The sequence below is a fragment of the Paenibacillus sp. MMS20-IR301 genome (assembly GCF_032302195.1).
In the GTDB taxonomy this organism is placed as follows: Bacteria; Bacillota; Bacilli; order Paenibacillales; family Paenibacillaceae; genus Paenibacillus_AQ.
The window spans coordinates 3,978,386-4,036,056 of sequence record NZ_CP135275.1; the positions used below are offsets into that span (position 1 = coordinate 3,978,386).

The window sequence follows — 57,671 nt, forward strand, 5'->3', positions numbered from 1 at the left end:
GCTTCTTGCCTGTCCGCTTGGCGGCATCCACCATTCTCTGGGCATCGGCTGCCGTCTTGGCCATCGGCTTCTCACACATGACATGCTTGCCGGCTTCCAGCGCAGCAACAGAGATGTCCGCATGCGATTCATTCGGCGTAAGCACATGGATAATATCGAGCGTAGGATCTTCAAGCAAAGCCTCATAACTGGTGTAGACTTTCGCCTCAGCCGTTCCATATTGCTCTGCAGCGGTCTCTGCCCGTTCCTGAACAATATCGCAGAAGGCTACCATTTCAATATTGTCCAGCTTGCTTAAGCTCGGCAGATGTTTGCCGTTCGCAATTCCCCCGCAGCCGATGATGCCTATCCGGTATACTTTACTCATATTACTCATCCTCACTTTATCGTAGTTTTCCCGTTCCTGTAGGCCCGGGGAGTCATTCCTAACCGCTTACGGAACACATTATGCAAATAGCTGGCATTCGCAAACCCTTCTGACTGCGCGATCATTTCAATCGGCTCATTACCTTCGGACAGCTTGCGGCATACCGCTTCGAGCCGGATATTCTCAAGAATATGGGTGAAGGAATTACCCGGATCTGCCTTATTAAAAATCCGCTGCAGCTGCCTGGCGCTGATGTTCAGCTTCTCTGCCACATTATCCAGCGTCACAGCCCCCGAATAATTAGCCCGCATATACTGGATCGCATATTCATATCTGTAGGTCACCATATCCCGCACCGGCGCCTCCGCCCGGATTCCTTCCGGATCATAAGCCCTGGCGGTTCTAAGCAGAATACTGATTACACACTGTCTAATCGCCGTATAGTATCCGGTAAACTTCACCTCGCAGGCCTCGTAGGCTTCCGGGAAACAGTTCATGGCATGATGCCGGTCGTGGATCGGGAGCAGCGGGAGCTTCCGCAGCTTGCCGACACACTCCTCCGCCTCTGTTACCTCCCACGGATTAACTTCCGGCCTGATTTTGGGTCTGATATCAACATGCAAGCATAACTCTTCCATAGCTTCATCCGGGTCAGCTTCCTGGTAATGCATGACACCCGGCCCCGTCAGGTACAGCATCCCCTTAGTCAAGGGATATTCCTGCCCGGCGAGAATCACCTTTCCTTTACCGCCGGGAATGAAATGAAATTCAAACTCGGCATGATTATGGAAATCAATGATTCTTCCGGCGGGGAAAGAAGTCAGATGGAACCGGAGCACCGAAATTTCATAATGTCCCCACTCGATGGTAATATCGAGCCTCTCCAGCAAATCCGGCCGCTGAGACATCATCTGATACATCATAACCTTAATCTGCCAACGGGATAACCCGTCCTTCTTCAGCCGAGCGGTTCGCAGCTTCCATTAACCGGGTCAGCTCCAGGGCAGCCTGGATATTCCGGGCCGCTTCCGTATCACTCTGGATGTGATTGACCCATTGTTCAAAGGCACTGGCCTGATTATCCTTAAGCGGAATCTCCGTCCAGCCCTCTGCGGCAGCTTCAAGCTTGTTGCTCTTAAGCAGCAATTTCGCCTCAGGTGTTCCGTAGAGCAGCGTTCCTTCTGTCCCGTGAACCTCAATCGTAAACGGCGAATGGCTGTTCACAAATCCGGCCTCGACCACACCGATGGCTCCTGAAGCAGTAGATAAAGTTGCTACTGCATTATCCTCCACTTCTTTTCCGGTGATATACCCGAAGCTCGCACTTACACTGGTCACTTCCTGACCCAGGAACAGCCGGGTTAAGTACATCGGATGGCAGCCGAGGTCAATCAAAGCGCCGCCCAGACATTGTTCCCTGTTATAAAAGTGCTCCGGCAGCCAGCCGGCAATCGCCCCGTTGTGGGATAAGCGGGCCCGGACATACGTTATTCCGCCTAACAGCCCCTTGCTGATTATCTCGGAAATGGACAATGTATATCCGTCATTCAACCGCGGCAAGGATACGGTAAACTTCACCCCGCTCCGGTTAATCTCGGTCATAATCTCTTCGGTTTCCTGCACGGTTGGAGCAATGACCTTCTCGGTAAAGATATGCTTGCCTGCTTTGGCAGCGGCCGTGATTACATCCTTATGAAGGTTAGTCGGCGCATCCACGATGACAGCGTTAACATCTTCTTGAGCCAGCATATCCCCGAGCGATGCAAAGAAGGGAACCTGCAGTGTATCCGCTGCTTCTTGCCCTCGCAATATATCTTCATCCCATACTGCAGCAATATACGTATCCTCATGCGCCTGTACCTGCTTCACATAATCCCAGGCATGTACATGCCAAAAGCTGATTACACCAATGCCAATGCTCATTCGTCAAGACCTCCAACATATAGTATTCTGACATCCACCTATAAGGTAACATATATGAACCTCTTTTATTAGTAGGATAATGCGACAATAAATGTGTAATATTACGACATTGTTTACAGACTGCTTGTAACCCGGATTCTCGGCGCCTTCCTCTTTGCATATAAAGAGCAGCCGGTCGCCCGGCTGCTCTTCTAGTTACCTGTTCAGCTTATTACTTGCTGACAGTTACCTTGATCACGTCACTTTCCGTTACGCCTGCTGCATTGACCAGCTCTGCCCGGTATTCGTACACACCGGAAGCACGGCCGCTGACGGCTGTACCTGCGCTCTGCGCCGAAGGCGTGCCCGCGGTCAGCGCCTGCGTATCAATCAGCACTCCGTTCTCATATAAACGGTACTCTGCAGCGTTAGTCCCCCACCACAGATTCATCGTTACTGTGTACGAGCCGTCTCCGTCCCAGTTGTCATGGGCCAGGACCGGCTTGCCCGGAGCGGCGTCACGGATCGTCACTGTAAGCGGCTGGCTCTTGGTTGTGCCGTATTTATTAGTCAGCTCCGCCGTGTATACGTAGGTGCCGTTCGGCTTGCCTTGAATTTCTGTGCCGTCTGTCTGGGCAGATGGGGAAATATCCTTCAGCTGCTTGGAATCGATCAGTGTGCCGTTCTCATAAAGCTTGTAGCTGGCAGCATTATTGCCCCACCACAAATTCATGGTTATGGTATAGCTGCCGTTGCTCAGCCCGTTGCTGTGGCCGCTGTTAGAGGACAGCACAGCCTGCCCGGGCTTATCCTTCGCAAGTACAGCTCCGCCTGTAATCTGGAACGTGTAGCTCTTCTCAGCCGTGTTGCCTGCGGTATCCGTCACGATGTATTTAACAGTATGCGTCCCCGCGCCCAGTCCGGCAGCGCTAATCGTCTGCCCTTCCGCTACCGGCTGTCCATCCAGCAGAAGCTGCTTGGAGGCTACGCCGGAGAGCTTGTCCTCAGCAGTAAGTTCGAACTTCAGCTGTGCGTCCTCCGCCACATCGCCGACCGCATGGCCGGACTCCGTCAGCACTGCTGCCGGCACAGCTGTGTCGATATTAAGGTTCAGCGTCTTGGCTGCTTCCGCCTTCCCCTTAGCTGATACCGCATGATAAGCCAGCGTATGCCGGCCGTCTTCGCTTACAGCCACCGGTGCGCTATACAAGGCTTCCGCACCGCTGTTCAGCGAAGTATAAATCTTGGCTGCAGCGGAATCAGCCTCAAGGCTCACTTCAACGGACCGGTTCAGCCAGCCGGCAGCATTGGGCTCCGCTGACAGCTTCGCCGCCGTTACCGGAGCCGCTTCCTCTTCCAGGAGGCTGAAGTCGGCAAGACCTCTCGGCTTGAGCTGGAAGACGCCTTTGAAGATTGCGGCAACGCCTGTAATATTCAGCTTCTGTCCTACCGCATACGGGAAGCTGTCCTGCGTAATGCCTGTCCGGACATCCACCCGGATATGATTGCTTGTCCCGTCAGCAGCAACAGCATCGAATTCGAAGGAACCGCTTGGAGCAGCGGGGATGATATTCGTTACCTCCACGTTGCTAAGCTTGAGCAGCTGGCCCTGATTGCTGTCGTTCACCGCTGGTGCGGCAACGGGCTGGGGCAGCGCTGCTGTACCGGTCTTCTCAATCTTAACTACTTCAGTCAGCTCCAGCTCCGTATTGTACAGTGCTGTAGAAGCTGTTACCTTGACCTTGTCACCGGCATGGAACCCGCTTTGGCTCTGGTAGACATACAATCCGCCTGTCCCATCCTGCAGATAAAAGGTTTGCCCGCCGAAGATTCCCGGCTCAGTCGTAACAACGCCTTCAACCGTCACCAGGGAACCTGCAGCCTTGGTCCGGGCTTCGGAGATGGCTACGGCTGCCGGAATCGGATCTTCCCCGGCCGGCAGCGGCTCTGCCGGAACGTTGCCGAGCGTTACCGCTGCAGTCACCAGATTCGTGCCGTTCTGGCGCAGACGCAGATTGGAGGCTGCTGTAGTGCCCGGCTTAATCTGCACGGTCAGATCCTTGGAGGCATGGCCATTCAGGTCGGCAGTCAGGCTGAAGTTAGCGCTGTAGCCGTAGCTGCCTGGCCAGCTGCCGTCACTGTTCTGGATCTTGGCAATCTGGGCGCCGCCGCTCACCTGGTAGATGCCCAGCTGGAAGCCGGATACACTGGTGCCCGCCGGAATATTATCCGCACTGACGCGGATCTGGAAATTCTGCGCGTTCGGCAGCACAGCCTGATGCGTGAATTTATATGAGGCATTCGCAGAAGATGCCGGCCCGCCGTAGGAGCCTGCTTTAAAGGTGGTACGGTCATACCATTTGTAGCCCGCGTTCGGTGCAGCCCATGGCTCCGGCTGCGGCTCGGTGGACAGCGCCGGCTCTTCGAACGGCAGGAGCTGAGTCGGCTGATCCAGCGTCAAGCCGCTTACCTGGGTGAAATCCGTATAGCTCTCCTGCTCGGCGAGCCAGTTCACGGTGTTCACCAGAAGCTCAGCATCGTCGGCTTCCTTGAAGCCGTCGTATGTTGTTTTGCGTGCGCCGGTATCCTCACGCAGATACTTCGGCGTGATATCCTCCACCGGGGAGGAGTCGCCGATGAAGGCAGCTTTGCCGGCGCCCTTCTTGGCCACAGCCACGTAAGGGCCTTCCGCTACACCGCCGCCGTTATAGACACCCTGGTCCACAGCATTGCCCCAGGCAGCGTTCGTCTTCGGCAGATAGACGATTCCCTTTGCCCGGGCCGGGTCAAGGATCGCCAGTGTAGAGCCGGCATGCATAGCAACTGCTGATACGCCGGAGGTAATACCAAAAGCCTGGGCAGGAGCCACGATGTTATTCGCAGTAATATCGCCGAGCGCGTTGTAACGGAACCTTACACCGAACTCTTCCGCCAGCCAGTCGGAGCTGACTACGCCCTGCATAGCGGCAGAACCGGCTTCTTCAGCACTCATGCCTTTGGCCGGATTGTCCCATGCACCGCGGCGGTAGCCGTTGAAGGACTCGTTGCCGTCCCAGCGGTTTTTATTGCGGTCTGCGTTGTAGTGGTCACCAATGAAAAAGATGCTGCCGCCGTTCTCCACATAGTCCGCCATTGCCGCCTGCTCGCTGGCTTTATAAGGAATATTGGCTTCAGCCACGATGAAGACATCATAACCGGACAGGTCACTGGACGTAATCGGAGTTGTCTTGCGCAGCTCCTTGACGTAATATCCTTCCTGGGCGAGCGCATTGCCAAAGTCGGAAAAAGCACCGTCGATCACCCAGTCAGCCGCTCCGGCCGTCTGCGCATGGGTATTGTCGAACAGAATCTTCTGGCCGGCACGCTCATTAACCACCTTGGCTTCAATGTACGGCGCGGGATCGCTTGGCCCGTCAGCATATACAGCCGTTCCGGCTCCGAATGCGAATAATTGCAACGGCACAGCAACCGCTGCAACCAGCGTGCTGTTAAGCAGCTTCTTTGTCCAACCTGAATGCTTCTTCCTCTTCATGTCCTGCCTCCTTAGATAATAGATCGGCGGCCTTTACCATAATTGTCCACCGCTTGTCGTCTTATATGCTAGCGTCCAAGGATCAAGCAAAACCCATTTTTATGTAAAGTGCTGCAAAATTATACTTTTGAACTAGAATTGCCGCAGGGAGCCGGTCGAAATTTGTAACTTAATTATGAAAAAAGTCACATTACTGCCCGAACTTAGTCTGGAACGTCCTGAGTGGTTTTACACAAACAGAGCAGCCGGCTTTAGTAGCGCGGCTGCTCTGTTTACATATTTATTTTACGTTAACACACTTTTCGAATACATAGCCTCAATCAGCCCGAATCATTATTCAGCAGCGATTTCCGCAAAAGAAACAAAAAGAACGGCGCCCCCAGCAGCGTGGTAACCGCCCCAACCGGCAGACTGGTCTGATGATTCTCCATGCCCGGAAATGGAAGCCTGAGTGTGATGCTTTGTCCAATCCAATCTGAAGTGAGCAATAACAGGGCTGAGAACAAAGCACTGACCGGAAATAACACAACTGGTCTTCGTCCTGCAAGCAATGAAGCAATATGTGGTCCTATAAGTCCGACAAAGCCGATAGCGCCTACTACGGAGACCGAGGCTGCCGTTAACCCTGAGGCAATAATCAGCAGAATTACTCTGGAACGGTTTACGCTAAGGCCCAGTCCGGTGGCAGCAGCATCTCCTAATTGAAGCAGTTCGGCTTTTCTCGCATACAGCATGGACAGCACCAGGCCTATTATCGTCCAAGGCCAGAGCAAGGACCAGCTGGACCAGCTCCGTCCATTCAGGGAACCAAACGTCCACAACAAAATGGCGGACAATCCCTGTTGACCCTGTAAAAGAAACAGCGATGTTGCCGACTGTAGTACGGCGGTCACAATTAGGCCTGTTAGCGCAAGCCGTGTTCTATTGCCGGCATGTCCGGCATTGAGGGTAATAACCAGTAACACGGCCCCCAGTCCGCCCAATAAGGCGACAACCGTAAGCGGTACGGATTGGACCAGCGGTTCAGCGGCAAAGGTAAGCCATAGCACGGCAGACAGCACAGCACAGGAGGATGCACCTACAAGACCGGGTTCTACTAGCGGGTTCCGCATGACAACCTGCAGGATGGCTCCGGCAGTACCCAGCATCAGGCCGGCGGCAATGGCAATTAACGCACGCGGCAATCTTAAATTCCAGACGATATAACGCAGGTCCTCCTCGCTGCCGTGATGAAGCAAGGCCTGCATGACCTGCCCAGGAGTCAGTGGAGTTTTACCAAGGCCAATATGCAGAATGAACAACACCGAGATGCCCAGCAGAAGGCAACAACAGATTCCTTTTGTGCTCAGGCCCTGAACCCCTGCCTTGCCCCCTTTCTTAATCATTGCTTCCTCCTCCTTGACGCTTTAAAAACAGCAGCAGGAACACGCTCCCGCCGAGCAGCGTTGTCCACACCCCGACGGGAATTTCCATAGGATAAAACAATAACCGGGCAACTGTATCCGCCATCACTAACAAGACGCCGCCAGCTAACACGGCTAACGGCAGCATCCGGCGTATATCCACTATTCCCAGCAGGGTACGAATGATATGCGGCGCAATCAAGGCTATATACCCGATGGGGCCGCACTGGGCAACGGTTATGGCTACCAATCCTGTACAGACACCCAGGACAAGAATACGTACACGCAGCACCTTAACCCCGAGTCCTGCGGCTGCTTCATCCCCCAGCTGCAGCATATTAAGCGTACGGGTGAACGCAAAAGCCACGGGAAGTATAATAAAGGTCCAGGGCAGCATAGGCAGGATATGATCCCAGCTGCGGTTAGCAAGCGAACCAAGCAAATAGGTGTAAAGCAGGTTTACATCGTTGCTTGTCGCAAGTGCAATCAGGACAATAAGCAATCCGTTCAGAACAGCAGAGACAGACATGCCAATCAGAAGCATGCCGGCCGCCCCCCGGCTCCCTCTTGCTGAGAGCACGACGCATAATCCGCCGGACAGACCTCCAAACAAAGCGACTGCCGGATGCATAAGGACTGCAACCGGTAAATGCAGCACGGTTACAGCAGCCATGGCAAGCGAGGCTCCCGATGACACGCCCAGCAGCTCAGGTCCTGCCAGCCTGTTATTCATTACAGCCTGCATTAGCGCGCCAGCAGCGCCAAGCATCATCCCGGCAAGCAGGCCCAGCAGGACCCGGGGAATTCTCATCTCCCAGATCACTGTTCTCTGCAGATCACTGCCTGTCCGCTGAAAAATAATACCGCCCAGCTCCTGCAACGGGATCTCCGGTGACCCCGAGCTTATATTGAAGAGGGCCGTCCCTGCAAACAGTGTACAGAATATGACGACCGGAAGGAGTACACCTCTTCTGCCCATCCCGCTGATTTGCGGTTCTATTCGCATCCGGATTCACCTTCTCCTGTTTAAAACTTATCCGGATACAAGGCTTCCAGCGCTTCATCTATTAGAATGCCAAGTGAACGGGTTCCGCGGCCGTCTCCCCAGATCGGGGAACGGACTTCAATCACATTCTGTTCCTGAACAGCTTTAAGCTTGCTCCACAAGGGCAGCTCCTGCATTTGCCCGGACAGTGCTTTTGTGCCTGGGCTATAGGAATAGCTCTCTACAAAAATCACATCCGGGTTCTCCTCCAGCAGCTTCTCCAGTGAATACTGGATACTGCCTTCTCCATAAGGATCCTCCGACGGGTCATTCACCTTAAACGGATAATGGCTTATTTCCTTTAATACGGAGCCCCCGAGACCACTGTCGGTAACGATTGAAAAATTGACATCTGATCCATACATGATCAATGCCTTTTTGTCCTTGGGTGCTTTCTGCTTCGCTTCATCAAGCTTGCCGAGAAATCTCTCGGCGGCAGCCTTGGCTTCGCCCGTCCGTCCCGTAAGCTTCCCCATAGTCTCCAGAAGTGTAATCGAATCTGTATACGTTTTGGGTTGGGCCAGATACACGGGAACTACACCTGCAAGTCCCTCACGCAAGGAATCGTGTGCACCAAGCAACCCGATAACCAGATCAGGCTTCACTGTAATAATATCCTCCAGATTAGGCTCGAAGAAGCTCCCGCCAATGGAGGGGAAGGTTGTCCCCTGCTCTCCGTAGAACTCTTCTGCGGTTGCAATAGTACGCACGCCACTCTCTCCAATTGCGGCAGGCACCATACCAAGCTCCGCCATAATATCCACACAAAGGGACACAACGCAGGCTACCTTCTCTACTTTCGAATCAAATTCAAGCTTTGCTCCTGAGGCATCCACCATTTGTTGCGGATCAAAGGACTCTTCCGGGGCTTCGCCCTTCGTGGAGCCTGCTGCAGGCTCTGATTGCTGAAGACCGGCCGGATGATTGTTATTGGACGCGCTGCATGCGGCCAGCAGATTAGCAGTCAACATCATACAGATGAATAGCAGAATTTTCGTATGTTTCATCATCATAGAGCTCCTTCCGTAGTTTAATCGTAATAATTACGTTTAAACTATACCAGAAACATTACGATTTGAATACTACCCGTAAACGTTAAAGCGTCAGCGTATTTTGCATTCATGATCACCCTGACGAATCCGGAAGCACCCGCCTTCCCTGTCACATTCGGCAGAAACGGGAATGAGTTGTCGGCAGAGTTCAAATACGATATTAATACAAAAAACCATTGCAATCGCTCCCGACCGCAATGGTTTTTTTGTAATTTAAGGGATCAGTTCCAGCGGGGCTACGCGGCCGTAAGTGACTTCCACACGCTCGGGTTTGGCCGCCCAGCGGACGCTGTTGCTGATCACCTGAAGCACCTCAGGCTGGTGATAGACCGGGAAAGTCTCATGCCCGGGTCTGAAGTAAAAGATATTGCCCTGTCCGCGCTTGTAGCAGCAGCCGCTGCGGAACACTTCCCCGCCTTCGAACCAGGAGATGAAGATGAGCTCATCCGGCGCCGGAATCTCAAAGCGTTCGCCATACATTTCTTCCTTCGGAATCTCAATATACTGTCCAAGACCCTTGGCAATCGGATGCCCCGGCTCAATGACCCAGATCCGCTCCTTCTCCCCGTCATCCCGCCATTTCAGCGCGCCGGTATTGGTGCCCATCAGGGTGTGGAACACTTTGGAGTTGTGTCCGGAGTGGAGCACGATCAACCCCATTCCGCCCAGTACCCGCTGCTGCACCTTTTTCACGATGTCGTCGCTGACTTCGTCATGGGCCAGATGTCCCCACCAGAGCAGCACATCCGTCTGCTCCAGCACTTCGCCGGTCAGGCCGTGCTCCGGTTCATCCAGAACTGCCGTTCTTGCTTCCATATCTTCCTGTGTGTTCAAATAACGGGCAATCGCTGTATGGATGCCCTCCGGATAAATTGCTTTAACCTCTTCATTATGTCTTTCGTGGCGATACTCGTTCCAGACTGTAACTTTGATTATAGACATGATTGTCCCCCCTGTTAAATAGTAACCCAGCGTTGTTCTGTCATGGACGTAATGATGGAATCAAGAGCCTGCTGATTGATGTAGCCGTCCTCCATGGTGGCATCATACCCGTCACCCTTGCCGGTCACGAGATTGATGAAGGATGTCATTTGCGCGACATGGAATTGTTCAGGAATCTCAGCTTTTCTGAAGGTCTCGTCACCGGCTTCGGCCAGCTTCACATACAGGACATCCTCTTCCTCCAGGTTGTAGAGCAGCGCGCCCCGCTCTCCGAAGATCTCCAGCTGCTGGAAGTTGCCCCGGCCGAATGCGAATCTCGATATCGCCATCGTCGAGGAAGCTCCTCCCTCAAGCCGGGCCAGCACATGGCAGAAGTCATCCACATCAACCCCGCCCTTGCCTTCCCCGTCTTCTTCAAGCAGGGAGCGCTCCTTGATGATTGTATCCGCATCGGCCATTACCCGTTGCACATTGCCTGCAAGGAACCGCTGAAGATCAAGCAAATGCGAGCCCAGATCGCCAAGCGCGCCTGACCCGGTCAGTTCCTTGCGGAATCTCCAGATCAGCGGAAGGTCTTCATGCAGGCCCCAGCCTTGCAGATACTGGCCGTAGACATGCTTGACCTCTCCCACTGCACCCTGCTCCATTAACCATTTCGCATATCTGACTGCAGCTTTGTAACGGTAACTGAAGCAGATCATATGCGGCAGGCCCGATTCCATCACCAGATCCCGCAGCTGAGCCGCTTCTTCCGCCACAAGCGTTACCGGCTTTTCCAGAGCGAACGGCTTTTTCTGTCTGACTGCCTCACAGGCAATTTCATAGTGGTTATAATTCGGCGTACCGATACTCACAGCCTCAAGCTCAGGGTCTGCCAGCATTTCTTCGTAACTCAGATATTGCCTTGCTTCCGGAATGTTATATTGTTCTCCCCGTCTTGCCAGCACCTCTTCCTTGCAATCGCAAACCGACCAGAGAACCGCTTCTTCATTGTCCAAAAGTCCGGAAATATGCATGTCCGATATTCCGCCAAGACCGATTACACCGACTTTCACTTTTCTCAAGCTCCACCACTCCTGCCCCTTGTAGCATCGTTTTTATTACAACTTCAGTATAGAGTGTGCTAGAATAAACAAACATGGCGGAAACATACCCTTTTTGTACAAAAACTACTTTTCAATAACCGTAAGGGGGCGACACGCTTGCTTGCCGTTAACATCGGAACACTGCCGAGAATCAAGCTGATGGGGTTCGTATCCTATAAGCAGCCCTGGCTCCATTTCAAAAGAACAACAAACGAGTATGTTCTGTATCTGGTCAAAAGCGGCGAGCTCCACCTTAGGGAGAACGAAACCCATTACGTGCTCAAGAAGGGGGATCTCCTTGTTTTAGAGCCAAATATAGAGCATACGGGAACAGAAAAGCATATCTGCGACTATTACTATATTCATTTTGAACACCCGGATATTAAATCCGTTCAAGTGGAGGATATGCTTACGATGGCCAGGCGCCTCATTCTGGAGGAAGAACCGCAGCTAACCGAAGGAGGCAGCTCCATCTGCCACTTTCCGAAACATTGTTTTTTGTCCAAAAAAGTCCTGTCTCTTTCTTATCACACAATGAATGAAATGCTCCGTTTATACAGAAGAAAATACTTCAACCGCGGGTTAACCGCCCTGAAGTTCACTGAATGGCTGATTGAAGTTTCCCGGGAGCATTTCATCGCAGCCCTTCAGGAACAAGAAGGCAGCACTACCAAACCCCTGATTAAAGTTCATGCCCTGCTGGACTATATTCACGAGCACTACACAGACAAAATAACCGGAAGCCGGATTGCGCAGGAATTCGACTGCAATTACGACTACATGAACCGCGTCTTCACCAAGCTGACCGGCCAGAGCATCATGCGCTATGTCAACCGCGTGCGGATCAATCATGCGAAGGAGCTGATTGAAGCCACGCACCTGCCGTTCGGTGAAATCGGCTATCTGACGGGACTGGATGATCCTTATCATTTCAGTAAAGTGTTCAAAAAGTTCGTGGGCGTTACACCTTCCGAATATTACAAAGAGGTGCAGAAGCAGGGAAAGAATCTGCGTTAAAGCTCAAACCGGCAGCTGCGGGCCGGCAGCACAGCTGCCTGGAGAACCGCCGCAAAAAGCCGGGGCAGCATCGCTTGTATCCGATGCTGCCCCGGCTGGAGGCAAGGCCTACTTTAGTTTAACGGCAAATGCTTCGTACGGCTGTAATTGCAATTCCTTAAAGTCCGTTTCATATCTGGAATAGTTGCCAATGATAAACTCCCCGGCCTGACCGATCTCCGGCAACTCCAGCGTTGTCCCTTCCCCGCTGAAATTAGCGGTTACCAGCCAGGTGTGTCCCTCATACCGGCGGAAGTACATGAACACCTGATCCGGCACGCCTGTCACCAGTTCAAAATCGCCCCAGACCACAATCGGGTTGTTCTTCCGCAGCCCAATCAGTTTACGGTAGCAATGGAACACCGAATCCGGGTCTTCCAGATTGGCTTCCATATTAATTTCCATGTAATTAGGATTCACATGCAGCCACGGCTCTCCGGTGGTGAAACCTGCGTGCGGGGCGGCATCCCATTGCATCGGAGTGCGGGCATTATCTCTTCCCTTGGCGTTAATGGAATGAATAATATCCTCCTTCGCATAGCCCCCTGCAAGACGTTCATGATACATATTGATGCTCTCAATATCCTGCACTTCGCTGATCTCCTGCACCGGATAATTGGTCATTCCGAGCTCCTCGCCTTGATAAATATAAGGCGTGCCCTTCATTAGATGCAGAAGAATAGCGAACATTTTGGCGCTTTGCACACGGTACTGCCTGTCATTTCCCCAACGGGACACAATTCTCGGCAAATCATGATTGTTCCAGAACAGGCTGTTCCAGCCCTCGTTCCCGAGCTCCGTCTGCCATTTCGCCAGCACCTGCTTCAATTCGCTTACATTCAGGGGCTTCAAATCCCATTTCTCCCCCCCGTCCTGCTGATCCAGGCCGATATGTTCAAACTGGAACACCATCGAGAGCTCGTTCCGGTCCGGACTGGAGTATAGCTTGGCTACTTCCGGGGTCGCGCCCCAAGTCTCTCCCACCGTCAGCACATCATGCTTGCCGAAGGTCTCCCGGTTCATTTCCTGCAGATACTCATGAAGCCTCGGACCGTTTCCGGTGATCTCCTGATCCGGTATTTTGCCGACCAGATCAATGACATCCATGCGGAATCCGCCAACCCCCTTGTCCAGCCAGAAATTCATCATGTCCCATACCTCTTGCCGGACCTTCCCGTTCTCCCAGTTCAGATCTGGCTGTCTGCGGCTGAACAAATGCAGAAAGTACTGGCCGCTCGTCTCATCAAGCTCCCAGGCCGATCCGCTGAAGGTTGAACGCAGGGCGTTTGGAGCCCCGCCGTTCACAGGATCACGCCAGATATAATAATCGCGGTACGGGTTGTCTTTTCCCTTGCGGGCTTCGATGAACCACGGATGCTCATCCGAGGTATGGTTGACCACCAGATCCATAATAATCCGGATGCTGCGCTGCCGGGCAAGTCCGATTAATTCATCCATGTCTGCCATGGTTCCGAACTCGGTCATAATATCCTGATAATCGCTGATGTCATAGCCGTTGTCGTCATTGGGCGACTTGTATACGGGGCTAAGCCAGATTGCGTTTATCCCAAGCTGCTCCAGATAGTCCAGTCTGTTAATAATCCCGCGCAGATCGCCGATTCCGTCCCCGTCGCTGTCCTGAAAGCTTCTTGGATAGATCTGATAAATAACTGCTGTCTGCCACCATTTCGTATGGTTCAATTCAATCACTCCTATATGTTCTATTTATCTATAGCCATAGACCAAAAATGACAAGAGACATAACCGAAGGATTATGCCCCTTGTCTGACGGTAATGAAATTGGTAATGGAGCTTTGACTATTTCTTACCGTTTTCTTTAAGCCAGGCATCAAGCTGTTTTTGCGCTTCTGCAATAACTTTGTCCGCTCCTGCCGCTTTTTGCTTCTCCAGCATCTTAGGGAGCACCTCTTCCGGATCGAGCTGACCGGACTTCAGTCCGTCAACAAAGGTTTTGTTGGCATTGTCGATCGAGATCAGTTCATTTTTCACCGGCTCCGGATCAAAGATAAATCCAAAAATGCGCGAAGGGTTAGCTGTAATCTGTTCGTTGAATTTCTCGTAGTTCTGGTATTTGTTCGGATCTTCGCCTACACGGGTGTAGTTCAGCATTTGGTTGCCGAGCTGCCACATAATATCGTGGTAGTAGCCTACGTTGTCTGTAGTTTTGCCTTCCGGCAGCGCAATTTGTCCGTCCTTCAGCACATAGTGTGTTCCTTCAATCCCAAAGTTAAAGAGGGTCAGCAATTCCTTGTCCTTATAAAAGAGATTAAGCAGCATCATGGCGCGCTCCGGATCCTCAGAGCTTTTTGAAATCGCATACATCGTTGCTGTCATCTTGCCGGTTTGCAGACGGTCAATATTGAGCGGAATCTGCAGCATCTCGCGGCCCGCTTTAATCGAACCATTCGGTGAAACGGCGGCTTTGCCGATTTCCATATCAGCGATAATATCCATATCGGTAACATAGGCGAAGCCTTTGCCTGCCTGGATTTTCTTCCATGCATCCAGACCGGGAGTCAGTGCATCCTTGTTAATATATCCGGCCTTATACCACTTGTTAGTCAGCTTGGCAAGCTCCATATACCGTGGAGTAGTGTATGAATTGATAACCGTATAATCATCTGCCGGTGTTCCTACGGTGTTAATAGCAGCAATGCTTGCAATGGAATCCAGGTTAGTGGAGGAATAATAAGCTTCGAGCGGGAAGCTTGGCGCCACCAGAGGGGTAACTCCCGGTTCATTCTCCTTGATCGTTTGCAGCATCGGCTCCAGGTCCTCTACCTTACCGGACTTCAGCACACTCAGATCAAAGTTATATTTGTCCACCAGCTCTTTGCTTAGATAAACGCCTTGTGTACCTCCCAGCTCCTGATGGGTATGGATACCGTAAAGCTTGCCGCCGCGTTTAGCCGGATCATGATAATCCTTTTCCACCGCTTCGATATCCGCACCGTATTTAGCTAGCAGATCATCCAGCGGCAGCAGCCCGCCTTTGGTCACCTGTTGCTGGAATCCCAGCCAGTCCGCCGTAAACAGCAGGTCCATTTTGTCGCCGGAGGCCATCATCAGGTTTGTTTTATCGCTCCAGGCGCCCCAGTCAATAGGATTCAGCTTGACAGTTACATTAAGCTCCGGATACGTCTTCTTCAGATAATCATTCATCGCATCCTGTACGAGCTGATTATCATTCTGAGGCGCATCAGGAAATACCATTACAACTTCGTAAGGCTTTAGTTCAGAGCTGGCTGTACTCTCCGGCTGAGCTGTGCCGGCCGGTGAATTCGCAGCATTATTCCCGCCGCAGCCTGTTGCTACGACTGACGTCAACAGCAGTGTTGTCAACAAAGCGGAACTCTTTTTTAACCACTTCATAAATAGTAGACCTCCCTGGAATACTTCTTTTTTTGCGGAACATTGTTTTGCGGTTTTGCGGTACAACCTCAGCTTGCATATACTAATCCAGCATTAGGCCGGGATCAGCCTTTCACAGCGCCTACGGTAAGGCCTTTTACGAAATACTTCTGCAGGAAGGGGAAGACCAGGACCAGCGGTCCGATGGCAATCATGGCCATCGCCATCCGGATGGATTCCAGTGGTGTTGTGACCTGTGCGGTCGAGCTGTAGGCCTTGTTGGCAATACTCTGCAGGAATGAAGCATTCATTAAAGTTTTGGTCAACAAATATTGCAGGGAGAACAGCTTCTCGTTCTGGATGAAGACCAGGCTTGTAAACCAGTCGTTCCAGTAGGATACGGTAGTGAACAGCCCGATGGTGGCCATTACCGGCAGGGACAGCGGCAGAATGATGCTGAAATAGGTTCTGAATTCTCCGGCACCGTCGATCTGGGATGAATCAATCAGGGAAGGCGGTATGCTGTTGGTGAAGAATGTCCGCATGATGATGACATTGAACCCGCCGATCAGACCCGGAATGATCAGGGCCATGAGTGTATCCTGAACATGCAGGAACCGGGTGTAGATAAGATACCAGGGCAGCAAGCCGCCCGAGAACAGCATCGTAATCAGGATGAAGATGCTCAGAGCACCTCTTAGCGGAAACTCCTTCCGCGATAACGCATAGGCCATTGCCGAAGTCACGAACAGGCTGACAACGACACCAATTACCGTTACCGAGGCAGAGACACCGTAAGCCCGCAGGATTTTCCCGGCATCCTCAAACAAGTATTGATAAGCAACCAGACTGAACTTTCCGGGCCAGAAGCTGTATCCATGGACGGTGACCCAATCTTCATCGGCAAGCGAAATCATAAACACAAGCCAGAACGGGATCAGGCAAGCCAAGCTGAACAGGGACAGGAAAATAAGGATGAAGGGATTCGTTCGTTTGTTGATCATGATTTTCTCCTTTTAGAACAAAGCATTTTCTTTGCTGAATTTACGGACAATCAGGTTGACAGTGATGACAAGTGTAAAGCCGACAACCGATTGCAGCAGCCCTGCCGAGGAGGCGAGTCCCGTATCACCGGTAACCATTAACGCCCTGTATACATAAGTATCAATAACATCCGTTGTCTCTTTGATCATGCCGGAAGCCATGGTTGCCTGATAGAACAGTCCAAAGTCAGCATTGAAAATCCGGCCAATCGCCAGCAGGGTCATGATGATAATGATCGGAGCAATCAGCGGAATCGTAATCTTGGTCATTTGCTTCCAGCGGCTTGCCCCGTCAATGACGGCAGCTTCATAATATTCCGAGTCAATCCCGACAATTGCTGCCAGGTAGACAACCGCCGAGTAACCCACACCCTTCCAGGTATTGACTATGGTCAGAATATAAGGCCAATGCTGCGCTTCCGCATACCAGTTTCTGGGGTCCAGTCCGAAGGGCTCCAGAATAAATTTATTGAGGAATCCCAGCTCCGGATTCAAAAATCCATAGACGATATACCCGACAATGACCATGGAAATAAAGTTGGGCAGGATCACTGTACTCTGAAAGAATTTGGAGGCTAATTTATTCTTGACCTCATTAAGCAGAAGTGCCAGCAACACGGCAAGTACCGTATTAATAATCAGGAAGCTGATGTTGTACAGCAGTGTGTTCCTGATGATCAGCCAAGCGTCGTTTGAAGCAAACAGGAACTTGAAGTTGTCCAGTCCGATCCACTTGCTTCCCCATATGCCTTCCGTATAGTTCAGGTCCTTGAAGGCCAGAAAAATACCGAACATGGGCAGATAATTATTGATTATCATCAGCAGCACGCCAGGCAGCGCCAGAACAATCAAGGCCCTATATTTCCAGAGGGTTTTCCATTTCGAATTGGGCTGCGAGCTGCCGATTTGTGTTTGTACTGCTTTTTCCGAAGCCATAGTTCCACACCTTCTTATTGGGTTATGGCTTCATTATAAGGAGTTGCCTGCAAGGGCACTGCCGTTTTTATAACCTTAGTCTAATCGTTTTGTGACTTTACGGTATTCCTGCGGATTTACGTCGAACTGCTTGCGGAACATTTTGGTGAAATGTGAAAAATTGCTGTAGCCTACCTGCTGTGCTATCGTGCTAACCGACATCTCCGTAGTGTCCAGAAGCTCGCGGGTGCGGTTCATCTTCACAGCAATCAGGAAATCAATAAGGTTCTGGCCGGTCTCCTTTTTGAACAGTCTGGAGAGATAAGCCGGATTCAGTCCCACATAATCCGCCACAATATCCCGGGAGATCTCCTCCTCCACATTCTGCTGGATGTAGCGGATGGAGCGCTCAATCACCCCGCCCTTTTCCTGCCGCTCGAATTCCGCTTCCATGACTGCCGACACCATCCCTTCCACCCAATGCCTGTACTGCAGCAATCCCCTAATGCGGGCGGTGGTCCAGTCTGTGAACATGGCAATGCTTCCGGCATTGATTCCCCTGACCTGCAGGAAGTGGTAGATCATCTGCAGGGTATCCTGATGCAGGGCATCGAGATTTCTTCCCTGGAAACCGGGACTGGCTTCCAATTTCTCTGTCAGGTTATGAATGAAACGGACAGCGGACTCCCGCTTGCCGTTCAGCATATAAGCAAGTAAATCGCTGAGTTCAATCTCATCCGAATCCGGAGACAGCAGCACTTGTTCCTGTGGTACATACAACAGTACCGATTGGGTCCGGGAAATATTGTCACGCTCCATGCTCTTCAGGCTTTCACACATTCCGGGCAGCTCCTGAAGGGGTCTGAATGAGCCGACATAGCAGGTCACTATACTGAAGAACAGCTCCTGGCAAATCGTGATGAACCGTTTCCCCGTGGCCGTCAGCCCCTGCAGGCTAAGCTTCTCCTTAGACGGTTCCCCCGGTGCGCCTTTGGCATACAGCAGAATGAAGATCACCCCGCTTTTATCTGTAACAGCCTCGCCGGGATGCTCTTCCGTAAAGCATTCCTCCGCCGCCTTTTTCACCGCATATTCCATAATTTCCTGATCGCGCGGACTGAGCGGCTTGGACCATTCCTCAATGCTGATCAGCACGGGAAGCACCAGATCGCCGGGATGCAGCCCCACGCCCGCACTTGCCAGCTCCCGGTCAACAAAGTCTCCAAAAGATAAAATGCTGCGCGACAGCAAATCCTGCCAAAAGCGCTCTACCCGTTTCGGCTTTTCCTTTTGCCACAGATTCAGATACTTATGGTACATCTTGTTGTAGGATTCATACTCTTCCTTCTCGCGGATGGCGGCAATCATTCCCGAGACGGCAGACAACAGCTCCTCTGTGTCCACAGGCTTCAGCAGATAATCAAAGCTCCCCAGGTTAACGGCCTTCTTGGCATAGGAGAATTCGGAATGGCAGGTCAGAAAGATCGACTCTGTCCAGGGAGAATGCTCCCTCACCCAAGCGACCAGCGACAGACCGTCTTCATCCGGCATCTCAATATCACAAATCAGCAATTCTATTCTGTTCGCGCTGAGCATCTCCCTGGCCCTGTCCGCCCTGTCCGCCGTCAAAACCTCTTCGACCCCAAGCGCCTTCCAATCACAGCAATAGAGCAGCCCCTCCACAGCGAACTGTTCATCATCTACAATTAATAATCGCATCTCTCATCGTTCCTCTTCTGTATATTCAATGGGCAGGCTCATCCGCACGCGGAATCCGGATGGCTCATTATCGCTGAAGTGAATCCCGGCCTTGCCCCGGTAAATCATGGCCAGCCGCTGTTTCACATTCCAGATTCCGATATGCCCTTCATCTGCGGCCGGTGTATAATCGGGTGCATTCAACTCCTGCAGCTTCCCGGCCCCGGCGCCTTTACCGTTATCCGTGACTTCAACGATCATGGTATCGGCCACTTCCTCCGAGCGGTATGCCGAAATCTCCAGATGAAAGATTTCTGCTTTCAAACTTATGCCGTGCAGCATGGCATTTTCGACAAAGGGCTGGACAATCAGTGACGGTATAACGGCGCTGCGAAGCTCCTCAGCCAGGGTGATCCGGAAATCAAAGGACTGCTGGTAGCGCATCTTTTGAATTTCAAGATAGTTGCGGAGATGCTCGATCTCTTGTCCCAAAGTAATGCTGTTATCCTTGACCTGAAGCATAAAGCGGAAATACTGCACCAGATGGCGCACCGTCTTTTTCACTAATTCGTAACGCTGCAGGTCGGCAAGCTGAAAAATAATATTGAGTGTATTCAAAAAGAAATGAGGATTAATCTGCATCTGTAAATGCTTCATCTCTGCCTTTTGGGCATTCAGCCGTTCCTCATATACATCAATTTTCAAATTTTGAATTTCTACAACCATGGTATTGAACGCTTGGTTCAGTGCTTGAAACTCTATCAGGTTGGAAGCAGGCAGCTGGGTTTCCATAGACCCTTTTCTGATGCGGTGAATGCCGCCCAGCAAATCCAGAATCGGGCGGATGACCATACGGCGGAAATAATATAAGTAAACCAGTAGAATGATCAAAATAAAAAAGGGCAATACATTAATAATCATCTGGAAGATATTCAAGCCCTGAAGCAGCTCTGAATCGGGGATGACCACGGAAAGATTGATCCCCAGAGCGGCTGACTGGCTGGACACCACGAACAGTTTCACCCCGTCACGCGTAAAAGAAAACGAAGAATTCTGGTCCAGCTTCTCGCGCGGCAGCTTAAAGTCGTAGCCGTTTGACTTTGAAGGACTGGTTAAGATATTCCCTTCATTATCCACAATAAGCACATCACCGCCGGATTGCAGATTCAGGTTGCTAAGCGGGGAGCGCATGGAGTCAATCCGGATGAGCGCACCGATATAGGAGGGATTGCCCAGATTGTTGCCGACTGTCCGGTTGAGAAAGTAATCTCCCGCAATCTTGATGATTGTCCATTTATACTGCAGCGGTTCTAATTGATCGTCATTGTGAACCCTGTCCGTAATCCAGGCCCGCACCTCATCCATGTACTCCTCCGTCGTTCCGAGTACATTGGACAGGGTCAACGTATCATTGACGCTGGAGTACAGATAGAACATGTCCACGCTATGGTAATAGGCCTGATAAGCCTGATTTCTTTGCATAATTCCCATACGGGCAAAAAAATACTCAGAATCTGTCAGTCCCGGCCGGTTGAGTTGAAGAAAGCTCTCATCATGATCGACAATATCGACCAGATTAATCGTAATATCCTCAAGGCTGCTCTCCATCATTTTCAAATTGGAGTTGACCAGGTTCTGATACGATCTGGACACCTGCGCCAGTACATTTTGCTTGGCATAGTATCCTCCTGCAAAAAGCACGGACAGCAGCGGTATCGTTATCGCCGCAAACAGTTGAATAAGCCTAACCCCCAGCGAGTTTTTCCTGTTTTTCATAATACATCCTTTCTGTGGCATAACAGCAGTTTAAGGGCCGCTATAGCGGCCCTTAAACTGCTCAAGTCAACTTCTGCTGCTCTGCCTTATCAAATGCTCTATGGTTAGTGCCGCTTCTGCCCGGGTGGCATAAGCCCCAGGCTTAAAGGCTCCATTGGTATAGCCTTTCATCAAACCGGCAGATTGTACAAGCTGAACGGCTGCCTGTGCCCAGGCTGAAATTTCCCCGCTGTCCCGGAAGGATGCTGTTCCCCCTGCCAGGCCAATACCGCCTGCCTTGTCCAATGCTTTGGCCAGGATCACTGCCATCTCTTGCCGGGTTATCGCTTCATTAGGCGCAAACCGTGTCCCGCTTCTTCCGGTAATGATGCCCGCCTGATAAGCCGCAGCAACATCACCGGCATACCAGCTGCCGGCAGCTACATCCGTAAATGGAGCCGGATCGTCTCCCTTTAATTGCAGCGCTTTGGCAAGCAATGCTGTAAATTGTGCGCGTGTGACCTTTGCTGACGGATTGAAGGTATTCTCCGTCATTCCATTAATCACATGCTTTGCCGTCAAGATGTGGATAGCCTTGTACGCCCAGTGATCTCCTGGCACATCGGCATACGTTTTGTCGTAGGCAAATACGGTGTAAAGGCTGAAATGACTGAGTTCCGCGCTAATTTCCTGTTTAGCTGTATCTATTCTGCCGCTGACATAATCCCATTTCTTCAGCTGCTCATTGTAGGAGTAGATCCCCAGCAAGGGATACAGATCCACTTGTCCGCCAAGTTCACCAGCCTTTAAGGTAAGCTGCACCGGACTTCTGAAAGCAGCCAGCTTGAGTAAGTCTTTATTGGCTGCCGTTACGCCGAATTCAAATTCATAGGCCGGCCCTGCCGGAATCCAAGGCTTCACATCCGGAAGGGAAACGTCCTTTGTTCCGAGTTTAGTGAAGATCATTTGAATTTGTGACCCGGCCGTAAGCTTACCTTTATTCTCTTCAAGAAGCTGAAGAATATTATCATGTCTGAAGTCCAGTGTGAACCGGCTGCCCTGAAGCCGCAGGATCTCAGCCTGTAAACCTTCCGCGACAGAGACAGGCAGCAGAATCCGGTTATACTTTTCCTCATTGACCGCGATGGTGATTGTTCTGTCAACCGCATCGCTCACGTCCTTCGCCTGCAAGACGAGCGTCCCCGGCTCCGCTGATTCCGGTTCAGGCGTTGCCATCGGCTTCGCAGCAGATATTACCGTTGATTCCGGAGCGGCTGTAGCTGCCGGAGCCGGAGTTCCCGTTGGCATCGGAGTTGGAAGGCCCGGCTCTTCATCGCTGAAAATCGGCTGAACGACTGCGGTCTTCGGCGCCTTGTCAATATAAATCATCGTCCAATATTCCAGTGACGGCAATTCGATCTGCAATTGCTCGCCATTCCAGGTATAGTTCAGCTCTTGTGACAAACCCTGTCCGGTATCCGGACTGGCGGCATAGACCTTCAGATCCGGCGCCTCATTCTCTGAAATCCCGATATCGTAAGACACTTTCAGCTGATTGAGGACTGCCGGTGCATCCGCCGCATTTCTCCAGTTGTCGTCATTGTGCAGCAGGTTGATCAGATGCAGCACCTCATACCGCTCAAACCCGGTATTATCGTCATTTTGTCTGACCGTTGTCCAGAGTGTATTCTCCGCTGCGTCTTGGCTGGTTGCTATTTTGCCGCCGGCCGCCTCCACGGTGACAACCGCGGAAGCATCCGGCTTGCTGTCAAACAGCAGGTTTTCATAGGCTGCATTAAATTTATAGTATTCCTGCATGGCTTCTTTGGTGGATTCAAGCATTTTCTTGCTGCGGTTCGGATAGTATTCATGGGCAAGCATATTCGGGCCTTCCGCCTGCTTCTCGGCTGTTCCCAGCTCTATGTGGGTTGCCCCCATCGCTGCCAGCCCGGCATCCATCAGCCTTACGGACGGCTCGTTGAAATAGCCGGCGGTTACTCCGCGCAGCCGGATCGATCCGGCGACATCGTCCGCTTCCATCTTAAGTGTAACGGTATGTGCTCCCGCTTCCATATGTGGAACAATCACATATCCGTCCCCGCTATACTTCTCAAGGCTCTCTGTGCCGTCCAATCCAATCTTCAGCTCTTTACCGTGTTCATCCTTGGCGCGCACACCGTCAATATAGACCGAACGGGTTGTGAAGCCGCCTGCATTGGAATAGGTGAAAATCAGACTCTGCTCCCCCGGTTGAGGGATGGTCACCGGATAGCTCACCTGCTGCCCGGCTTCGCCAAAGTTCAGCACGGTATCCTTATACAGCGAGAACGGCAGCACGGTATCCGTACTTTCAGCTTCATGGCTGCGAGTTACAGCGTCCGTCACACCGGATAATGTAACCTTCAGCCTATCCAGCCTGATCCCGCTGTCCTGCCCTTCCGTCATCTTGATGACAATTCGGTTCTCGCCTTCCGTAAGCGCTATGCCGTTCACTGCCGCCTCTCCCCACCCGGAGCCGGCGGTGGGTACAAAGCTTACAGGAGTGCCCGCGCCATTGTTAACATACACGCTGCGGCTGACAGTCACTGCGCCGTGGGCCTCATTCTGATAAACCCAGCCAAGATCATACATGCCTGATTGCGCCGCCTTCACGGTAAAGGCTACCCGGTCATTGACATTATTGAAGTCTGCGGCATAGCCGGTTACAGGCACAACCCCTCCTGTTGTTTCCGCACCGCCTGTACTGTATTCATAACCGCCGGCAAGAATCCCGCCAACATTGACATATTGCCCGCTTGATTCCATTTTCAGCGTAATGGAATGATGTCCCGCCTGAACAAAGACTGGCAATTCAATAGGCTGCATCTGGCCGTCCCAGCCGCCCGCTGTTGCGGGGAACGTGATATTCTGCGCCTGCGGAGCAGGTTCTCCGTCCACCAGCACCGACATCACAGGCTCATTGCCGCCATGATACAGGACGGTAATTGTATCCAGCGCACGGTCCGCATATACATTGTAGGTGACTGTTTGTCCGGCTTGCCCGAAGTTGTCTGTCTTGCTCTCGCTGTACCTGATGCTGTTGGTCTGCGGAGTATCCGCATACAGGGCATAATATTTCTGCGCGCCGACCGTCATATCCTTGAGCTTGATGCCCAGATCATCGGTGTTTGCCTTCAGAGTAATGACATTATCGCCTGCCTTCAGATGAACCTGTGACAGATGCTCCTGCTCGGAGAATTTATCCCATGTCCCCCTGCCGGCGAAGGAGACCTCTCCCTGGGGCACATCATTAACGAGCAAGTCACGCTTCACTGCCTGCCAATCCGAAGCATAGCTGAATCCGAGCGGATACTCTCCTTCAGCGGGAACGTTAACGTAGAATTTCACGTAATCACCGGTGGTGTCAAAATAATAGACATGGCTGTACTGATCCACAATCACATTATCCAGCTTGGCCTCCACTGCCTCATAGCGTTCATTCATCCCTTGCCCCAGCACTTCCAGGCTCGCAAGATTAAGCCACAGGTTGTTGGTGTTCAGCGTAAGCTTAACTGAATTCTCACCCTTTTTCAGCATAGCCTGCACTCCGGCCTGCGCGGTCGGATTCCCCCACCCCGTACCGGCGTCAAAAGGAATGGCAGCGGCGGCAACTTCACCGTTCACTAGCAGCTGCCCCTCTGGAGAACCGGAGCCATTGCCCTGCCCGTAGTTCAAGATAAGGGAATACATGCCGTCTGCGGGTGCATTTACCGTAAATGTTACCGCATCCGTATCCTTGCGCCCGAAATTGCCCACCCAGCCGTAAGCCTTGGCAATCCGGGACTGGTAATCCAGCGTTAACGGAACACCCTGCGCTTCCGTACCCCGTGCCGGCAGACCCGTAGCCTCCTTATAGTTCATATAACCGGCAATGACCATTGCCTTGCCGCCGTTTCGAATCCGGGTATCCTCCACGACCTTCTGAATATCGCGGTAATGGTTGCGGTCCTGCCAAATCTCGCTGTAGTCAAAGTCAGTCTTCGTCTCCGGATTCGGCACAGCGCTGTACTCGGCATTGCCTCCGACCATATTGAATGTGACATTGCTCTTCGCGGGATTATTGGCGAGCAGTGAATCCTTGACTGAGCCGATCAGCTTGGCGTAATCCAGTGAATAATAACGTTTGTTGCCGTTGTAGTCGTACAGGAAATTGTTGTCATTCGCTCCCCACTGGTCCAGGTGGATACCGTTGAAGCCGAAGGTATTAATGGAGCGGTCAAATTGTTTGGTAATGTAGTCCTGCCAGAACGTGTTGCCCGGATCTTGCAGGAACAGGGAGGTGGTCTTCCCGTTCACATCGAAGGTATATCCGTTCTGCTCCTTCTGCGGATTGCTCTTGTCAAGCTGATCCGTGTTATATAGCCCCCACTCCGGGCTGACACCGAAATCTTCATAGTTCTCGCGTGCCGCATAATTCATCTGATATGCCATGGCTGCAGAGCCGTATTTCTGCGCGGCCTCTACCTGCTGCTTGACGGTTAAGGGATACAGCGAACGTCCCAGCAGATCTGCATAGCGGGTATCAGCGTTAATATCTTCATCCAAAAAGCTGCCGTCCGCATCTGTCAGCGGCCGTCCGTTCTCATTAGTCTTGGAGTAGACCGAGACATCATGGCGCCACATCCAGTCATAGAACTGGTAGGCGTTAATGTAATAGTCCTGAGACAGCTCTTTGAGCTTGGCGTCACTCGCTTCCGCCGTTTCCTGCGGAAAATCAGCAACATAGCCGTATCTCGGGAAATGCGTCCAGTCGCTCGAAACATCAATCGCTGCGGTTGCATAATCGGTTGGAGCAGCTCCCTCGATCCATGCTTTCACCGTATAGCCGCGGAAATCCTCAGCCGGAGGTGTCCAGCCAACGGTAAGCATGTTACTTCCCTCCTGGAGAACCGTCAGATCTTTGCTGCCTTCGGCAACCAGCGTATTCAGCTGATAAATCTGCAGATGCAGCTTGCCGCTCCAGCCGGCAGATTGATTGAGGGTCAGAATCAGCTCAGCGGCTTCGCCCGGAGCGAACCTTGCTTTCGAAGGCACCATCTTTAGGATTTTGGGATTCACAGCAGCTGCCGGCTCCGCCTCTGCCGGAGCCGCTCCGCTGCGTGCATAGCCTGTGGCAGAAGTCTGAACCAGCAACAGCAGAAGACAGAGATATAGAATAGCTAATTTCCTGAACATTAGACCGCTCCTTCATACTCATAGATTTGAGATTTTATTACGCAAACGTTTACTCAAACAGGTAAAAAACATACCCAGCAAAAATAATTTAATACAAGCTTATACATCAACTTAATTTCAAAATAATAATTTTCTGGTTTTTCACCTCAGATCCCGTAACGTAAACGCTTACTATAAATTATCTCGATTATTTTTTCTTGTCAATGCTTACTTTTCCGGCATATAGTTAGGTTGACAAAATAAAGGCTAGGATTTATATTCTTGGTAAACGTTTACTTTAGACCGGCTTCTATTGCTACCGGAAGACAGGAGATTGTATGAATCCCACAATTAAAGATGTTGCCCAGAAGGCGAATGTTTCCATAGCCACGGTCTCGCGAGTGCTGCATAACCTGGGCGGCTATTCAGATAAAACGAAACAAAAGGTGGACCAGACGATTAAAGAGCTGAAATATCAGCCGAACGCTATTGCCCGCGGCCTGATTAACAAGCGCACCCAAACCATCGGTGTGTTGTTCCCTGATGTGTCGAGTAGCTTCTCCTCCGATCTGCTCCATGGGATCGATGAATTTGTCCATAGCCGCAATTACAGTGTGGTGGTCTGCAATACCGACCAGGACGGCAAACGTACCTTGAGGTATCTGCAGCTGTTGCGCGAGAAGCAGGTTGACGGGATTCTCTTTTCCAGTGAAATGCTCAAGAAAGAATATTATGATCTGCTCGAAGACATGAGAATCCCGGTAGTGCTGATTTCTTCCCGGAGTGACTTCCCTAATGTGCCTTATGTGAAGGTCGATGATTATCAGGCCGCCTATGATGCGGTCGATTATCTGATTGGCAAGGGCCACCGCAACATTGCCATGATCAGCGGAACCAAGGGCGACCCCATCGCCGGAACGCCCAGAGTCCAGGGATACCGCAAGGCACTGGAAGCGCATGGAATTGCCTTTGACAGCCGTTACCTTGTCTATGGTGACTTTCTTTATGAGAGCGGCAGCAGAGCTATGGAAACGATATTACGGAAAGTACCGGAGGTAACCGCCGTATTTGCCGCCAGTGACGAGATGGCAATCGGTGCTCTTTCCACCGCTGCACAGCATGGCCTGAACGTACCCGAGGACATTTCCATCATGGGATACGACGATCTCCGGTTAGCCCGGATGGTTAATCCGCCATTAACCACAGTGCGGCAGCCTCTTCATGACATTGGAATGCTTGCTTCCGAGAAGCTGATTGACATGATTGAATCAGGAGAAAACGCCAGGAGTCAAATTTGTGCCCACTCCATTGTGGAACGGCAAACGGTTAGAGACATTACTTGAGAAGACGATAATCAAAAGCGGCTCATCAAAGATAAGTCGCTTTTCCTTTTTATTTCATACTCCGCTTTTTTTCGCTTGCATTCAATAACGTTATATCGTAATATTACGATATAACGTTATTATTAATTTTTGTACAAAGGAGCCGTACTCCATATGGATAGCAACTTCGCACAATTCGATGAGGTATCCGACCTGCTGAAGGCCTTAGCCCATCCGGTCCGCTTATGTATTGTTAAAGGACTGCTGCAGAAAGGTTCATGCAACGTCGGGTATATGCAGGAATGTCTGCATCTGCCCCAGTCCACAGTCTCACAGCATTTGCAGAAGCTTCGCAGCTCCGGCATTGTCAAGACTGAGCGCAACGGACTTGAAGTCAATTACACCATTGCAGATGCCAGGGTTAAACAACTTATTCAGGTTTTTTTTGAGGAGGATCAGTCATGAGTAATAAAGTTCTGATTGTCGGAGGGGTAGCTGGAGGCGCTTCAGCTGCTGCACGCCTGCGCCGGCTGGATGAAGAAGCACATATTGTGATGTTTGAGCGCGATGAACATATATCTTTTGCCAACTGCGGATTGCCCTACTATATCGGGGACAACATTAAAGACCGCTCCAAGCTGATTGTGCAGACACCGGAAGCCATGTACAAGCGTTTCAATCTGGACATTCGTACACAGAGCGAAGTGACGGGTATCAACACCATTGCCAAAACAGTTCAGGTTAAGAGCAGAGCGCACGGCGTTTACGAGGAAAGTTATGATTATCTTATACTGGCACCGGGTGCAAAGCCTATACGCCCTGATTTGCCCGGCATAGACAGCTCCAGAATATACACCTTACGCAACTTAGCAGATACGGATCGTATCAAGAAGCATGTAAGCGAAGTAAACTCTAAGTCCGCTGTTGTAATTGGCGGAGGTTTTATCGGAGTGGAGATGGCCGAGAATCTCAAGGAAGCCGGGCTGGATGTGACCCTGGTTCAAGCTGATCCCCAGCTGCTGGCACCCTTTGACCGTGAAATGTCTCATGTCCTGGCCCGGGAACTGGAAGGGCACGGCGTCCAATTGCTCTTCTCTGAAAGTGCAAAGTCATTTAAGGAAGCAGATGATTACATAAAGGTGGAATTAGCCAGCGGAGCAACATTGACTGCTGATATGGTTATCCTGGCGATCGGCGTCACGCCTGACACCTCCTTCCTGAATACCAGCGGAATAGCACTCACATCGAGAGGCCACATCATCGTAAATGATCACTTAGAGACGAATATAGAGGGTGTGTACGCTGTTGGTGATGCGATACAGGTTGTTGATTACATTAATGGAAGCAAGACCGCTATACCGTTAGCCGGTCCCGCCAATAAGCAAGGGCGGATCGCTGCAGATAATGTATGCGGTTTGGGTGTGACCTATCAGGGTTCCCAGGGAACATCGATCATTAAAGTATTTGGTTTGACGGGAGCAACTACAGGTAACAACGAGAAAACACTTCAGCGGTTAGGCATTCCCTATCAGGTTGCTTATGTTCATCCAAGTTCTCATGCCTCCTATTATCCGGGTGCCGTTCCTCTGACCCTTAAGCTGATCTTTGATGATAAGGGCACCCTATTGGGCGCCCAGGCTGTAGGTTCTGAGGGAGTGGATAAACGCATAGACGATATAGCAACTGTTATTCACTTCCGGGGAACCGTTAGCGATCTGACCGGGCTTGAGCTTTCCTATGCCCCGCCCTTTTCCTCGGCCAAAGATCCGGTCAATATGGCCGGTTACACTGCAGAGAACATCCTTGCCGGCCGGACTAAAGTATTTGTGCCGGAGGACTTAACCACCCGGGATGCCGGGCACACCCTTCTCGTCGATGTCCGCTCTGAGCTTGAGCATAACAACGGGCATATTCCCGGCTCGATCCTGATTCCAGTGGATGAGCTCCGCTCGAGGCTGGGTGAGTTAGACCCTGGCAAAGAAATCTGGGTATACTGCCAAGTTGGCCTAAGAGGATATACGGCTTCACGGATTCTGCAGCAGAAGGGCTACCAAGTCCGAAATTTAACAGGCGGATACAAGACGTATAGGATGTTCCAATATACTCCTTCCGGCAATTCAACCCTTCCGGCGGTTCCGGCGTTCGCAGAGATCAGAACAGAAACAGCTGCAGCAGCACAGCAGCAGGAAGACAGATTACATGCCGACCTCAAACTGGATGCTTGCGGATTATCCTGTCCCGGCCCGCTTATTCAGGTCAAGCAACAGATGGATAAACTGAATAAGGGTCAGATGCTGCATGTAACAGCGTCAGATCCCGGTTTCCATGAAGATATTACAGCCTGGGCACGCTTGTCCGGCAACCAGCTGATTAGTGCAGGCAAGACGCCGGGAGGAATGATAGAAGCCTGGATAAGAAAAGGGGGTCCTGACGCTAACCTGCCGGATAAGGCAGAACCACAGCAGCAGCGTCTGAACGGCAGCTCCATGGTTGTGTTCAGCGGTGATCTCGATAAGGCTATAGCCTCCTTCATAATTGCCAATGGGGCTGCCTCAAGCGGAAAAAAGGTGACAATGTTCTTCACCTTCTGGGGATTGAACGTGATCCGGAAGCCTGAGAAAGTACCTGTAACCAAGTCCTTTACGGGGCGTATGTTCGGTACCATGATGCCCCGCGGCAGCAGCAGGCTGACCCTATCAAAGCTGAATATGCTGGGGCTCGGGACCAAAATGATCCGTGGTGTCATGAAGGGCAAAAATATATCCTCATTAGAGGAATTAATCCAATCGGCCATTCAGCAAGGTGTTGAGGTTGTAGCTTGTTCCATGTCTATGGATGTCATGGGCATTACTGAAGAAGAACTAATAGATGGTGTAAAAATCGGCGGTGTAGGGTACTATCTGGGTCAGGCGGAGCAATCCGGACTTAATCTGTTTATTTAACTATACAATCTATAAGCTTATTGCAGCACAAAAGCCCGTCAGGCATACGCCTGGCGGGTTATTTCTTCACCTGATAAATAGCCTTCGCATCCCTATTAAATATCCAAAAGCCCCCGCTCCAATGCCACAGCTACCGCCTGAGACCTTGACTCCACACCAAGCTTATTATAGACGGCCGTCAAATGCGCTTTTACAGTCCGCTCGGAAATATTCATATCCGAAGCAATAACCTTGCTTTTGTATCCCCGGGCGACAGCCTGCAGAATAAATGTCTCCTTCTCCGATAACGGGGAAGAGGCCTGGGGAGCAGCGGCTGCACTTTGCTCCTGAGACTTCGCTGCAATTACACGTTCCATCAGATCTGCCGACAGCAAGGTTTCTCCGCGTACTGCCGATTCGATATTCCTGAACAGATTCTCACGACTGGTATCTTTTAATAAATAACCTTTAGCCCCGATAGCCAGTCCGCTGATCATTAGCTCATCTTCGTTATAGGTCGTGAGGATAATTACCGGAACCTGAGATCCCTGCTTTTTTAATTCCTGCATTGTTTCCAGACCGCCCATGACAGGCATATTCAAGTCCATCAGAATGACATCAGGCTGCAGCTTCTGAATCATCGGCAGCGCCTCTAGTCCATGTTCAGCCTCACCAATTACTTGAAATTGCTCATTCGTCTCCAGAATCAGCTTCAGGCCTTCCCGGACGACATAATGATCATCTACAATTACAATTTTATATACCGTCATGTAAGTTCTCCTTTAGCTAAAGGCGCTTCGAATATTATTGTGGTCCCTTCGGGTGTACTGCTCATATCTATTTCTCCTCCAATCAGTCTTACCCGTTCCTTCAGGCCCAATAATCCATAATGCCCCGCATCCTTGCCAATATCTTCTGTCCGGAAACCAATCCCGTTATCTCTAATTTCAACAACTAACCTGTCGTTATATGAAGAGACCGATACGCATACTTTATCAGCCTTGGCATGACGGGCAATATTAGTGAGACACTCTTTAACAATGTGCAAGCTGTGCTCCATCTGCAGCCTGGACAATGTCCGGTTGAAACGATAATTTTTGGACACGATAATGCCGGTAGCCTCGTTAAAATGTTCAATTTCATCTGCGATAGCCTCTTTAAAATCTATCTCCGGGGCTGATTTCAAACGCAGATTGTCAATTGCTCTTCTAGCCTCAGCCAGCGTCCGGCGGGCCTGCTGCATCGACTGGCCGATGATTTCATGGGCCCGCTCCATATGATTCTGTGACATATGCGCATCTGCAGCCTCAAGCCGCATAATGAGACCAGCCACCCCTTGGGCGAGTGTATCATGCAGGTCCCGTGCCATTCGCTGCCGTTCATTGGCAAGCGTTAACTCCTCTACTTTCTCATGCGCTTTCCGCAGATCCTCCAGAAAGCTCTGGATTCTCATCCGCTCCTGAACCTGTTTGAAGAATAATATGGCATAGGCCAGAACCACAATGAGCATCAGGATGAAGATGGGCAGAAACACAATCAGTTCATCCGTATCCTTCACCGTCAGCGCAGAATCAAAAAAGACAATAATGCTGATGATTGAAATAAACACCACCCGCTTGAGCCGGAATGAATAACCCAGACTCTGAGCAATCAATATAGGCAGCAGCCCGATCAGTACCGCCTGATAACCGTCCCGCATTAGAATGGCACAAAGGTACACCAGCGCAGCCTGGACAGAGAAGTAGATCCAGAAGGTTTTTTGCGTGACTCTGTAGGAGTTCCAGTGTAGCAATACATGAACTGTAAATAAACCTGTAAATACAGCACCCTCCAGAATTAAAGGCTCCTTGAGAAATTGCAGTATTACCGTTCCGGCATACACAATGGATACCCAGATTAAAGTCGGCAGCCTTGAGGCGAACAGTTCACTAATGCTTTGCATGCCGTTTTTTTCCTTCAATGTCACTCCCCCTTATGCGGGTCCTTCTGTTAATTAAATTCTACCATCAGTCAGACCAAACCGGATACCTGATTTACTATCGGTTCATCATCTATCATGATCCCTTGATCCGGTACAGGATCACTCTCTTTTTGAGCCAGCTCATTATAATTGCATCCATGAGCCCGGTAAACATGCGGTTCCACACTCCATATTTGGACACTCCCCGTTTCCGTTCCTGGTGGGTTACCGTAACTTCGATCACCTTAAACCCGTTCATCTTGGCCATTGTCGGCAGGAAACGGTGCATACCCTTATATAGATGTAAGCTGTCAGCGACCTCGCGGGTGAAGAGCTTCATTGGACAGGCTGTGTCATAAATAGAATCACCTGTAATCCAATTACGGATACGGTTGCCGGTACGTGAAGATACGCTCTTAAGCAAAGTGTTGTTACGCTCAACCCGTTTCCCGTTCACAAAATCTATTTTCTCAATAAAAGGCATCAGCCTGAAAATATCCTTGGGGTCTGTCTGCAGATCTGCATCCATTAGGGCAATTAATTCTCCCTGGGAGCTCTTGATTCCAGCCCATATTGCAGCCGTCTGTCCATAATTCCGTTCAAAATGAATAACTTTCACCGCCTCATCCATCCGGGAGATTTCATCCAATATGGCAGCACTTTGATCCCGGCTCCCGTCATTCACGAGGACAATTTCGTAGCTTTCGATTCTCCCCTTCAGCGCATCAACAATGCTAAGGTACAAATCACAGATATTGCCCTCCTCGTTAAATACCGGTGCTACTACAGAAAGACGTATCATGACGTAATCCCTCTTTTGTGCATATTACAATATCTTACGGTTTAACATAGGTGTACCAAGGGAACCGGTCTCCCCGCCCTGCTTGGAGTACTCCTTCATGATGGTCTCCCCTTCGATATCGAAGTTGGGCAGTATTCTGTCCAGCCATTTAGGGAAGTACCAGGCCGATTTGCCCAGTAATGTCATTACAGCAGGTACAATGGCCAACCGGACGACAAAAGCATCAAATAAAACACCCACAGCTAGGGCCAGGCCCATTTGTTTGATCGTCGGATCATGCGAGAAGATAAACCCTGAGAATACCGATATCATAATCAGGCCCGCCGCCGTTACAACAGCTCCATTTTCCTTGAGGCCTGCATGAATGGCTTTCTTGGCATCGCCGGTGTGCGCGAATTCTTCACGCATTCTGCTGACAAGGAATACTTCGTAATCCATCGATAGACCAAACAGAATACCGATACATAAGACAGGTAACAAGAATAATATTGCACTGGAGCCGGGGAACCCGAACACATCAAGGAAGTTGCCGTCCTGGACAATAAATACGGTGAAGCCTAAGGTTGCACCAATCGAAAGCACGAATCCGAGTACAGCCTTTAATGGCACAAGAATGGATCTAAAGACAACCATCATTAGTACAAAGGCAAACGCCACAATTAGAATAGCAAAGGTCGGCATGGCACTCATGATTTGGTCAGAGATATCAATATTAACGGCTGTAGCTCCTGTCACCAGAAGTTCCATATTCCCGCTGTCAGAAAGAGCCCTGATTTCGTTTACCAGATCTTTCGTTTCCGGCGCATTCGGCCCATCCTCCGGTGTGACACTCATTAGGAATAGATCATTTGTCTGGTTCGGCATTGCAGGCGTTGCACTTTTCACATGATCCAGTCCGTTTATGGTTTCCGACAAAGCTTTCAGGTTATCCGCAGATGCCGCTTCCTGATTCACAGGCTCGGCAATAACGACTAACGTAGAATGGAACCCCGCCCCATAAGCATCCGATAACAGATCGAACCCTTGTCTCTCCGAAGTTTCATATTGTTTATTCCCGTCATCCGGAAGGCCAAGATTCAAATGAAAGAACGGAGTAGCTATTACCGCCAGTAAAGCTATGCCGACTACAGCAACGATCAATGGTTTTTTTGTTACAAATCTGCTCCAGGCATTGGTATCGGATGCTTTTTTCTTATTGGCCCGCGTCAGCATGGCGATTAACCGGTTGCTTTTCTCGGGTCTGATGCGATGTCCCATGAGTCCGAGGACGGCGGGTACAACCACTACCGCTACAATGATCGACATCAATACGACTACAGCGGTCGCTACTCCCATTGTGGTCATGAAGGGAATGTCCACAACCATGAGTCCTAGAAGCGCAATGATTACGGTTAATCCGGCAAAGATTACGGCATTACCGGCTGTGCCGTTGGCAATGGCAATCGATTCCTGAACGGAATATCCCTTTTTCAATTGTTGTTTAAACCTTGAGAAGATGAACAGGGAGTAATCGATTCCGACGGCAATTCCGAGCATTCCTGCTAAAGTGAGGGAGATGGACGAGATATCAAAAAAGTTAGTTCCCAGCAGGATTAACAATACTCCGATACCCACACCAATCAGTGCCATAAGAATCGGCATTCCTGCAACAAGCAAGGAAGCAAAGGTAAGGGCCAAAATAACATAGGCTAAGATTACACCCATAATCTCACCCGGGCCGCCGCCCGCTTCCGTCTGTTCGAATTTAACAGTCCCGCTAAGTCCGGTCTCAATTCCTTGATTCCTTGTTATTGCTAAACTGTCTTCTACTGCATCCTTAGATTCTTGTGAGACATTATCTGCAGGTGAATTATACGTTACAACCGCATACCCGATTTGTTTATCCGGATTGATGTTCGCAAGCTCGTATGGAGAAGCGACCGAGGTTACTGCCCCATCCCCTTGAATCTTCGTAAGCAATTCACTAATGACCGTTTTATTATCAGCCGAGTCTAAGGTTTCATTATCGGGAGCCTTAAACACGATTTTAACCTGCCCGTCCTGTTCACCGCCCGTGAATTTCTCCGCCAGAATTTTCATCGCTTTTTCTGATTCTGTACCCGGAATGGATACATCCTCTTGGAACGCTGTTCCCATACTAAAGATCAGTCCGCCCAATACAGCCATAAGCAAAATAAACGCCACGATCACCTTTTTACTGTTGGTGCCTGCAAATCGTCCCAACTTAAATAACATTTTGGCCATTCTTTCTCTCCTCCAATGTTCTCTACGACTACGGTCGTCGATATCTAATGGTTTGTCATGCCCTTATCGTACAGCTTGCTAGAAAAGGGCACATCGTCCGAATGGGCAGCAGGTGCTTGCCCTTTTGGGCAAATGCATTTTTGCAGTCATTTTCACAACATGTGTTTAATAATAGGTAATTATATTCCGAAGAGGAGAGCAACCAATGAACAAATCCAGAAAGACGCTTATTTTCATGCTGATTCTGTTAGCTGTAGCAGCGGCAGCTGTCATCTATTGGTTCATGCAGCACTCTGACCGCATACAAGCAGAAGGGAAATGGGCATTAACTTCCGGAGATACAGGCTGTTTCACTGGGATCAGATTTATGAATAATCCGGCTGCTTCCGGTGGAGCCGTCTCGATTGAAGCAACCTCCGGCTCCCTGGTCCAGATGTCTTACGGCAGCTATGAGTATGATGGTGACAACCAAATTCTCATCACCTTAGCGAATTCGGATGTGCCCGCCTTCCCTGTCACACTCGGCAGAAACGGGAATGAGTTATCGGCCACCTTTAAATTGAAGGATGAGGAAGCTGTCTGTTCCTATACGCTCAATGTTTTCAAATAATGGAGCAATAACGGCATTCATAATGCGGACTACGAGAAATTAAGTTGCGATAAATGCAGGATAGAGCTTCATAAAATCAGAGCAGAAAAACAGCAGGTAGATCTGGATTCGGCAAAAAAGAGTCTGTCAAATGACAGACCCAATGACTCACCATTACGCTTAAATTCACACAAACAGCCTCATTAATTTCACATATGGCGGGTTTTCCATGTAGCCAGCCGGATTTACCGAGTATCTTGTCCCGGTATTGAGCCGGCGAATCCGGTCCATTTCTTCATCGGTCAGCTCAAAGTCAAAGATTCCGGTGTTTTCCTTTATTCTCTGCGGGTTTGCGGACTTAGGGATTGCGACAATCCCCCTCTGTAAATGCCACCTCAAAGTGAAGCTCGTACTGCGGAAATTCCGGATGGGTTTCAAGCTGATTAACCATCGGCGGATTTGATGCATGCTTCATCAGCTGCTCCAGATGTCTGATTTCAAAATTAGCAACGCCGATTACTTGTTCAAAAACTTCCCTTTTAGGAATTTTGTATACGCCAAAACCTAATTGCGGAATATGAACCCCATTTATCGCCTTAATCGTTTTATTCATCCTCATCCTTCCCCGTTCGGAGGTAATTTGCATTGCATAAGCATCTTATTGATCTCTTCGGCCAGGTTGTTCAGCAGACTCAGCTTACTTTATACATCCAGGCGGTAGTAGTTGATTGTTCCTTCTTTACTAACGCTGACGATTCCCGCTTCTCTCAATTGTTCATAGTTCACACTCCCGCTGCCTTCAGATTTCACAGACTGATGTAGAATGGCCCTCTGTCAAGAGAGCAGACAAGTCTCACAACACTTATGCAAGTTAACCGCCTAGCTTAGCGTAACGGACAGGAGAGACGTTAAAATTTGAAAAAGCGCCAAAATGCCGGTCCTTGCGGACACCAGCGCCGTTATTTCGCCGGAAAAGTAGCGTTAGCACATGAAAGTTGCCGAATAAGGTCTGTGATGTCCGTATACCTGCCAAATTAGCCGAAATTGAGTAAATAAGGTCTGTGGTGTCCGCAAGGGTCAGAGTGGGCATTGTTTTGATTTCCTAATCATCTGCACCCTTCCACTATCCGTGAAACATAACTCCGCGAAACCCCAAATTCTTAGCAGTTTCCCGCCGCGTCCGTCCTTCCCACCAATGTCCAGACGGAAACGGCCGACGACGACCTCGTTCTCCGCTTATCTTTCATCAAACGAAAACATAGAATCCACCATTTCTAAGACTCTATCATTTAAAGACCCGCAATACATAACATTAATAGTAAATTAAACTATCATACAATCACTACACATCTTATATTTTCAACAAATAATGTCTTTTTTTCTTATTTCTAGCCCGAAAATATATAAATATTAAAATATTAATTGACTGAATTTAATATAGATGTTATATTCCCTAACATAATTTATAAATATACATAGAAAAGGAGATTGACCAAATGAACAAATGGAAACGTCTGCGTAAATCTAAGAGAAACCACCCTGGTTTCACTGGACCTGAACATTCACCCGCAAAAAAGAATTGGAGTAAAAAGCAAGTTATAGCTACTTCTATTACGTTATCTGTTATAGCTTCGGGAGTCATTCCTTTTCAAACCGCTGATGCTTTAACCCGGGTCACTTCAGATAGCGGCACAGTATGGGAGATTCACGATGTATTTGCTCCCAGCTTAGACACAGGAAGTTTACGCACAGTTGGAACTACACAGGTACAAGGCTTCGGTAATATCTTTGTTAAGGTATCCTCACCTTCGGCTTCCCTGATGAATGGTCAGATGATGCGCGGGTTTAACTTGAAATACGATGGCGTGAATACCTTCACTTCGGCTCAATCTGTAAATCTGGGAAATGTAACTGTAACCCGCGAGGTATATGTGGATACTACTCTCAACCGGACGAGATTCTTTGATACTTTTACGAACAAAAATGATATAGATGTAAAGGTTGATGTATCTTTCGGCGGCTCTTTAGGCTATGGTACAACAGCAAATGCTTCAGTAGTCAAGGCAACCTACTCGGAGGATCTGGAGGTGACTACAGAGGATTCTTGGATCGTTGTAGACAGCAGTGCCAGAAACAATAAGCCGCTGGGCGTGGCCGTTGGCTCTCCACATCCCTTTGATAACGGGTTAACCGGTCTGGGTAATCAGCAGCAGAACCCATTCACAACACCACTCGCCAAGTCCGGCAATGAGGCAAACTTCTACGGGTTCATTAATACATTAAATATTAGGCCGGGTGAGTCGAAATCCCTGGTCCATTATGTACAAGTGGGAGAAGCCGGCGAAGCAGGGCTGAACAATCTGGTTACTATGCTCAACGGACTTAACAGCCATCTGGATGTGAGCGGACTCTCAAATGCACAAATCCGTTCCATTAGTAACTGGGATATCTCTGGTATAGAGGGACTTAATACTGGAGATAGCCTGGTGATCCCAGATGCTCCTGCAGCCGCAGCATTAGTAACTTCATCCCCGTATGATGTTACGAATAAATCCATTGCAGAGATGCAGCAGGATATGGTGAATGGCAAAACTACTTCTGTACAGATTACTCAAGCCTATTTAGATAGAATTAAGGCATACGATGAGGGACAACTGGGCTTCCATGCCTTCCTGCATGTCTCTGAAACTGCGCTGAACCAAGCCAAAGCTGCTGACGCTGCCCGCGCACAAGGTGCAAAGGGCGATCTGCTGGGGATTCCCATTGCGATAAAAGATATCTATGATACCAAGGATATGCCAACCACCGGCGGCAGCAAAGCGCTTGAAGGCTGGCAGCCTGAATCTGATGCCTTCCAGGTGAATAAGCTGCGGGAAGCCGGGGCTGTAATTATCGGCAAAGTAAATACTTCCGAGTTTGCTAACAGCGGAAGCTTCAGTGAGAGCGGCTGGCTTCAGACCTGGAATGCATTATATCCTTCGAAAACCTCTTTCGGCTCAAGCGGCGGCTCGGCCGTATCCGTAGCAGCTGATTTTGCAGCAGCAGCCATGGGTTCGCAGACAGGGGTATCCCTCTATGCCCCTACTACAGGCTCCAGCCTCAAAAGCTTCCGCGGTACAGACGGTATGGCAAGCACTACAGGTGTACTGCCACTCACTTGGGGACAAGATTATGCAGGTCCCATTGCTAAAACTGTAACCGACCTGGCCATTATGCTGAATGCTACAACGGGTACGGACCCGCAGGATATTTTCACAGTGACTGCTGATGCAGATCATAAACGTCCGGCTGACTGGAAAGAATCTCTTGATTCTAATGCCTTGCAAGGTAAAAAAATCGGATATATTCCTGCATCCTTTGTCTCGACTTATGCGGATGATGATACAGGACAAGCCGTAATGAACAAGTTCTCAGAGCTGCAGGCAGCGGGCGCAACAATGGTTGAAATGTCTGCCCTACCAGCAGCTCCCAGCCGTCCTTCAGGCATTAACGGATCTACTGAAGGGTGGGCGCGTTATATTGAGCTTCACAAGGACTTCCCTTATCTGGATGGCGCAAGTGTACTCGCTTCAGATAAGGTGCTTATCTATAATCAAAGAAGCTATACCGCGCCAGTGCGTATGACGGAACAGGCTGTACAAGATTACATTAAGTATAGAACGGACTACAAAGAAGTCATTAAAGGCTGGATGGACGCGAATGGCGTTGATGCTGTTGTGTATGCAGGCTTCATTAGTGACGTGTATAACAATGACGCATCAGCCTCCCAATTAAGCTCTGACCGGGGCACGGGCGTATTAACATCTAACGTAGGTCTCCCAACGGTAGTGGTTCCTGTAGGAACTAATGACAGCGGATATTCAATCTCTATGCAGCTTGTGGGCAGAGCATGGGATGATGCCAATGTATTGGGGATGGGCTATGCTCTGGAGCAGCAAAGTCAAGCCAGACTGCTTACAGCCTTTGCCCCGGCACTTCAATACGTGTCACCTCCTGTTACTCCTGATCCAGGCACAGATGGACCAAGCACTGGAGGAGGTACAGTGACGCCTACGCCTACACCGACACCAATGCCTACACCAACAACGGAACCAACATCAACATCTCAGCCGGAAGTGGTTAGTTTTGCAGATACAATGAATCACTGGGCGTGGGCAAGCATCGACACGCTTATTGCTAAGGGATTACTGACGGGTTATTCCGATGGTACCTTCCGTCCAAATGCAGGGTTAACCCGCGCTGAAGCCATCAAGGTAATTGCCACATACATGGGACTTGAAGGACAAGCAAGTAACTTTAAAGATGTCTCTACGGCGCATTGGGCGAGTAAGTATATCGGTGCAGCCGCCGGATCAGGCTTGATGAACGGATATAGCGATGGAAGCTTCCGTCCGGATCAGAAGATTAGCCGCAGTGAATTAGCGGCACTCATCACTAGGGCCTTTAAGCTGACAGGTACCGGAAACACAACTTTCAAAGATGTTAACAGAAGTGCATGGTATTATGATTCCATCGATGCCCTCGCCTCCAATAAGATTATTACCGGATACGCAGACAGCACATTTAAGCCTCAGCAAGAGATTACCCGAGCAGAGTTTGCAACAATGGTATCCCGATTACTAGAGACTGTGAATTAAAAGAAGTTCACTAAGATTACAGAAAGGGCCATCCCGTAAAGGATGGCCCTTTCTGTAAAATCAAATCTTTTGCGCCCAGATAATAGCGCGATGTGTAGCCTCACCAATCGGCTCTGGCATCGGTTCATCTGTGAAATTTTGATAGGTACGTTCTATAGAAAATCCGGCTTCTGCCAGCCAATTGTAAACCTGCGCTTGTGTAGGGATATGCTTATACCATCGCTTGGATATAATAAGTTTCTCACCGCTATTTGTAGTAAGCTCAGAGTGACCCGTTCCGGAACAAACCTGGGTAATGGGGTCATACACGCTTCCATAGCTGACAATGTGGCCAGTCGTACCTAATTCGTCTGTTTCTTCGAAATAGCGGCTCTCTTTCAAACTACTGAAAACAGCTGCCGGATTATAATGCAAGTCAAAATCCAAATAAAGATGTCCACCGGTGCGAAGGGACGCAGCCGCATTTTTAATAAAGGTCAGCTGCGCCTCTTTATAATTCATGTCATTTTCAATGTTAATGAGGATATTACCTGCCATAATGACTACATCAAAACCGAGCCCCCACTCCGAAGTCGCTGCTTCAGCCTGATAACAGTGTATATTAGGTAAACCTGCCATTCGGCGATAACAGCGCAGGAGCATATGCTCATCGGCATCAAAACCTGTAACAGTATGACCCGCCTTTGCAAGCGGTACACATATCCTGCCACCGCCACAGGCAACTTCAAGGATATTTAATGATTGGTTGCCTGATTGTTCAGATAGTACTTTCGATAAAAATTCAACATCCTGTGTTTGGTTTTCGAACTTTTCATACATACTGGCATACCAATGCTTTACGATAAAATCTCTGTTCACAGATTTACCTCCAGTTATAAAAATAGATAATTCGAACACAATATGAATTGGGTAAATTTAACTATTTGATTCTATGATTATAACTAAGGAAAATTGCCCTCTCAATGTAAAGAATATTAATAATTATTCCATACAGTCTAAATGAAACAAAAAAGCAACTCATCCGCAGATAAGCCGCTTATCTTACACTATATTGTTATCGCAACTACTCTACACGACTAAGCCATTTTAATAAGCCATATTGGCTACAACAGCTTGCGGTAACGTTCTTTCGTATTCCTTATGTAACACATAACGTTGGACGCCTCTCGAAGCGTCTACTGCTTCCTTGGCAAGCTTGATGGCGGTTTCGCTGTTGCCTGCTTTGAGTTCAATTTCTGCGAGCAGTGCTAATCTCATCCATTGCTTCCTGATTGACTCAAGATGTTCCCGCGCCTGGGCACTTTTCCCGTCCTCCAACAGCAGAGCGGTTTCGTAGTATGTCCGGTAATCAGAATTGCGAATATACGGCACGGCTTCCTGAACAGCAGCCATATCTTTGCAGTAAAGTCCGTAAGCTGCCTTGAACGTTGCCTGTACCGTCGCCCGCTTATACTTGCTCATTAGCTGCTCCATAACCGTTTTTGATTCATCCTCAAGTCTGTTTGCTAGAATATACTGAATATACAAGGCAGGATTGTTTTTCTGGCTGCGTAAAAAGGACTCTACACGGTCCACACGTTTATCCAAAGCTGCAGGATAATAGAATTGGGTTAGAAAAGCAATGAGGCCAGCCACCACAGCTACCCCTACAATCAGAATTGGTGAATAGTCATTGAGTACCATGAATAAGACAACCACGAACAGCACGGAATAAATAAAAATGCTCCAGCGAAGGCGCTTCATTATAAATCTCCTTTGAATATTATAATTAACAAGCAAAAATTCTATTTAAAATATTGTATCATAATCCATAATATATCAGTAGAAACCATAATTCCTGTAACATTTTCAAACATATTGATAGATTATTGCCGTCTTCTATTTTTTTGCTTTTTAATTCCAAATATAGTATAAAATCCTAAAGGAGGGTTATTGCATTAGTCATGCTGTAGTAATAGCTGGTTAAGGGAATTAAGTTATCGGCAGTTTAGCACAACTAAATATTCCCATTTTCGTTAAAGTAATAGGGGGTGAATTAATGAAGAAGGTTTGGGTAAATAACCTGTTTATTTATTTGGGATTTTTAGTAATTGTGATCTTAGTTTTTATATTCGGGTTAAAATATCAATATCATTTACAGGTAGAAGCACGCAAGACGTACCAATTAAACAGTAGTTATGTCTTTTCTGTTCTTTTCCCAATTCTCTTTGGATTGTTACTCGGTTCTCTAAGATTCATCGAATTACTGCGGAAAGCTGGTAAATGGAAAATAAATTGGATTAAGCTCTGTGTATTCGGCTTACCTTCACTCTATGTCTCATTATTTCCACTATTATATTGGTCTGGTTTGTCTATAGATTTACCTTTGGGCTTCCTTTTGATCACTTCGGGAACAACAGCCCATACAATTAGTGGCCTGATGTTAGGTTTTTTATTATTTTACGTACTCGAAAGAAAATAATAGTTAGGTTCGGACAATCATTTATTTAACTAAAAGAAGCTGGTGGAAATAAATGAGTACAAAAGGAATATCAAGTGTAAGCTTTCCATTTCGTTCCGTTATCATTGGTATCTTTATAGTCTTATTTGCTCTTATTGATCACTATGCTATAAAAGCTGGTCAGCTTATAGATGGTTTCGGCTTCCTTTCTCTCTTCTTTATTAGTCCAATAGGTTTAATTTTCGGATCATTGGGTCTCAACATCAAAAAAACTAGACATGTCTCGCTTTTAGGAATAGGAATCAATTTATCAGCATTTTTGTTTTGTGTACTTATGATGACGGTTTTTTATACTCCGTAACACACAAGTATTCCATAAATATCAATTGAACAATATGATGACCACCGTTCTTCACGCGTGAAGCAACTCGTTCAATATTAAGCCGTACATCCCCTAGTCCCACTTATTTCGGATACATTCCCTAGCTATTCTTATAGCTTCTTTCCCGGCAGATACTTTACTCTTGTCAGGATGAATATTATTAATTTTGCGGGCAAGTGCATCCGGATCAATATTTACACTTACCCCAAGCCGGTCAACAATCAAGTCGCGGATTGTGCTCTTACCACTTCCATTATTACCTGCAAACACAAACATCGTTGCCTTTGTCTCATTCATGGATGAAATCCTGTTCGCTCATTTTCTCGATCTTACCTGTACTATATTCTCTAACAATTTGGCCCTCATTTGTCTTATATACTATATATGTTCCATTTGCTTTAGCATCCAGTTTCGCCCGGTCACCTGTTAACCGAATCAATTTAGCAAGGTCCTTCGTAAGATTCATCATTCCACAAACACCTCATTTCACACTTATAGTTCGAGTATACCAAAGTACAACGCATTTTAAATCCGCTTCAAGCTATACAGATAATACATTGAATTTGGAATTTCTTATTAAAAACACAAACAACCTGCAGGATCGAGCGGCCGGTAGCTCTCAATGGCCTTGATTAATCCCAATCGCTCCTATGGAGATAAGATCCTCCATATCTTCGCCCGTGTTAGCTAACTTTCACTTCCATCAATAAGTTCAGAGTTCGGTGGACGAATGGAAGTTTAATTACTGAAACAGCGGCAATCAAAGACTATAACAAAAAAAGAGGAGTTCCAGACAGCCGTTTGGCTTGCCTGGAACTCCTCTTTTTTATCATTGCAATTGATAAATCCGGTAAAGTATGACTGCTGCCTCCGCACGGCTTGCCCGGCCTTTCGGATTCAGGCTTTGACCATCTCCCTTGACAATGCCCGCTTTGACGAGTGCTGCCACATCGTTAATCGCATAATCTTTTACCTGAGATGCGTCTTTAAACGCTGCCAGATCACCTGCTGTTCCGGCAAAGTCCGATTTGCCCATCACTTTGAGTGTACGCATGATCAGCACCATCATATCTTGACGGGAAATATCGGCCTTAGGATTGAAATTACCTCTTGCATCGCCGTTGGTGATGCCTAACCCCTTGGCAATGCCCAGCGCTTCAGCATAATACGTATTATCCTTAACATCTGCGAATTTCCCTTGAGTATCGCTTGACAAATTGAAGGCTCTTACCAGTAGCAGAACAAAATCAGCACGGGTAACGGGTTTGGCCGGCTCAAATGATGTCTTGGATGTGCCTTGGATGATGCCAGCTGCACTCAAGGCGTTAATCGCTTCTTTGGCCCAGTCGTATTTACTGCCAACATCCTGGAATGCTGCCGTAGTTGGGCTAGGCGCTCCGGTGGGACTCGGAATTGCCGTTGCTGTTGCCACAGCCTGCCCTGTCGTTACCGGTGTTGCAGTTGCAGTCCCTGCTGGTTGCCCCGATGATGGCTCAGAGGTTGGCGCCGGTGTTGGCACTGGCGTTGGCGTTGGCGTTGGCGGGGTTTCTCCGCCGCCAGCCTGTTCCGTAGTGGCATTAACATCAGCATACGCGCTTTCCCCATAATTGTTCACCGCTGTAACAGCAAACGTATATGCAGTGTGATCTGCCAGTCCAGATACAGTAGCCCCCAGACCGTCAGCATTCCATGTTACGTTCTCAGTTACCGGTGTATACGTATCCGCATTTTTGAGATAAAGATTATAGCTCACTGCTCCTGTTGCTGCCGGCCATGTTAAGGCAACTTTATTTATTTGTCCTGTTGCACTTGGCTTCACAACTTCTGGAGTAGCCCCCACCAGTTGAATACTGTCTACACGCATATCCGCATTTTTGAAGACCAGGTACAAATCATGCGTACCGGAAGACGCTGCCAGTAATTCTTCTGTAATCACTTTGTATCCTAATTCAATCACTTTAAACGAGCTGCCCGGAACATCCCGGGTTTCTGGTTCCGTCTGTTCAAAGGTCATCACGGCAAGACGTTTGCCTGTAGGCGAATCAGCTCTCAATTCAATGACAGAGGCGGGATTGATTGAAGCTCCGCGCAATGTAACGCCCGTCGCGCCAGTCAGGTCTACCTGATTTAGAGCAACCCAGGAACCATTTCCTTTAGACATAACACCGTAGTATCCGTTCTCTGACAGCTTTGCTTTCAAGCCCTCTGCAGTACGCAGCTTGGAGACCTCACGATATACCATTTCGCTCGAAGCGAAGGCATGATCAAATACGTTAACCGGTGTGGATGCATTCAATGCTGCGATGCTTCCTCCCGTATAAGAAAGCTCTGCTTGAAGCGGCAGATTCTGCGAGGATTCGCCTGCCGACAGGCTGTAAAGCCCCGACTCTGCAACATAATCATTGCTATTCACATTCCATACTCTGAAATCGGCCGGATCTACTGTCAGACGAACCGTTTTGGTTTTGCCTGCAGCAATCTCTACTTTTTCATAGGAAACCAGTTGTTTCTTTGGTGTATGTTCGCCGTAAGCAGAAGTATTGTTCTTAATATAAAGCTGAATGACTTCTGCAGTATCCACATTTCCAGTATTTGTGACATTGACGGTAACTTCAAACGGCTCGCTGCCGCTTGCGCTCACCGGAACATTAAGGTTGTCGTAGCTGAAGCTACTGTAGCTTAGTCCATAACCAAATGGGTAGGTGACATCCGCATCTGTGTACATATAAGTCATTTTGCTATCCATCGGATCGCCATTCGACATATCTACAGTGAAACGTGGATCAATGTCTGCTACCGATGTGCTCATGCCTTCAGGTAACGAATATTTATCCAGTTTCGGGAATGATTCCATTCCGGCATACCAGGTTGAAGATAAGCGGCCGCTAGGTGCGTAGTCACCAAACAACACCTCTGCCAGTGCTTTACTGTCATATTGGCCGGCATAGGGCTGATACAGAATTGCTGCAACATTTCCGTTACTCTGAATTTCCTCCATATTAACAGGGGCATTTGCTTTGACAATAACAATCGTCTTTTTCGGGAAGGATTCTGCTACCTTGGATACAATACGGTATTGATCATCACCCAGATTCAGATCGGAACGGTCTGCTCCTTCTCCAGCGCTATGCCGGGCTGCTGTTCCTACGACGACAACTGCATAATCGTTGTTGGCTGCCCATACCTGCGCATCTGCGCCAGCTTCTTTAAGTGTTATCTCGTTAAACTTCTGGTTGTCGCTGCGAATGGCAGCAGTTGCCTTATTGGTTAGCGTGGTTGCAGACAGATCAAGTCCATCTGAATTGTTCACTGTCACTAACCGGCCACCGGTGTAATACACCGTTTCGAAACCGCCAGTAAAGCTTTCAGAATACGAACCAGCAATCAGCGAGACAGTACCGTCCGGATTCACTTCATTACGGAAGCGGCCCGGCATCGTGCTGGCATCACTAACATTAGAGAACGGATTTTCTACCAGATTCAGCTTGGTAGCATCTGTGTTTTGCACAGTACGGTTGCTGCCGTTGGTTACATCCTTGATCCACTTGCCATTGGCAAGCGACAGATAGCTGTAAGCCTGTTGTCCCCAATCATATGCTTCAAAGGCTTGAGAAGTCGTGTACAGCTTGCCGCCAGATTGGTAAGCGTATACATTAGCAGTTACAGTAGAGTATACGTTGTCCGTAACCGTTAAAGCAGTTGGTGCAGTAAAGGATGTTCGGAGCTGAGCACCTTCCGTATATGTTACTCCCGTCACTGTCTTGTGATTGGCTACAGATTCAAAAGCGATAACTGGTGCACCTGTGCCATAAGTAACCTGATTGCTACCGATTACTTCACGAATAGCACCGAGCGGTGACAATCCAGCATTCGGCAATGCCGGCGTTTTCCCTACCGAATAGGTCGCCTTGAAGCGGGTATCTGCCAGAAGGCCTGTAACTGCCAATTTGCTTGATTTGGAGAGTGGCAGTACACCATCATTCTTGAGTAATACAACGCTTTCGCGCGCTGCATCCAGCGCAACCGCTTGGCTCTCAGTTTTTGTGTAGTTTTGAGGAGTATGATCTTTTGCCAGGTCTGTAAACGGATACATAACCGGAGAACCGTCAGCATTTTTTTCGTTAAAATGTCCGGAGCGAACCCACATTTCGATTTGCCCGCGAACACTGTTTTCCAGCTCAATGCGAGTCACACCGAACGTACCATTATTCACGGCATTACTAATGCTTGCTTGGGAAGAGCCTGAGGTGTTAGCATGATTGCCACTGAGCAATAATAGCGCAGCAGCTCCGTCAGCATCTGTATAATTTTGATAACCATTGTTAAAACCCGCTGTCATATTGCGGTCGGCAAATATAAAATCACCGACCGGCATCATGCTGTATGGGTTAGCATTCGAAGCGCGGATTATATTCGGCGAGATATGGTTTGGTACGCCATTTGTCCGGCCATAGGTTGTCATGAGGCTCTGTACCAAGCCTGCCTGAAGCGGTTCAAGAAAACTCTTGTTTTGGTATTCATTTAGTGCACGTGCGCTGGCATAGAATTGACCACTCTGTCTAAACCATTGAGCAATATAGTTGGTATAGTGCTTAGTACCAAGTTGTGCCTTGAGCCAGAAACCGTCTTCATTGCCCTCCTCGCCATATCCTGTGATGCCTTCTGCCATCGCGTTCACCATCGTTCCAGCAAGTACAGGATCTTCAGCGTATCCTTCCTCATACCTGCCGCTGAGCGGGTTAGTACGCAGGTCGGATACTGCCGAGAACATCAGCGTATTAGGATCGGTGGCATCCACTTCGCCCCGACGCTCATCACCGATAATGGTTCCTACCTTATTGACCAAGTCTTTGTTCCAGCTTTGGCCCAGGCCAAGCATGGATGGCAAATCGGTACTGACACCCATAACCCGGTCCACACCTCCGGCTGCCGTGCCTGGTAGCTGATAGCCCGCTGCGATCGTCCGCGCTTTTCCTGCGCTTTTTTGATCGGCGTAGTATACCAGATCCTCATTACTCATGTCGGATAGAATCAGATTAACAAATGCGTCCAGATGTTCTGAAACGCCATCAAAGATAGGTTTGTTTGTAGCATCCCTCTGGAATGATAACGTTTCGTTCTCAGCTGCAGTAGCATAAGCCGGCGGGATTGCCGGCAACAGCGAGCAAGTTAACACCAAAATTAGTCCAAGTACCGATAGTCTTTTTCGTAGCGGTGTTGTCCTTCTTTTACTCATATCAAGACTCCTTTAATAAATGGAATAGAATCAGCTGCCTGATTCAGGTTAATTGTAACCGCTTACTAAAAAAGGTATAAGTGACACTTTTTTTTGGGTTTGCACCGGATTTTTTAGGTAATGGGTTTAACATATTACTGACCATGTGGCTCCATGCAAAATACCCCCAAGCTTATTACTGCCTTAATGCAGCAGCTAAATCACTTGAGGGTATGTGAAAACTATAACATTAGACTAACTTTCCTTAACCTTTTACTCCTCCGACTGTAAGACCGCCGACGAAATACTTCTGCAGTGACAGGAACGCGATTAATAGCGGTAATACGCATAGGATACACGCAGCGAACAGTACGTTCCACTGTGCCGGGTTCTGCTGGTCACCCAGGAAGCCGAGCATCGCTACCGGGAGCGGTGAAGCAGACGCTTTGGTGATAAAGACCATATTGAAGAAATAGTCGTTCCAGATCCATACGCCTTGAGTAATGACAACGGACACCGTAACTGGAAGCAGCAGCGGGAACACGATCTGCCAATAACGGCGCAACATGCCTGCACCGTCAATATGAGCGGCTTCCTCGATTTCAACCGGCACACTGCTGCGGACAAATCCGGTGTAAAGAAACGTGGAGAATGGCAGACTACATGTAATGAACATCAGGATCGGTGTGTATTGGTTCATTGGAATACCCAGTGATTTGATCATCTGGATGATGGGTATAAGCACCATTTGTCCTGGGACTACCAGCCCCGAGAGGAAGAACAAGTACAAGAATTTACTAAGACGGCTATTCAACCGAGCCAATGGATACGAAGCCATCGCTGCAAGCAATACAACGAAAATGACTGAAACGGTAGTCAGAACAACGCTGTTCCACAGAGCAATCGGAAAATCCATCCGGTCAAAAGCAATTTTATAGCTCTCTAATGTAAATTCGCTAAACAAACTCAGCGGATTCGTCATATTTTTCGGGGAACGCAGTGACCCGGACAGTACGATTAGCAGAGGGATGAGGTTCAGCACAACAAATGCAATAATAACAAGATGTAGCGCCGATTTTCTAAGTGGACTGGTAGGCTTCATGCTGACACCTCCCGTTTATTTAAGGTCAAGACGAAAATACCGGTAATGACAATAATAATCGCAAAGGATATAATACCAAGCGCTGATGCTTTGCCAAAGAGCTGATCGGTAAACGCCATTTTGTACATTGCGTAGATCAGGGTGTTAGTCGAAGTACCCGGTCCACCGTTGGTCATAATAAACGGATAGTCGAATGCTTTAAGGCCATTGATGACGCTAAGCGTGACGTTGATCGTAATCGAGGTAGCCAGCATTGGAATTTTGATAAAGCGGATAAGCTGCCAGCGGCCTGCTCCGTCAATCCGTCCTGCTTCAATCATATCCTCCGGAACTGTCTGTAGGCCAGCTAAGAAGATAATTGTGCTTGTACCTATATTTTTCCAAATATCTACACCAATGATTGAATACAGCGCTTTGGAATAGCTACCTAGAAAATTGGTATCAACTCCGGTAATACCCAGTGTATGAAATAAAGAAGCAATCATCCCCTCATCCGGCATATACACATAGCTCCAGATAAAACCGACTACAATTGCGCTAAACAGAGTGGGAATATAGAATGCCGAACGGTACAGACCTTTTGCCCGAATATTCGTATTTAATAGAAGTGCTATTGCAAGGGCGATAATATTGCCCAATACAACTGTAATTAGCGTGTAAATTAATGTGTTTTTGATTGAGAGTCCTAGAATCTCTTCATGAAAAAGTGTTTTAAAATTGTCTAACCCTACATAATTGAAGTTTTGAACATATCCGTTATAATCCGTTACACTGTATTGAAAAAGCTTGAGGATCGGAGTAATCCAAAATAGACAATAAAAAAGAAGAGCCGGTACTGCAAACCAGTATAATGTCTTTTTCATTACAGAATTATTCATGCTGTTTCTTTCCTTTCCAGTAAAAGTTGCATCAGGGAGGGGAATCCTCCCTGATGCCATAAAAATCAAGGTTTGTAGAGCTCGGTATATTTGTCTTGCATCGCTTTCGTAACCTCTTCAGCAGTTGTCTTCTTGCCGCCGATGATTTCAGAGAATTTGGACTGCATTACGTCACTCACACCCGCTGGCCACATTTGGTTCGGGAAGTAGAAGGCATGCCCGGTGCTTTGAATTTCATCCAGCACATTTTTGAAAATCTCATTTTTAAGCTCCACACCGCTGAATACACTGATGGAAGAGTTAGCATCTACCCAAGCCTGGAACAGTGGTGAATCTGCAGCATAAAGGTATTCGAAGACTTCCTTGGTGATATCCAAGTTTTTGGAGCTGGCATTGATTGCATAACCAGCAGCGGTAGCAGCTGAAGCATATACAGGTTCCCCTGCTTTATTACCTGGAAGGCCAAAGAATCCGCGTTCGAACTGTGCTGCTCCATCCGCAGAAACTGCCGGTAAGTCCCATGTTCCTGTAAAGATCATGGCTGCTTTGCCGTCTACAAACTGCTGAAGAGCTTGAGCGCTTGCCATACCAAGCGAGCCTTTGTTCACATATCCTTTATCATACAGCTCCTTATATTGGTTAACAGTGTTAATCCATTTAGAATCTGTCAGGCTTGTTTCACCTGTTTGCAGTTTTTTATCAAAGTCTGGATCCGTAGGATATACGTTGTTAGCTGCAAGCTGGTACATTCCGAATTGAATTACCCATGGATCTTTATCACCCATAACAATTGGCGTAATACCGGCGGCTTTCAGCTTTTCGCTGGCAGCAAGGAAGCTGTCCCAGTCCTTTGGTGCTTCTGTAATTCCTGCTTCGGTAAAGAGCGCCTTGTTATAGAAGGTGCCCAGGATATCCATACCTTTGGCAACAGCATATTTTTTGCCTTCATAGCTCATGTCGCTGGCAGCTGATGTACTGATCCGGTCCCAGAAACTGAGATCCGACAAATCAGCAGCATAGCCTGCTTTTGCAACTTCGATGGCGCCCATATTTGCCATGTTGGGGAATACAAGGAAGATGTCTGGTCCTTCACCAGTCGCCAATTTAGCTTTAATTGAAGTATAGTATTGTTCGTCTGGAAGCTTCTGTACCTCTAAAGTAACGTTTGGAAACTTCTCTTTAACCAGCTTAGGCAAGGTATCCAGCTCAAAATCCGCGCCATCTGCTGCCTTAGTGCCTGAAACCAGCATATTCAGGGTGACTGGTTCGCTGCTGCTAGTCGAATTATCCGTTGCTGCTTCTGTTGGCGCTGCGGTTGCTGAAGCATCATTACCACCAGCATTGTTATTACTGGAGTTACCGCATGCTGTTAGTGCCATTGTACATGCCGCTACAAGCGCCAATCCTCTAAGACGCGTTGTCCAGTTACTCATTTGTGAATCCCCCTATTATTAATGTGTATTGCTCTTCCTTACATTTATAATTGTAAGTGGTTTCATTATTTATTTTAAGCGCTACATTTTTTAAAAAACTCCGCATTTTTTAGGTTGGAAATATCTTAAATAATAAAAAAGGATACCCCTGAATTTAGGAGTACCCTTGTATAGACCTATTTTTGCGTTATTGTTCATTACGGTCTTTGTCAATCTGTTCTTGAAGCTGAGTAACATAATCCAATGCTGAAAAATGCGGATTAGTAATTAATAACTGTGCATTATTCCATGCAACCATTTGAGCTTTGGGGGTGAATCTGGCCTCGAACCAGAGCGCGCCTTTCTTCGCTTCGTACAGCTTTTCCTGCACCATTAACGTTAGCTCCGGCAAATTCTGTGAAACATCTGAGACGTTGAATCCGGTTACCATTCCAAGGTCACTTATTGCTCTTTCCCCATATCTTGAGAAAACATATTTCATCCAATTACCAGTCTCTGGTGTAAATCCATTCTTAGAAAAAGAAGTGGTCAATCCGGCATTAACCGGGTATTCATCCAGCTTTCCAATGCCTCCGTTCACCATTGGAATACTAAAAAAGCCGATCTGATCGGCACCAATTTTGTTACGATTCTCGTCATTAAATGCACGGAGTTGCCAGCTCCCCATGTAAAACATCGCTGTTTGCCCGTTCAAAAACATATCAACTGAGGTATCCATATCGATGGTATTCACGTTACTGCCGAAATAACCCTTCAAGCCCATCTCCTTTACGATTTCTACTCCCTCAACAACTTTTGAATCCGTAAGTAAAAGCTCTCCGCGATCCACTTTATCCATAGCATCTACACCAAATTTGCGAATGATATAAGCGTTGATCAAACGGGTAATCGGCCACTTTTCTTTTCCGGCCACAGCAAAGGGTTGTATACTCTTCAGTTTCAGAACATTCGAGATTTCAAGCAGCTCATCCCATGTCTCAGGAACCTTTAATCCGTATCGTGCAAAAATAGACTTATTGTACCAGAAGCCTTCAATATTCATTTCTAACGGCAAGGCATACAATCCTTTTTCACTTACATTAGCTTTTAACAGCTGCACAGCTGTCGGATTAAGTAAATCGTACATATTTAGAGCTTTAAAGGTTTTCTCCACATCCAGCACAGCATTACTTTGAATCAGATCCTGAAGAGGTTTCCCTGATTGATAATTAAACAGGATAGGTAAATCATTACTTGCAGCCAGCAGCTGGATCCGTTGAGTCAAATTACTCTCCGCGACGTACTCAAATTTATATTCAATCTCCGGATGCTCCTCTTGGTATTCCTTAGTTAATTCACTGATAATTTGTGCGCTGCCCTCCCCTTCCTTGTTGGCTGACAGAAACAGAATCATTGTTTTTGGCGTAGGGGAGGGTGAGGCTGGCTGTGATATCCAACCGCATGAAGACAATAGGAGTGTAATGGTAATTAGCATAACAAAACATTGAAATTCACTTTTTCTGCTCATGTTCGCTTCCCTACTTCCCGGTATTGACCCGGTGTCATCCCGGTATATCGTTTAAAGGTTTCAGAGAAATGGCGTGCGTGATGATACCCTACCTGCTCGGTAATTTCAGTTATTGTTTTCCCTTCATTTAAAAATTCTTTAGCTTTCTCCATCCGTAGCCGGGTTAAGAACTTTATATAGGAAATGCCGGCTTCCTCTTTAAATAATAAGCTAAAGTAAGTCGTATTCATCTCTACATGATTCGCAACTTCGGATTGTGAAAGATCACGGCAGTAATGATTACGGATGTATTCCAAGGATTTTTTGATGGCACCATGCTTAGATTCACTTCGGACTTTAGAAATCCATTTCATCATTGTCAGCATTTCTTTACGGGCACAGGCAATTAATTCCTCTAACGACCCTGCCTCTCTTAGATCAAGCTGAGAATGTACAAGTAAAGGTTTTAGCTCTTCTAGATTCCCCCCTGTTTCCTTACAAATTTCCAGCCCATGAAAATAAAGAAGCTGCATTTGGGTTTCTGCTGATTCCGCAGTAGGCCTTCCCTTGCGCAACGCCTCGAGCAATAGATCCAGCTTCTCCGTCATACCCTGAAGATTGCCCAGGCGCATTGCTATGAAAACCTCCTCCTCCATATCGTTAAAGCCGTGCAGCACTTTATTGACATCATGAATGGATTCGAAGGTTGTTATCCCGCCCTCTTCAAGATACATACAATACTTTAACGCCCTTTTAGCTTCTATATAACTGAGTGGAGCTTCACTTAAGCTGGAGTATGTCCGGCCCAGACCAATGGATGCATCGGACTTGTGATTCCAATCGTCCAGCCAGGCAATAGCCTGATCACTGAAATGTAATATCAAATAGACATAATCTACTCCGTTTTTCACTCCTATTACCCGGCTATTCTCTAATTCCAGGTTTGCAATTTCCGCCGTACTGATCAGTACCGTTACTCCTTTAACTCTTAAGGAATCCTCACCTATGTGCTTCATCAAATCTTCGATAGCTGACGGGTCAGCCGGATAACCTGAAAGCAGGAAATTTATTGTTACTTTCTCCAGCATGCCCAACTTCCATTTCTGCTTCATCTCGGATAATTCATCTAGCTCATGAATCTTCTGTACCGCTTTCTTAATGCCTTCACGGATAGTCGTTATTGTTACCGGCTTCTCCAAATAATCGACAACACCAATCTTGAGCGCTTGTTTCACATACGAATATTCATTGAATCCGGTGAATACAATAAACATCGTTTCGGGAGCTTCATTGCGGATCATTTCAATCAGTGTTAAACCGTCAATCCCAGGCATACGGATATCTGTCATTACAATCTCAGGCTTCAATTCCCTGAACATTTCAAGTGCCGACAGCCCATCCGTTGCAGTGCCCGCCAGCACTACGCCGTATTCTTCCCATTTAATCAAACGTTCAAGTCCCTTAAGGACGATGATTTCATCGTCGAACACGACCGCCTTGATCATACTCTACTCCTCCTTCAACATGGCATATGGAAAGCGCAATTCTATAGTGGTTCCAGCACCAGGTTGACTAATAATGGAAAAAGAACTTGCCGGGCCATAATAAATCTGTAATCGCTCCTGCACATTTCTCATTCCGTAGCCTTGCTCGGTTTTCTGAATATCCTTTATCCCCACGCCGTCATCTGTCACAGTGAATACGAGATATTCACCATCCTTTTTCCCGGTTAATGTTATCGTTCCTTTGCCGACTTTGGGTTCAAGACCGTGATAAATTGCATTCTCTACAAGCGGTTGAAGCAGCAGCTTCATAATCTCAAAACCCATAACCTCAGGTTCGATGTTTGGTAAATAAGTAAATCTGTTGTCAAACCGCAAGTTCTGGATGATCAGATAATGCTCAATGTGCTTAAGCTCCTTGAAGACAGGAATCGTATCTTTACCTTTATTCAGGCTAAGCTTAAAGCTCTCAGAAAGAGATAAAGCCATTTGTGCAATATCCTCTTTCTCCTCAAGCATCGACATCCAATAGATAGAATCAAGCGTGTTATACAAAAAATGCGGCTTAATCTGCGCCTGTAAAGAACGCAATTCTGCTTCCTTTTCTTTCAGCTGCGATTGTAGTAAGCGTTCACTCAGCAATTCATACTCTGCCGTCACTCTTCTGAATGCTTCGCCGATGACCCCAACCTCATCTGCCTCAAAGGTTTCATTCGGCCTTGTGCTCGGATTGCCTTTTGCCCAGTCGCTGATCATTCGCTTGAGCAGCAACAAGGGTTTCGTAATCGTGCCGGACACCACGAATGAGACCACCAAAGCGACCATGGCAATTAGAACCGCAATAAGCATCGTGACCGTCGTGATCTGCTGCGGTTGTTCCATTAAAGTTTTCGTACTTATAAAATGGACAAACGTCCACCCGCTCGTCCTATTCAGGTATTGGCTGTAAATATAACCGTTATCTGTCAGCTTTGATAAAATAGACGAATTGTCATCTACATTAGTAATTCCAATCTTAGCCGTGATTTCCGGCTTCAAATCATATATGATCTGCGAATGGGCTTTGTCCGGGTGATTGTCCAAGACAATAAAATTACTTGTATCACTTTCATTAATCGACTGGCGGAAAATAGAGTTCTTAATGTTGATTACCAACAAACCGATGCTTTGCCCGCTTAACCGGTCCGGGTCGCGGAGCAGCTTGACGCTGGAAAAGGCGGCACCCGAAGAATCATTCTCCAATACGTCGAAGCCAAAAAACACCTCCTTGCCGTTAGCAGCAAGAGCCTTTAAGTACCAGTCCGTAACGGCAATTTGGCCTTTGGTGTCTTCCGATCCGTATTTGCCCGCATTCTCAGAGCGTCCGTAACAGACAGAGTGAAAATTGCGGTCAAACAAGCAGACTGATTCAATATTTTGCAGATCAAATAAATTAGATACCACAATATTTTGTAACAGGTTGGCCGTTTGAATATCAAGCACGGTCGATTCTTGCTCAATCAAATTCCCACTCTGCCGGACAGCCTCTCTTATATCACTATTTTCCAGTATAATCCGGTTCATATTAATGATATTGCCCAGCAATAAATCAGCCACCTCACTGGAAGTCTTTAGGTGATCCTGATTTGTAAGAATATGATTTTTCACTAAGGTATCCTTTGTGATATTCAGTGAAATATAGCCTAGCAGAAACAGCGGCGGGAGCGAAACCAGAATCATGACCGCAAAAAAACGGCTGCGGATTTTTGGGAATTTGAACTTTAGGCGTAATAAATCTTTGAAGGTGTTCATCAGCTTAGCATCCTTTAAATATTTCCAAGATTAAAGTCCATACTGACGAATTAGATAAGTTGGTGTACAACTCCAGGCGTGACAATAGCTATTAATTAAATAACTTCCATATGGAGAGAAGTTTTTGTTGGAAGGATCATATAGCTCCCAGAAGGTATCTGCGCCATCCGTGAGCATTCCACCCCAGTAAGATTTCAGGCAGGCCACCCCTTCTTCTGTACAACCGGATACTAATAACGCTTCCACCAGATGGTGATGCATATAGGGTGTAGATAAACCAATGGCAGGTGGAGAATTCAGCAAACGCAGCATAAGCTGCTTGTTCTGTTCTTTAGGGAAGACCTCGGCAAGCGCAAACCATATTTGGGTTGCCCAAGAGACTTGCCGGCCAGCACCACTTACAAAAAATCCTGAGCCCGGATCCCACAAAGTGCTAAATGCTCCGTTTATAGCCTTGGTTAACGCATCAGCTAAAGCTTTTTTGCTGTCACAGTTTAGGATCTCTGCAAGTTGAATGGCACGTTTGATGGTGTAAATCAGAATGGCTTGTGATGAGGCCTGTTTATTTAATTCAGGATGCCAGTCTATAAAAGCCCACCAGGTATCC

The 57,671-nt window shown here is 48.3% G+C and carries 41 protein-coding genes and 2 pseudogenes (2 of these 43 running past the window's edge); 8 read left to right on the forward strand and 35 right to left on the reverse strand.

Going from position 1 to position 57,671, the window contains the following annotated elements:
• The 9 genes from LOS79_RS17120 to LOS79_RS17160 form a co-directional block, all read right to left on the reverse strand.
• On the reverse strand, positions 1-367 hold the 5' portion of the coding sequence (locus LOS79_RS17120; protein WP_315411210.1) for a Gfo/Idh/MocA family protein. 716 nt of this gene lie to the left of the window's left edge; only the first 367 of its 1,083 coding nucleotides appear in the window; the start codon lies at positions 365-367; its stop codon lies off the left edge, out of view.
• Positions 368-378: 11 nt separating this feature from the next.
• Entirely contained in the window at positions 379-1,290 is a 912-nt protein-coding gene (locus tag LOS79_RS17125; RefSeq protein ID WP_315411212.1) for a helix-turn-helix domain-containing protein, read from the reverse strand.
• 4 nt (positions 1,291-1,294) lie between these two features.
• Entirely contained in the window at positions 1,295-2,290 is a 996-nt protein-coding gene (locus LOS79_RS17130) for a Gfo/Idh/MocA family protein (protein WP_315411214.1), read from the reverse strand.
• A gap of 211 nt (positions 2,291-2,501) precedes the next feature.
• Entirely contained in the window at positions 2,502-5,801 is a 3,300-nt protein-coding gene (locus LOS79_RS17135; RefSeq protein ID WP_315411216.1) for an endonuclease, read from the reverse strand.
• A 320-nt stretch (positions 5,802-6,121) separates the two neighbouring features.
• Positions 6,122-7,186, reverse strand: a complete 1,065-nt coding sequence (locus LOS79_RS17140) for a FecCD family ABC transporter permease (protein WP_315411218.1) — start codon at positions 7,184-7,186, stop codon at positions 6,122-6,124.
• Complete coding sequence (locus LOS79_RS17145) at positions 7,179-8,210, reverse strand: FecCD family ABC transporter permease (protein WP_315411220.1); 1,032 nt, start codon at positions 8,208-8,210, stop codon at positions 7,179-7,181. The genes LOS79_RS17140 and LOS79_RS17145 overlap by 8 nt, the downstream gene beginning before the upstream one ends.
• 20 nt (positions 8,211-8,230) lie before the next feature.
• On the reverse strand, positions 8,231-9,223 hold the full coding sequence (locus tag LOS79_RS17150) for an ABC transporter substrate-binding protein (protein WP_315411222.1): 993 nt from the start codon (positions 9,221-9,223) through the stop codon (positions 8,231-8,233).
• Positions 9,224-9,514: 291 nt separating this feature from the next.
• Positions 9,515-10,243, reverse strand: a complete 729-nt coding sequence (locus LOS79_RS17155) for a ThuA domain-containing protein (protein ID WP_315411225.1) — start codon at positions 10,241-10,243, stop codon at positions 9,515-9,517.
• Between the two features lie 14 nt (positions 10,244-10,257).
• Entirely contained in the window at positions 10,258-11,298 is a 1,041-nt protein-coding gene (locus LOS79_RS17160) for a Gfo/Idh/MocA family protein (protein ID WP_315422294.1), read from the reverse strand.
• A 147-nt stretch (positions 11,299-11,445) separates the two neighbouring features.
• Here LOS79_RS17160 and LOS79_RS17165 point away from each other — a divergent pair, with 147 nt between their 5' ends.
• Positions 11,446-12,345 (forward strand): AraC family transcriptional regulator, encoded by a 900-nt coding sequence (locus LOS79_RS17165; protein ID WP_315411226.1) that lies wholly within the window; start codon positions 11,446-11,448, stop codon positions 12,343-12,345.
• Between the two features lie 108 nt (positions 12,346-12,453).
• On the opposite strand, the gene LOS79_RS17170 is transcribed toward LOS79_RS17165, so the two are convergent.
• The 7 genes from LOS79_RS17170 to LOS79_RS17200 all read right to left on the reverse strand — a co-directional run bounded on the left by LOS79_RS17170 (position 12,454) and on the right by LOS79_RS17200 (position 26,381).
• A complete protein-coding gene (locus tag LOS79_RS17170; protein WP_315411228.1) occupies positions 12,454-14,085 on the reverse strand; it encodes a glycoside hydrolase family 13 protein in 1,632 nt (543 codons plus the stop codon).
• Positions 14,086-14,202: 117 nt separating this feature from the next.
• A complete protein-coding gene (locus tag LOS79_RS17175; RefSeq protein WP_315411230.1) occupies positions 14,203-15,777 on the reverse strand; it encodes an ABC transporter substrate-binding protein in 1,575 nt (524 codons plus the stop codon).
• A 104-nt stretch (positions 15,778-15,881) separates the two neighbouring features.
• Positions 15,882-16,760 carry a carbohydrate ABC transporter permease gene (locus tag LOS79_RS17180; protein ID WP_315411232.1) on the reverse strand — a complete coding sequence of 293 codons (879 nt, stop codon included), beginning with the start codon at positions 16,758-16,760 and terminating at the stop codon, positions 15,882-15,884.
• Positions 16,761-16,772: 12 nt separating this feature from the next.
• Entirely contained in the window at positions 16,773-17,735 is a 963-nt protein-coding gene (locus tag LOS79_RS17185; protein WP_315411234.1) for an ABC transporter permease, read from the reverse strand.
• 75 nt (positions 17,736-17,810) lie between these two features.
• Entirely contained in the window at positions 17,811-19,433 is a 1,623-nt protein-coding gene (locus LOS79_RS17190) for a response regulator transcription factor (protein WP_315411236.1), read from the reverse strand.
• Positions 19,434-19,436: 3 nt separating this feature from the next.
• Positions 19,437-21,188 carry a cache domain-containing sensor histidine kinase gene (locus LOS79_RS17195; RefSeq protein ID WP_315411238.1) on the reverse strand — a complete coding sequence of 584 codons (1,752 nt, stop codon included), beginning with the start codon at positions 21,186-21,188 and terminating at the stop codon, positions 19,437-19,439.
• A gap of 66 nt (positions 21,189-21,254) precedes the next feature.
• Entirely contained in the window at positions 21,255-26,381 is a 5,127-nt protein-coding gene (locus LOS79_RS17200) for a glycoside hydrolase family 66 protein (RefSeq protein WP_315411240.1), read from the reverse strand.
• A 317-nt stretch (positions 26,382-26,698) separates the two neighbouring features.
• Between LOS79_RS17200 and LOS79_RS17205 the strand changes: the two genes are divergently transcribed.
• The 3 genes from LOS79_RS17205 to LOS79_RS17215 all read left to right on the forward strand — a co-directional run bounded on the left by LOS79_RS17205 (position 26,699) and on the right by LOS79_RS17215 (position 30,624).
• The gene (locus tag LOS79_RS17205; protein ID WP_315411242.1) at positions 26,699-27,703 is read left to right on the forward strand and encodes a LacI family DNA-binding transcriptional regulator; all 1,005 of its coding nucleotides are present in this window, start codon (positions 26,699-26,701) and stop codon (positions 27,701-27,703) included.
• Between the two features lie 153 nt (positions 27,704-27,856).
• Positions 27,857-28,147 (forward strand): ArsR/SmtB family transcription factor, encoded by a 291-nt coding sequence (locus tag LOS79_RS17210; protein ID WP_315411243.1) that lies wholly within the window; start codon positions 27,857-27,859, stop codon positions 28,145-28,147.
• Entirely contained in the window at positions 28,144-30,624 is a 2,481-nt protein-coding gene (locus tag LOS79_RS17215; RefSeq protein ID WP_315411246.1) for an FAD-dependent oxidoreductase, read from the forward strand. The genes LOS79_RS17210 and LOS79_RS17215 overlap by 4 nt, the downstream gene beginning before the upstream one ends.
• A 95-nt stretch (positions 30,625-30,719) precedes the next feature.
• Here LOS79_RS17215 and LOS79_RS17220 read toward each other — a convergent pair whose 3' ends face one another.
• The 4 genes from LOS79_RS17220 to LOS79_RS17235 form a co-directional block, all read right to left on the reverse strand.
• Positions 30,720-31,373: a response regulator gene (locus LOS79_RS17220; RefSeq protein WP_315411248.1), complete on the reverse strand. Its 654-nt coding sequence runs from the start codon at positions 31,371-31,373 to the stop codon at positions 30,720-30,722.
• Positions 31,370-32,563, reverse strand: a complete 1,194-nt coding sequence (locus LOS79_RS17225; protein ID WP_315411250.1) for a sensor histidine kinase — start codon at positions 32,561-32,563, stop codon at positions 31,370-31,372. Before LOS79_RS17225 ends, LOS79_RS17220 begins: the two co-directional genes overlap by 4 nt.
• Positions 32,564-32,657: 94 nt before the next feature.
• Positions 32,658-33,365, reverse strand: coding sequence for a glycosyltransferase family 2 protein (locus tag LOS79_RS17230; protein WP_315411252.1), 708 nt, complete (start codon positions 33,363-33,365; stop codon positions 32,658-32,660).
• Positions 33,366-33,389: 24 nt separating this feature from the next.
• The gene (locus LOS79_RS17235; RefSeq protein ID WP_315411254.1) at positions 33,390-35,609 is read right to left on the reverse strand and encodes an MMPL family transporter; all 2,220 of its coding nucleotides are present in this window, start codon (positions 35,607-35,609) and stop codon (positions 33,390-33,392) included.
• Between the two features lie 205 nt (positions 35,610-35,814).
• Between LOS79_RS17235 and LOS79_RS17240 the strand changes: the two genes are divergently transcribed.
• On the forward strand, positions 35,815-36,219 hold the full coding sequence (locus tag LOS79_RS17240) for a hypothetical protein (protein WP_315411256.1): 405 nt from the start codon (positions 35,815-35,817) through the stop codon (positions 36,217-36,219).
• 165 nt (positions 36,220-36,384) lie between these two features.
• Here LOS79_RS17240 and LOS79_RS17245 read toward each other — a convergent pair whose 3' ends face one another.
• Positions 36,385-36,666, reverse strand: a complete 282-nt coding sequence (locus LOS79_RS17245; protein ID WP_315411258.1) for an aldo/keto reductase — start codon at positions 36,664-36,666, stop codon at positions 36,385-36,387.
• Complete coding sequence (locus tag LOS79_RS17250; RefSeq protein ID WP_315422594.1) at positions 36,557-36,811, reverse strand: hypothetical protein; 255 nt, start codon at positions 36,809-36,811, stop codon at positions 36,557-36,559. The genes LOS79_RS17245 and LOS79_RS17250 overlap by 110 nt, the downstream gene beginning before the upstream one ends.
• Before the next feature lie 883 nt (positions 36,812-37,694).
• Here LOS79_RS17250 and LOS79_RS17255 point away from each other — a divergent pair.
• The gene (locus LOS79_RS17255; protein ID WP_315411260.1) at positions 37,695-40,835 is read left to right on the forward strand and encodes an amidase family protein; all 3,141 of its coding nucleotides are present in this window, start codon (positions 37,695-37,697) and stop codon (positions 40,833-40,835) included.
• Between the two features lie 60 nt (positions 40,836-40,895).
• Here the strand turns inward: LOS79_RS17255 and LOS79_RS17260 are convergent, their stop codons facing one another.
• Complete coding sequence (locus tag LOS79_RS17260) at positions 40,896-41,693, reverse strand: class I SAM-dependent methyltransferase (protein ID WP_315411262.1); 798 nt, start codon at positions 41,691-41,693, stop codon at positions 40,896-40,898.
• A gap of 228 nt (positions 41,694-41,921) precedes the next feature.
• Entirely contained in the window at positions 41,922-42,578 is a 657-nt protein-coding gene (locus LOS79_RS17265; protein ID WP_315411264.1) for a hypothetical protein, read from the reverse strand.
• 295 nt (positions 42,579-42,873) lie between these two features.
• Between LOS79_RS17265 and LOS79_RS17270 the strand changes: the two genes are divergently transcribed.
• Positions 42,874-43,296 carry a hypothetical protein gene (locus tag LOS79_RS17270; protein WP_315411266.1) on the forward strand — a complete coding sequence of 141 codons (423 nt, stop codon included), beginning with the start codon at positions 42,874-42,876 and terminating at the stop codon, positions 43,294-43,296.
• Between the two features lie 52 nt (positions 43,297-43,348).
• Complete coding sequence (locus LOS79_RS17275) at positions 43,349-43,636, forward strand: hypothetical protein (protein ID WP_315422595.1); 288 nt, start codon at positions 43,349-43,351, stop codon at positions 43,634-43,636.
• A gap of 31 nt (positions 43,637-43,667) precedes the next feature.
• Here LOS79_RS17275 and LOS79_RS17280 read toward each other — a convergent pair.
• From LOS79_RS17280 to LOS79_RS17325, 11 genes and pseudogenes are all read right to left on the reverse strand, one after another.
• A pseudogene (locus LOS79_RS17280) lies at positions 43,668-43,954 on the reverse strand (hypothetical protein); the annotation flags it as partial.
• Positions 43,947-44,126: a hypothetical protein gene (locus tag LOS79_RS17285; RefSeq protein ID WP_315422597.1), complete on the reverse strand. Its 180-nt coding sequence runs from the start codon at positions 44,124-44,126 to the stop codon at positions 43,947-43,949. The gene LOS79_RS17285 and the pseudogene LOS79_RS17280, both read right to left, overlap by 8 nt.
• Before the next feature lie 143 nt (positions 44,127-44,269).
• Positions 44,270-44,351, reverse strand: a pseudogene (locus LOS79_RS33070) (RNA polymerase subunit sigma-70); the annotation flags it as partial.
• Positions 44,352-44,486: 135 nt separating this feature from the next.
• The gene (locus LOS79_RS17290; RefSeq protein WP_315411267.1) at positions 44,487-48,893 is read right to left on the reverse strand and encodes a glycoside hydrolase family 3 C-terminal domain-containing protein; all 4,407 of its coding nucleotides are present in this window, start codon (positions 48,891-48,893) and stop codon (positions 44,487-44,489) included.
• 244 nt (positions 48,894-49,137) lie between these two features.
• Positions 49,138-49,974, reverse strand: a complete 837-nt coding sequence (locus tag LOS79_RS17295; RefSeq protein ID WP_315411268.1) for a carbohydrate ABC transporter permease — start codon at positions 49,972-49,974, stop codon at positions 49,138-49,140.
• On the reverse strand, positions 49,971-50,837 hold the full coding sequence (locus tag LOS79_RS17300; protein ID WP_315411269.1) for a carbohydrate ABC transporter permease: 867 nt from the start codon (positions 50,835-50,837) through the stop codon (positions 49,971-49,973). The genes LOS79_RS17295 and LOS79_RS17300 overlap by 4 nt, the downstream gene beginning before the upstream one ends.
• Before the next feature lie 80 nt (positions 50,838-50,917).
• Positions 50,918-52,285: an ABC transporter substrate-binding protein gene (locus LOS79_RS17305; RefSeq protein WP_315411271.1), complete on the reverse strand. Its 1,368-nt coding sequence runs from the start codon at positions 52,283-52,285 to the stop codon at positions 50,918-50,920.
• A gap of 187 nt (positions 52,286-52,472) precedes the next feature.
• Entirely contained in the window at positions 52,473-53,792 is a 1,320-nt protein-coding gene (locus LOS79_RS17310) for an ABC transporter substrate-binding protein (protein WP_315411273.1), read from the reverse strand.
• Entirely contained in the window at positions 53,789-55,276 is a 1,488-nt protein-coding gene (locus LOS79_RS17315) for a response regulator (protein ID WP_315411275.1), read from the reverse strand. Before LOS79_RS17315 ends, LOS79_RS17310 begins: the two co-directional genes overlap by 4 nt.
• Positions 55,277-55,279: 3 nt before the next feature.
• Positions 55,280-57,064: a sensor histidine kinase gene (locus LOS79_RS17320; protein WP_315411277.1), complete on the reverse strand. Its 1,785-nt coding sequence runs from the start codon at positions 57,062-57,064 to the stop codon at positions 55,280-55,282.
• A 30-nt stretch (positions 57,065-57,094) separates the two neighbouring features.
• Positions 57,095-57,671: the end of an alpha-L-rhamnosidase-related protein gene (locus tag LOS79_RS17325; protein ID WP_315411279.1), read on the reverse strand. It continues 998 nt past the right edge of the window; only the last 577 of its 1,575 coding nucleotides appear in the window; its start codon lies off the right edge, out of view; its stop codon occupies positions 57,095-57,097.

Excerpts from the sequence above, each read along its gene's own strand:
- LOS79_RS17220 (WP_315411248.1), bottom strand. The coding sequence starts at position 31,373 with ATGACGGTATATAAAATTGTAATTGTAGATGATCATTATGTCGTCCGG.
- LOS79_RS17195 (WP_315411238.1), bottom strand. The coding sequence starts at position 21,188 with ATGAAAAACAGGAAAAACTCGCTGGGGGTTAGGCTTATTCAACTGTTT.
- LOS79_RS17305 (WP_315411271.1), bottom strand. The coding sequence starts at position 52,285 with ATGAGTAACTGGACAACGCGTCTTAGAGGATTGGCGCTTGTAGCGGCA.
- LOS79_RS17150 (WP_315411222.1), bottom strand. The coding sequence starts at position 9,223 with ATGATGTTGACTGCTAATCTGCTGGCCGCATGCAGCGCGTCCAATAAC.
- LOS79_RS17145 (WP_315411220.1), bottom strand. The coding sequence starts at position 8,210 with ATGCGAATAGAACCGCAAATCAGCGGGATGGGCAGAAGAGGTGTACTC.
- LOS79_RS17230 (WP_315411252.1), bottom strand. The coding sequence starts at position 33,365 with ATGATACGTCTTTCTGTAGTAGCACCGGTATTTAACGAGGAGGGCAAT.
- LOS79_RS17175 (WP_315411230.1), bottom strand. The coding sequence starts at position 15,777 with ATGAAGTGGTTAAAAAAGAGTTCCGCTTTGTTGACAACACTGCTGTTG.
- LOS79_RS17300 (WP_315411269.1), bottom strand. The coding sequence starts at position 50,837 with ATGAAAAAGACATTATACTGGTTTGCAGTACCGGCTCTTCTTTTTTAT.
- LOS79_RS17235 (WP_315411254.1), bottom strand. The coding sequence starts at position 35,609 with ATGGCCAAAATGTTATTTAAGTTGGGACGATTTGCAGGCACCAACAGT.
- LOS79_RS17125 (WP_315411212.1), bottom strand. The coding sequence starts at position 1,290 with ATGATGTATCAGATGATGTCTCAGCGGCCGGATTTGCTGGAGAGGCTC.
- LOS79_RS17210 (WP_315411243.1), top strand. The coding sequence starts at position 27,857 with ATGGATAGCAACTTCGCACAATTCGATGAGGTATCCGACCTGCTGAAG.
- LOS79_RS17245 (WP_315411258.1), bottom strand. The coding sequence starts at position 36,666 with ATGCATCAAATCCGCCGATGGTTAATCAGCTTGAAACCCATCCGGAAT.
- LOS79_RS17270 (WP_315411266.1), top strand. The coding sequence starts at position 42,874 with ATGAAGAAGGTTTGGGTAAATAACCTGTTTATTTATTTGGGATTTTTA.
- LOS79_RS17320 (WP_315411277.1), bottom strand. The coding sequence starts at position 57,064 with ATGAACACCTTCAAAGATTTATTACGCCTAAAGTTCAAATTCCCAAAA.
- LOS79_RS17180 (WP_315411232.1), bottom strand. The coding sequence starts at position 16,760 with ATGATCAACAAACGAACGAATCCCTTCATCCTTATTTTCCTGTCCCTG.
- LOS79_RS17205 (WP_315411242.1), top strand. The coding sequence starts at position 26,699 with ATGAATCCCACAATTAAAGATGTTGCCCAGAAGGCGAATGTTTCCATA.
- LOS79_RS17130 (WP_315411214.1), bottom strand. The coding sequence starts at position 2,290 with ATGAGCATTGGCATTGGTGTAATCAGCTTTTGGCATGTACATGCCTGG.
- LOS79_RS17190 (WP_315411236.1), bottom strand. The coding sequence starts at position 19,433 with ATGCGATTATTAATTGTAGATGATGAACAGTTCGCTGTGGAGGGGCTG.
- LOS79_RS17285 (WP_315422597.1), bottom strand. The coding sequence starts at position 44,126 with ATGATGAATCTTACGAAGGACCTTGCTAAATTGATTCGGTTAACAGGT.
- LOS79_RS17265 (WP_315411264.1), bottom strand. The coding sequence starts at position 42,578 with ATGAAGCGCCTTCGCTGGAGCATTTTTATTTATTCCGTGCTGTTCGTG.
- LOS79_RS17185 (WP_315411234.1), bottom strand. The coding sequence starts at position 17,735 with ATGGCTTCGGAAAAAGCAGTACAAACACAAATCGGCAGCTCGCAGCCC.
- LOS79_RS17315 (WP_315411275.1), bottom strand. The coding sequence starts at position 55,276 with ATGATCAAGGCGGTCGTGTTCGACGATGAAATCATCGTCCTTAAGGGA.
- LOS79_RS17155 (WP_315411225.1), bottom strand. The coding sequence starts at position 10,243 with ATGTCTATAATCAAAGTTACAGTCTGGAACGAGTATCGCCACGAAAGA.
- LOS79_RS17200 (WP_315411240.1), bottom strand. The coding sequence starts at position 26,381 with ATGTTCAGGAAATTAGCTATTCTATATCTCTGTCTTCTGCTGTTGCTG.
- LOS79_RS17290 (WP_315411267.1), bottom strand. The coding sequence starts at position 48,893 with ATGAGTAAAAGAAGGACAACACCGCTACGAAAAAGACTATCGGTACTT.
- LOS79_RS17140 (WP_315411218.1), bottom strand. The coding sequence starts at position 7,186 with ATGATTAAGAAAGGGGGCAAGGCAGGGGTTCAGGGCCTGAGCACAAAA.
- LOS79_RS17250 (WP_315422594.1), bottom strand. The coding sequence starts at position 36,811 with ATGAATAAAACGATTAAGGCGATAAATGGGGTTCATATTCCGCAATTA.
- LOS79_RS17215 (WP_315411246.1), top strand. The coding sequence starts at position 28,144 with ATGAGTAATAAAGTTCTGATTGTCGGAGGGGTAGCTGGAGGCGCTTCA.
- LOS79_RS17310 (WP_315411273.1), bottom strand. The coding sequence starts at position 53,792 with ATGAGCAGAAAAAGTGAATTTCAATGTTTTGTTATGCTAATTACCATT.
- LOS79_RS17255 (WP_315411260.1), top strand. The coding sequence starts at position 37,695 with ATGAACAAATGGAAACGTCTGCGTAAATCTAAGAGAAACCACCCTGGT.
- LOS79_RS17275 (WP_315422595.1), top strand. The coding sequence starts at position 43,349 with ATGAGTACAAAAGGAATATCAAGTGTAAGCTTTCCATTTCGTTCCGTT.
- LOS79_RS17295 (WP_315411268.1), bottom strand. The coding sequence starts at position 49,974 with ATGAAGCCTACCAGTCCACTTAGAAAATCGGCGCTACATCTTGTTATT.
- LOS79_RS17135 (WP_315411216.1), bottom strand. The coding sequence starts at position 5,801 with ATGAAGAGGAAGAAGCATTCAGGTTGGACAAAGAAGCTGCTTAACAGC.
- LOS79_RS17240 (WP_315411256.1), top strand. The coding sequence starts at position 35,815 with ATGAACAAATCCAGAAAGACGCTTATTTTCATGCTGATTCTGTTAGCT.